This window comes from Arthrobacter sp. 35/47 (genome assembly GCF_000520475.1).
GTDB lineage: Bacteria > Actinomycetota > Actinomycetes > Actinomycetales > Micrococcaceae > Arthrobacter_D > Arthrobacter_D subterraneus.
In genome coordinates, this window is sequence record NZ_KI914592.1 from 1 (window position 1) to 43,535 (window position 43,535).

Consider the following 43,535-nt stretch of genomic DNA (forward strand, 5'->3'; position numbering starts at 1 on the left):
CCGAGAGTACCGGCACTGCGCTGCTGGTTTGGCCTACGGACGGCGGCGTGTAGATCCGCTCGGTCTATTTGCCGCTGTGGATAAGCAGTGTGTCACTTCTCCTCCACATTGACTGTTGAGGGTCGATAATCGAACATGTATTCGATAAATTTGATTCATGGCCATCGCACTCCACGAGCACCGACTGCAGGAACCCTCTCTGCTGCAGTCAGTGCGGGCCGACCTCGAGGGTTTCAGCACGGAATTCGCTGACAGGTATCTCCTGCAATCGCGCAGGGAAACCGCTGCAGCGCTGATGGAAATCGAAGAACTCTCACGACTTGTCGACCATCTGCAGGTACTCGCGGTGTCCGCGGTCGTCAACCAGGACATCGCCGTCCTCGGCGAGGCAGATCCCGAGCACGCCACCTCCGCACAGGACTGGAACGTAACCATCTCATCATCGACCTCGCTGTCGGCTCCGGCATCGTCATCGGCTCCGGCGCCGGCGCCGGCATCAGCATCGGTGTCGGCGTCGGCACGCACCAGGCAGCCGCTGTCGATCCACCGAAACACCGCCGAGTACCTGCGCGCGAAGATCCGGATCAGCCGCAGCGAAGCCAACCGCCGTCTACGTCTGGCTGCAACCATTATCCCGGTGAGCACAGGACCGGGTGCAGCCGCTGAACCTGAACCCAAGCTGCCCGTGCTGGCGGACGCTTCACGTGCAGGGTGCCTGAGTATGCGGGCGTCCACCATGATTTGCGACGCGGTCGAGCATGTGCGCCCGGTCGCTGCCCCACACCAGCTGGAGGCAATGGAACAGCATCTCACCAGGCAGGCCATCGAATCGGACGAGGACACCCTGCGGGTACTGTCCCGCCGCTGGGAAAGCACACTGGACCAGGACGGCCAGGAACCCACGGAGAAGATACTCAGGGCACGGCAGGGCGTATTCCTCCGCGGCCGGCGCAACGGACTGCACTTCCTGGAGATCGGCGCCACCGACGAACAGTTCGAACACCTCTCCACGGTGATGAACACGGCAACCAACCCAAGGGTTACGACACCCACCGGCGACGGACGTGACTCACAGAACCCGCTTGATGAACCCCAGCCGACCCGGGCACAGAACCTGCTGATGGGTCTGGTGTCGGCCTGCCGTATCGCTCTGGCCGGTGACGGCCTTCCTGCATCAGGCGGACACCGACCACAGGTCATGGTCACCATCAACTACCGCGACCTCATCGACGACCTAGAAAAGGCCGGCAACGCCAGAAACGCCGGCCATGACGAAGAGACCGGCCACGCCGGCCACGCTCGACACGCCGGCCACGCTGGACACGCTGGCCACGCCGTCTTCGCCCACCAGCTGAGCGCCCGCAGCATCCGCAAACTCGCGTGCGACGCCGACATCATCCCCATAGTCCTCGGCGGTGAAGGCCAAATCCTCGACCTCGGCCGCACCAGGCGTCTCTTTCCCGCCTACCTGCGCCGGGCACTCGTCGCACGAGACAAAGGCTGCGCCTTCCCCGACTGCACCGTCCCGGCAACCTGGTGCGAAGCCCATCACATCATCCCCTGGGCCATCGGCGGCACAACGTCCCTCAGCGACGGCGTCCTCGTTTGCTCACACCACCACCACGTCCTCCACGAAAACGACTGGACCGTGGAATCCATCCACGGCATCCCCTGGTTCAGGCCACCCAAATACCTGGACCCAAGCCGCACTCCACGAAGAAACACCTACTGGCAAGTCGAACAACTGGTCCAGCAGCAGCTATAGAGCTGTTCCCAGCGCGCTCGATGGAAGTTCCGCGGGACGAGGAGTCACGCGGAACTTCCAGAGCGCGCACCTATTGGCAGTCAGGGAGGCGAACCCGGGCGCTCAGGAATGGGAACATGTGGCAGTCAGGCCCGCGAACCCGCCTCGCTCCCCTCGGAAACCGACGCATCGAGCAAAGCGATTTCCTCGTCCGTCAGCACCAGATCGACGGCGGTCGCCGAGTCGCGGATGCTGGCCGGACGGGAAGAGCCCGGAATTGGAATGACTTGCGGTGACTGCGACAGATGCCATGCCAGGCAGACCACCTGGGGGCTGACGCCGCGGTCTTCAGCGACCTTTCCGAATGCACTGAACCGGTCGCCGAGGGCCCCGGCAGAACGGATCCCTCCCAACGGACTCCAGGGAAGGAACGCGATCCCAAGCTCATCGCACAATCGGAGCTCAGGTTCACTGCTCATGAACGCCGGTGAGAACTGGTTCTGCACCGAAGCAAGACGCCCCCCAAGGATCTCCTGCGACAGCCGGATACGCTCCGGAGTGGCATTCGAAATCCCGGCCAGCCGGATCTTCCCCTCGTCCAGCAGATCCCGGATCGCTCCCACAGAATCCTCATAGGGAACCTGCGGATCGGGACGATGGAACTGGTAGAGACCGATCGCGTCGACACCCAGCCGTTTGAGCGACGCCTCCGCAGCCTTCTTGATGTACTCGGGCCTGCCGTTGAGAGTCCAGGAACCGTCACCGGGCCGGAGGTGTCCTCCCTTCGTGGCAATCAGAACGTCGGACGTGTCACCACCCCAGCTCACAACCGCCCGCGCAATGAGGGACTCGTTGTGCCCCACCTCATCCGCATGGAGGTGATAGGCGTCGGCTGTGTCGAACAGCGTGATGCCCTCATCGAGCGCCGCATGCACGGTGGCTATGGCCTGGGCTTCGTCCGGCCGTCCTTCAATGGAAATCGGCATTCCGCCGAATCCGATCGCACTGACTTCGACATCGGCAATCCTGCGTGTCTTCATATCTTCGGTTCCTTTGTTCAGGTTGCGTTCAATCGACCGCTCAACTGGATCGCGACAACGCCCAACTCGTAACGCTCAACTCAATGGAAAAGACAGGTGAGCTCTAGGCCACCGGCTGTGGAACTTCGGTCAACGGTACCGCCGAGGGCCGCTCCGCGCGGCTCTCCACCGCCACCGAGGTGCCGGTCGAAGCAGAGCGAAGCAGCGACTCCATCACATCCAGCACATGGTAGGCAAGGTCACCGTTGGCCCGGTGCTGCTCCCCCTCGGGGGTCTCGGCCATATCGGCAAGACCATAGCCGCGGCCCGAATCCCGGTACCCGGCATTGATCGGCAGCACCCTGAAACCGGCATCACGCTCGGCCAGCGTGCAGATCTCCACATCGCCGTCGAAATAGTTGGGGTCCGGCACAATGAGGCTTGCGGTCTCGCCATGGATTTCGATGTTCGGAGACCGGGTCTGCACTGCATCGAAGCTCATGATGAGAGTGGACAGCGCACCGGATTCATGCACCAGCACACCGGTCACATGCGTATCCGTGGTGACCGGAACAACCTCACCGGCACGCGCACCGGATCCAATGGTCCGCGAGGTCCGCGTATGGCTCGCTGCACCGATGACAGAGGAGACCGGACCGAGCAGCGTCACCAGTGCCGTCACGTAGTACGGACCCATATCCAGCAGCGGACCACCTCCGGGTACGTAGTAGAAATCGGGATTCGGGTGCCAGCGCTCATGCCCCGGCGTCACCATCGTGGCCGTCGCAGAAATCGGGGCGCCGATCAACCCGTCGTCGATCGCCTTGAGGGCAGTCTGGATACCCGTACCGAGCACAGTGTCGGGAGCACACCCGACCCGGACCCCGGCGGCACGCGCCGCCTCCAGCACCTGCGCACCCTCCACCGTCGTCGCAGCGAGCGGCTTCTCCCCATAGACATGCTTCCCGGCGGCGATGGCCCGCAAGGCGACCTCTGCGTGCGCTGCCGGGATGGTGAGGTTCAGGACCGCATCCACCCCGTCGTCGGACAATAATTCGTCCACACTGAGGGCACGTACGCCCGGCTGGGAATCCGCAACCGCCTGCGCCCGGGACGCATCAAGGTCCGCCACGGCAACCAGGTTGACGGATTCCAGCTGCGGGAAGGTCTCCAGGTACTTGGCGACAATGGCCCCGCAGCCGATGATGCCGACGTTCAGCGGCTTGCCCACAGCATGCCCCTTTCGATGATGGTGCGTACGTTCGGATCGTCCAGGATTTCCACCCGGTGACCCGGGGTGCTGACGAAGATTCGGCCCTTGCCCCACTGCCGGGTCCAGATCGCCGGCGAAGTCACCGGACGGTTCCAGGGGTCCCACTCGCGCACGGCCTGGGTAGTGGTGGCGAGGACGTCAATGTAGTCATCGGACAGCACCCAGTACTGCTCGGTCACCAGGTCGAAGTCGTCAATCCCCTGCGTGATGGGATGGTCCGCAGCAGCAGGCAGCATGTTCACCCGGTAGGGCACATAGTTGTCCGACTGCTCACCGACACACTCATCCGGATGCTTGCCGGGGTGGCAGGCAAACTGGCCGCCGATCAGGTGCAGGTAGTCGGACTCGTTGCGGTAGGAATCGGCGATCCCGCCGTGCCAGCCGGCCATCCCGGTCCCGGCTTCGATCGCTGCACGCAGCCCACGGAACTCATCCTTCTCGATGGTGTTCATCGTGTTGCACTGCACGATCAGATCCACCGTGCCCATATAGTCGGCGTCGGCGTAGACCTTCGGGGACTCCTCGACGCGCACGTCGTAACCGTTGTCGCGAAGAAACGGAATGAAGCGTTCAGTGGCTTCCACAGGCTGGTGCCCGAACCACCCGCCCCGCACTATCAGGGCGTTCTTGTTCGTCATAGCAAGTCTTTCTGTTGGATCCTGGAAGTTGGTAACAATCAGCGGCCGTGAAAACCCGGCGAGAGTCAGCGGCCCGTGGAAAACGCAGCATCGAAGGCTGCGGCGGACGGAGCGATCTCGCCTAGCCCCCGGACCAGGGCAAGCGCCTGCGGTGCACCGATGAGGCGATCCATTCCGGCGTCCTCCCACTCCACGCTGACCGGCCCGTCATAGCCGATGGAGTTGAGCATCCGGAAGATCGGCTCCCATTGCACGTCGCCGTGACCGGCGGTGACAAAGTCCCAGCCGCGCCGCGGATCGCCCCACGGCAGGTGCGAGCCCAATCGTCCGTTGCGCCCATTGAGCTGGCGCACCGATTCCTTCACATGCACGTGGAAGATGTGCTCGGCGTAATCCTGCAGGAACATCACCGGATCGAGGTCCTGCCAGATGAAATGGGACGGGTCGAAGTTCAGCCCGAAATTCTTCCGCCCGGCCATGACGTCCAGCGTCCGGCGGGTGCTCCAGTAGTCGTAGGCAATTTCGGAGGGGTGGACTTCCAGCGCAAACCGCACACCGGCGTCGTCGAACGCGTCGAGAATCGGGTTCCAGCGGTCCGCGAAATCCTGGTAACCGGCGTCGACCATCGAATCCGGCACCGGTGGGAACATGGCCACACACTTCCAGATCGAGGACCCGGTAAAGCCGGTCACGGTGGAAGCTCCCAGCCGGGCGGCTGCGTGGGCGGTCGCCTTCATCACGTCGGCGGCACGACGCCGGACTCCCCCCGCTTCGCCGTCCCCCCAGACCCGCTCGGGCAGGATGGCACGGTGCCGCTCGTCGATAGGGTCATCACAGACCGCCTGGCCGGTGAGGTGGTTGGCGATGGCATGAACCTGCAGATTGTTCCGCTCCAGGATGTCGAGGCGGTCCCGGAGGTACGAGTCGTCCTCGACGACGCGCTCGGGATCGAGATGGTCTCCCCAGCAGGCGATCTCCAGGCCGTCAAAGCCCCACTCGCCGGCGAGCCGCGCTACCTCCTCGAACGGCAGATCGGCCCATTGGCCGGTAAAGAGTGTTACTGGTCGTGTCATTGATGTTCCTTTCAAACCTGCTGCCAGAGTGATTTCGCGGCGGCGCTCTGCTCCACCGCGGCCAGCACCCGCTGGACCTGCAACGCGTCAGCGAACGACGGCGACGGCTGGCTTCCCTCCGCAAGCGCAGTGACGAGGTCCACCACCTGATGCGTAAACCCGTGCTCATACCCGAGGCCGTGGCCCACCGGCCACCAGTTGCCGGTGTACGGGTGGTCCGGCTCGCCGACCTGGATTCGGCGGAAACCGGAGGTCCGGCTGTCGTTGGAGCCGTCGTAGTACTCCAGGACGTTCATGTCCTCGAAGTCGTACGCGATCGAGCCCTTCGAACCGTTGATCTCCAGCCGGATGGCGTTCTTCCGCCCCAGCGCAAAGCGGGTGGCCTCGAAAACACCGATAGCGCCGTCGTCGAACCTGGCGGTAAAGGCTGCGGCGTCGTCCACCGTGACCGGGCCGCGCTTCCCCGACGCGTCGCCCTTGCCGCCGAGTCCCACCAGATCGCCGCCGACTGGCCGCTCGGTCACGAAGGTCTCCATCAGCGCCGAGACACCGGCGATGTTGGACCCGGTGATCCACTGGGCGGCGTCGATGATGTGCGCACCGATGTCGCCGAGCGATCCTGATCCGGCCTTGTCCTTATCCATGCGCCAGGTCAGCGGGGTGTTCTCATCCGAGAGCCAGTCCTGCAGGTATTGGGCGCGGACGTGCCGGATGGTTCCGATCCGCCCTTCCTGCACCAGTTCCCGGGCCAGGGTGAGAGCGGGCGTGCGGCGGTAGCTGTACCCGCACATCGCCAGGACACCACGCTGGGCTGCAGCCTCCGCAGCGGCCACCATGCGCTCGGCTTCCTCCACCGAGTTGGCCAGCGGCTTCTCACACAGGACGTGCTTGCCGGCCTCCAGTGCGGCAATGGCGATCTCGGCGTGGGTGTCCCCCGGCGTGCAGATGTCGATCAGGTCGATATCGTCCCGCTGAAGAACCTCCCGCCAGTCAGTGGCCGTCTCATTCCAGCCCATGCGGGACGCAGCCTCGGCCGCAGCGGAAGCGTTCCGTCCCACCAGGACGGAGAGCTCCGGCTGCAGCGGCAGGTCAAAGAAACGAGGAGCCGTCCGCCAGGCGTGCGAGTGGGCTGCGCCCATGAACGCATAGCCCACCATGCCCACCCGCAGGGGAGTTGTGTTCTGTGCCATGTAATCTCCTATTTGCTGAAGCCGGCGGTGAGCCCGCTGACCAGCTGCTTCCGGGCGATCGCGTAGAGCACCAGCAGCGGCAGGGTTGCCAGCATGACGGCGGCGAGCACCGCCGGAATGTTGATCGTGTACTCACCCTGGAACGCCCAGAGCGAGAGGGGCAGCACGCGCTTGTCCGGGCTCTGCGTCAGGATCAGCGGGAAAAGGAACCCGTTCCAGACGTGCAGGGCGTTGTAGATCCCGACCGTCACCACCGCGGGACGGGTCAGCGGCAGTGCGAGCCGCCACATCATGCTGAACTCCGAGCAGCCGTCCAGCCGCATGGACTCGAACAGTTCCTTGGGCACGTTGCGCAGGAAGTTCGAGAGGATCAGGACCGAGATCGGGATGGCGAACGCGATCGACGGCAGGATCAGCGCCAGCAGGGTGTCATAAAGCCGCACCCTGGTGATCATGTAGTAGATCGGGATGATGGTGGCGTGCAGCGGAATGGCCAGTCCCATCAGGAACAGCGTGTTGGTCCAGGTGATGAACCGGCCCTTTCCCCGCACGATCGCGTAGGAGGCCATGAAGGAAATCACCAGCGCCGGGAGCACCGTGCCCACCGTGACGATCAGCGAGTTCGCAAAGTACTGTGTGAACCCGGCCTCAAGGACAAAGACGTAGTTGTCCAGTGTCGGGTCCGTCGGCGGAGCCAGCGGGTTGCTGCCGAAAAAGCCGGCCTGATTCTTCAGGCTGGTGATCACCACGTAGTAGATCGGCAGGATGATCACGGCGAGCCAGATCCAGCCGCCCAGACCGCCCAGGAGGTTGGGGCGCCAGCCTGAGCGCCGCCGTCGTACCGGTTTGGACGGATGGTGGCGCTTGCCGGTGGTCTGCGGGACTTCAGTTGTGACGGCCATCAGGCTCCTTCCAACTGGCTGGCGGCACGGTTACGGCCTCCGAAGCTCTGGACGAGAATCGCAAGGCCAAGCCCGACGACGACGAGGATCACTCCCAGCGCGCTGGCCGCACCCATGTCATTCGCCTGGAAACCGGTGAGGTACATGTGCAGCGGCAGGAGCCTGGTTGCGTAGCCCGGACCGCCCGCGGTCAGGACGAAGATGAGGTCGAAGTAGGCGAGCGAACCGACCACCATCAGGGTGGTGGAGGTGATCATCGTGTACTTCAGCTGCGGCAGGGTGATGTGGAAGAACTGCAGGACCCGGCCGGCGCCGTCGATCTGCGCCGCCTCGTAGAAGCTGGCCGGGATCTGCCGAACGCCGCCCTGGTAGATCAGGGTGTGGAACGGTACAAACTGCCAGGCGATGACAAAGACGACGACGAACAGCACCAGGTCCGGATTCCCCAGCCAGTCCTGGGCGAGGATCGGAAGCCCGAGGCCCGGCCCCATACCGAAGTTGGGGTCCAGGAGCGCCTTGAAGGCGATGGCGACCGCGGCTGAGGACAGCAGCAGCGGAACAAAGTAGATGACCGCGAGCAGTGCCCGGTACCGCTGGCTGCCGGCGGTGAAGACGCCGAGCAGCAGGCTGATCGGCACCTGCACGATCAGGGAGAAGAACATGATCTTCACCGTCACCCAGATCGCGTTGAGGGTGACCGGGCTGGTGAGGGCGGTGACCCAGCTGTCGAGGCCGCTCAGTCTGATCTCACCGAGGCCGTTCCAGCTGGTGAAACTGAGGAACACCACGCCGATCAGCGGGATGATCGCGAAGATAACAAAGAACACGAGGGCCGGGACGGCGAACCAGCCCAGGGAGGCCGCACTGCGGCCTCCCTGCGCCGGTGACGCGGACCGGGTTTCGGTCTGCAGAGCCATTTACTTGCCCAGCGTCCCGTTCATGGTTTCCGCGAACTGCTCCGGGGTGATCTCACCCAGGAAGATACGGTCCAGGTTGGCGAGCATCGCGCTGCCTTCCTCCGGGCTGAGTGCCTGGTCCCAGGAGAGCTGGAAGCTCGGTGCGCCGGTTGCCATGCCGTAGAGCTGGGTGAGGAAGTCCTTGTCTTCGGACTCCGCCAGCAGGTCCTCGGCGCCGACGGTCGGCGGGATGGCACCGGATGCAACCAGGTTCTGGGTGTACTCCTCGTTGTAGACGCCGTCCTTGAGGTACTCCAGGGCTGCGTCCTTCTGTTCCTCGGTGGCGGTCTCGGAGACAGCGAGGAAGTTGCTCGGGTTGCCGACGATGTTCTCCGGATCGCCCTTGCCGCCTTCAACCTCGGGGAAGTTGAGGTACCCGAGGTTTCCGGAGGAGACAAAGTCCGGGGCGTCATTCTTCATGGTCTGGTAAACCCAACCGCCCTGGAGCAGCATGGCTGCCTTGCCCGTGTACATGAGGGCGGCGTCAGCACCGCCGTCGGCCGCTACCGAGGAGAAGCCGTTGACGAAGCCGCCGGCGTCCACCAGTTCCTGGATCTTGGTGAGGGCCTCGAGAACCGCGGGATCGGACCAGGCTTCCTCTTCGCCGTCGAGGATGGCCTGGAAGACCTCCGGTCCTCCCACCCGGTCCACCAGGTAGGAGAACCACATCAGGTTGGGCCACTTGGACTGGCCGCCGAGGGAGAAGGGTGCAATTCCGGCTTCGTTGAACTTCGGAACCAGGTCCATGAGCTCGTCCCAGGTCTGCGGCGGCTCCGCCCCTACCTGGTCGAAGACTTCCTTGTTGTAGTACAGAACCACCGGCTGCATGCCCGTGTAGGGAAGGGCGTAGCTGGTTCCGTCGATGACGCCGTTTTCCAGGACCGCCGGAATGTAGCGTTCCTTCACCTCGGGGTTCTCCTCGAGGAATTCGGTCAGGTCCATCACGTGGCCCTCATCAACGTAGGACTTCAGGACGCCGCCGCCCCAGCCGTGGATGAGGGTGGGACCCTCACCGGCGCCGATCGCGGTGCGGACCTTGGTCTTGTAGGCGTCATTGGCGAAGAAGTCGAGCTTGATCGGGGCATCGCTGTGCTCCTCGTTCCAGGACTCGATCGACGGTTTGATGATGGATTCGTTGGCACCGGTGAGGGCCCAGAAGGTCGGGGAACCGGTGGAGGCGGTGGTGTCCTGCGGGCCGCTGGTGCCGCAGGCTCCCAGCGTCAGGGTCAGTGTCATTGCGGACGCTGCAGCGACGATGCGGGACAGCTTCGAGTTCTTCATGGAATAAGTTTCCTTCCTCAGACCGGGCCCACGCTGGCTCCGGTCGATAAGAGGCTGTTTTCGGATGAACAGTACCGGACGGGTTTCGAAATGTTTCGAAATGTGTTTCGATAGATGTAAAGTTAGTTCCATCACACCACCACGGTCAATAGCAGACACCAAAAATGTCGGAATCACCTCATAAAAGGAGCAGGCGTGGCTGAGACAGACACCTCCACCCGCAAGGCCACACTGGCCTCGGTAGCGGAAGTCGCCGGCGTCTCCATCCCGACAGTTTCGAAAGTTCTTAACGGAAGAGACGACGTCGCGGCCGCCACCCGCGACCGCGTCCTGGAGGTCATGCGCACCCTCAACTACCGCTCAGCTGCTCCGCGGCGACGGACGGATTCGGTGATGATCGACGTCGTCGTCGAAAGCGTCACCACCGCCTACTACACCGAGGTGATGGACGGGATCCTGGAATGCGCCGGCGGCAACAGTGCCGAGGTGGTGCTGTCCGCCATGTCGCTGAAGTCCGTCAGCGCGGCACAGCGCGTCCAGCGAATGCTCGACGCCGGCAGGCATGGCCTGCTGCTCGTCACCTCGAAGTGGGGGCGCAGTGATCTGCTCACCTTCCAGGAACGCGGCATCCCGGTGGTCCTGGTGGACCCGCTCAACCCGCCGGGTGCCGACGTGGTGAGTGTCGGAGCTACCAACTGGGCCGGCGGCAAGGCCGCCACCGAGCATCTGCTGGATCTGGGCCACCAGCGGATCGCCCACCTCGGCGGTCCGCCGCAGGCAGAGTGCAGCCACGACCGCCAGCACGGCTACATGGCTGCGCTGCTGGGACGGGGCATGGAGACACGTCCCGAATACGTGATTCCCGGCGCCTTCACCCGGGCTTTCGGCATCGAGGGGCTCAGCCGTCTGCTGGAGTTGCCGGAGCCGCCCACCGCGGTCTTTGCCGCGAATGACACGATCGCGATGGGCGTGTGGGAAGAGGCCCGCCGCCGCGGCCTGCAGGTTCCCGCGGACCTCAGCATCGTCGGCTTCGACGGCACCTCCTTCATCGAGGAAGCCATGCCGCAACTGACCACCGTGGAGCAACCGCTGCGCGAGATCGGCCGCACCGCTGCACGTGCGCTGCTTCGCCAGATCGACGGACAGGAACCGGACTCGACGCGCATTGAACTGGCAACCCGGCTGCTGGTTCGGGAGTCCACGGCCCCGCCGCGATAGCTGCCGGCCGGCGCCCGGCACATCAGTCAGCTAGAAAACCCACCGATACGACGGAGTAGATCATGGTTTACACAGCAGAGACCTGGCCCATTACCGCTGCCCCACTGCAGTTCCCGCATCAGGGAACGGACGGCGTCACCATGCAGGAGGCCGACCCCACCGTCTGGGAGAGCGTCTTCCGCGAAATCCAGGACGCGGGGTTCGACAACGTAGACCTGCTGGACACCTGGATCCGCCCCGGCGACCTGTCTCCGGAGCGCCTTGAGGAACTGAAGCGTGCCACGCAGAACGTCGGGGTCGGGGCGCCTGCCCTCTCAGCCATCCGCTGCAGCGTCATCGACGAGCGGAACTGGGAAGACAATCTCGCCTACAGCCACCGCACGCTGGAGGCTGCCGCTCAACTCGGCTGCGAGGTGGTTTCCTTCGGCCTGCAACAGCCCCTCACTCCCCTGCAGAAAAAGCAGCTGTGGTTCTGGACGGTGGATGGCCACAAGGACCCCGACAATGACCCGGACACCTGGAAGAAGGCGGTCGAGAGGCTCTGTGAGCTCGGAAGCCATGCGGCGGACCTGGGACTCCTGATGTCCCTGGAACTGTATGAGGATACGTATCTGGGCTCGGGCGATTCCGCCGTGCGGCTCGTCCAGGACATCGATCTGCCCAATGTCGGCCTCAACCCCGACCTCGGTAACCTGGTGCGCGCCCACCGCCCCATCGAGTCCATCCCGGAACTGATTGCCAAGACCATGCCGTACGCCAACTACTGGCACGTGAAGAACTACAGCCGCGACGAGAACCTGGCGCGCAACCACTTCACCGTCACGCCCGCACCTTTGGAGACGGGCGTCATCAACTACCGCGAAGCGGTCCGGACGGCGCTCGCCTCCGGCTTCCAGGGCATCATCTGCGCCGAGCACTACGGCGGAGACGGCCTCAGCGTCTCTGCCACCAACCAGGAATACCTGCGGAAGAGGATCCTTCCCAAGACCGAGGACTACGCACTGGGTACGCCCCTCGTTGCGCAGGGCCGCCAGACAGCGCGGCAGACCGCCAGCTGAGCTTTCAACTGATTCAACTCTCACGGATTCAACGAGGAAAACCGATGACACGAATTCTTGATGATCCCGCATCCTTTGCCGACGACGCCCTCGACGGGTTCGCCGCCGCCAACCGCCGGTATGTAGCCCGCGTGGACGGCGGCGTGGTGCGGTCCACCGAGATGGTCGAGGGCCAGGTTGCCCTGGTTATCGGCGGCGGCTCCGGGCACTATCCGGCCTTCGCCGGCCTGGTGGGTCAGGGCCTCGCCGCCGGAGCAGCCTGCGGCAACATGTTCGCTTCGCCCGCCGCCGGGCAGGTCTACCGCGTTGCGAAGACCGCCCAGAACGGCGGTGGCGTGCTGCTGAGCTACGGCAACTATGCCGGGGATGTCCTGCACTTTGGGCAGGCCGAGCTCCGCCTCAACGCCGAAGGGATCGAGACCCGAACCGTACTGGTCACCGACGACATCGCCAGCGCACCCGTCGACCAGCTGGAAAACCGCCGCGGCATCGCCGGTGACCTCACCGTGTTCAAGGTGGCTGGCGCAGCGGCAGAAGCGGGCCTGAACCTCGACGACGTCGAACGGCTGGCCCGCAAGGCCAACTACCGCACCCGCTCACTCGGGGTCGCCTTTGACGGCTGCACCCTGCCCGGCGCGGACCAGCCTCTCTTCTCAGTGCAGCCCGATCACATGTCCCTCGGGCTGGGCATCCACGGAGAGCCCGGCATCTCGGACCACCCGATGCCCACAGCGTCCGAGCTTGCCGAGCTCCTGGTCTCAAAACTTCTGGAAGACAAGCCGGACGACGCCGGCAGCCGCGTTGCTGTCCTGGTCAATGGTCTGGGGACAGTGAAATATGAAGAACTGTTCCTTCTCTATGGTCGGATCGAGACACTGCTTGCCTCGGCGGGGCTTGAGATTGTTGAACCCGAGTGCGGTGAGCTGGTCACCAGCCTGGACATGGCCGGCGTCTCGCTGACACTGCTCTGGCTCGATGATGAGCTCGAAACCTACTGGGCTGCACCTGCAGACACCCCGGCTTTCCGGAAGGGCAACGTCGCTGCACGTCCGCACCGGGACGTGCAGCAGCTGGCGGCTGAAACAGAAGCAGCCTTTCCGAAGCCCACCCCGGCCGCCGCCGCACTGGGTGGGAGCGCCGTCGTACTCCTGGACGCCGTGCGCTCGGTGATCATCGAACATGAGACCGAGCTCGGCACCATCGATGCCGTTGCCGGTGATGGCGACCACGGCATCGGCATGCGCCGGGGTATTGAGGCAGCAGCTGATGCTGCCTCGCAGGCTGCGGGCAGCTCCGCGGGCGTGGACCGTGTCCTGACCGCGGCCGGTGAAGCGTGGTCGGAAAAAGCCGGCGGGACCTCCGGAGCGCTGTGGGGTTCCGGGCTCATTGCCCTGGCACATTCCCTTGGCAACCGGGAATCGTACGGACCACAGGATGCATTCTCCGCTGCCTCGGCGTTCGGCGCCGCGATCAGGAACCTGGGCAAGGCCGAACCCGGCGACAAGACCATGGTGGACGCCCTGATTCCCTACCTCGACGCCTTCTCCGAGCACCTGGACAACGGCGCCACGGTCGCCGACACCCTGACGGCTGCTGCCGGTGCCGCAACCGCTGCTGCCGAACAGACCGCCGCCCTCCGCCCACGGAAGGGCCGCGCCCGTCCGCTCGCTGAGAAAAGCGTGGGCCACCCGGACCCCGGAGCCGTGTCCTTCGCCCTGATTGCCGAGTCCGTTGCGCATGCAGTCCGGGACCTGACCACCGAAAAGGAGTACGCCCATGAGTGAGAAGCTGCGCATCGTCATCGGGAATGATGAAGCCGGAGTCGAATACAAGACCGCCCTGAAGGATCTGTTGGAGGCCGACGAGCGGGTGGAGTCCGTGCTCGATGTGGGCGTGGGCAGCAACGATTCCACTGCGTACCCGCACATCGCAGTCGACGCCGCCCGAAAGGTCGCGGCAGGGGAAGCGGACCGCGCGCTCCTCATCTGCGGCACGGGTCTCGGCGTCGCGATCGCCGCCAACAAAGTGCCCGGAATCCGCGCCGTCACTGCGCATGACAGCTACTCGGTTGAACGCTCCGTGCTGAGCAACAACGCGCAGGTTCTCACCTTCGGCCAGCGTGTCATTGGGCTGGAGCTCGCCCGGAAACTCGTCGATGAGTGGCTTACCCACCGCTTCGATGAAACCAGCTCGTCCGCGGCCAAGGTCGAGGCAATCTGCTCCTACGAACCGAAAGAGAACTAAGACATGACCCAGAAAGTAGCAATAGTCGGATCCGGTTACATGGGCGGCGGAATCGCCCAGGTTCTGGCGCTCTCGGGTGCCACTGTGGCGCTCTCCGATGTTTCGGCCGAGATCGCGGAGAAGAATTACGACCGGTTGATTTCCGAATCGCGTGAGTTTGTCGATGCCGGGTTGTTCCCCACGGGCGCCACCGAAACCCTGGAGAAGAACCTCGTGGCAGCGGCGTCGGTCGAGGAGGCCGTAGCGGACGCGGATTTCATTGAGGAAGCCGTCCCCGAAGTTCTCGGCATCAAGAACGACATACTTGCCCGTATCTGTGCAGCCGCCCGCCCGGACGCCATCATCGGCTCCAACACCTCCACCATCTCCATCGGCGAGATGGCAAAGGCAGTGACCAACCCGGAGCGTTTCCTCGGCGTGCACTTCTCCAACCCCTCGCCGTTCATTCCCGGCGTCGAAATCATTCCCCACGCCGGAACGGCCGAAGCAGTGGTGGCCACCGTGCGGGAGATCGTGCACAGCACCGGCAAGCAGACCGCCGTCGTCAAGGACGTCACCGGGTTCGCGCTGAACCGCCTGCAGTACGCGCTCTTCCACGAAGCTACCCAGCTGGTCGAGGAGGGCGTGGCAACCCCGGAGGATATCGACACCCTGGTGCGGACAACGTTCGGTTTCCGGCTCCCCTTCTTTGGGCCCTTCGCCATCGCCGACATGGCCGGTCTCGACGTCTACAACTTCTGCTACAAGTCGCTGCAGACGGACTTCCCGGAGCGGTTCGCCACGCCGAAGATCCTTTCGGACCTGGTCGACGCCGGGAAGCTGGGCACCAAGACGGGAGCAGGTTTCCTCGACGTGCCCGCCGAGCGCACCCCGGAGCTCATTGCGTACCGGAACAGGGCCTATGTGCTGATGCAGAAGCTGATCGAGGACCTCGGCCCGGCGCCGCTCGGATAGGCTGCCAGTCCCCCTAAGCTGGTGCCATGGAATTCCTGCGCAACCTTCTCCTCGTCCTGCACTTCGTCGGTCTCGCTGCCATTCTCGGCGGTGTCATTGCCCAGATCCGCAGCATGCGTACCGGCGGGGCCGTGGTCACCCCGGGCATCATGCACGGCAGCTGGCTGCAGCTGGTTACCGGGCTGGGACTGGTCGGTGTTCTTGAAGCCGGTGACCTGGCGGAAGTCGACAACATCAAGATCGGAGTGAAGCTGCTGGTGATGATCGCCGTCGTCGTGCTGGCTTTCATCAACCGGAAGAAGGACGCGGTGCCGTCGGGCATTCTCGGTGCGATTGGCGGGCTGACGCTACTCAACATCATTGTGGCGGTGTTCTGGGGGTAGGCTCCTGGGCCGTTGCCCGCAAGGAGATAGCGGACGTACAATAATACGTACGTAAGGAGACGCCATGAAGACAATGACCTACTCGGAATCCCGGGCCAACTACGCGGCAACGCTCGACTCAGTGCTGGACGACCGCGAAGAAATTGTCATCACCCGTGCCGGCAAGGATCCCGTGGTGATTGTTTCGTTGGACGATTACCAGTCGCTGAAGGAGGCTGCGTACCTGCTCCGCAGCCCTGAGAACGCCCGGCGGCTTCTGGGTGCTATCGAGAACCTCGAACGCGGTGAGGGCACCGAACATGATCTTGTCGAATGAAGCTGCTCTGGGATGAAGCCGCTTGGGAGGACTACCTCTGGTGGCAGACCGAGGACCGTAAGATCCTCAAACGCATCAACAGCCTGATCCGTGACGTGCAGCGGAATGGAAACGAGGGAATCGGAAAGCCGGAGCCCCTGAAGCACGGCTTCCAGGGTTACTGGTCGCGGCGAATCAACGACGAGCACCGGTTGGTCTACAAAGTTGCGGAAGGTGAAATCCGCATCGCGCAATGCCGCTACCACTACAGCCGGTGACGGCTCCCGGTGGCGCGTAATCCTCCGCCTACGTCTCGAGAATCCGCAGAGCCATCAGGCACGTAGCCTGACCTTCCAGCGTGTTCAGCCGAAGGTTGAGCAGCCGCTCAAGTTTCGCCAGACGCTGGGCCAAAGTGTTGCGGTGAATGAAAAGCCTCGCACAAGCGCGTGAGGGCTGACCGTCATGCGCCAGGTAGGTCCGGAGCGTATGCATCATGTGCCCCGTGTGCTCCTGATCGTAGGCAATGACCGGCGCCAGCAGCTTTTGCGCGCTCGTCCGTGCACCCCGCGTCACGCTGGAGGCCACCAGTGCGCCGATCGCGAGCTCAGGGGCCAGCGTGGGCTGCGACACGGCGGTCACCATCTCACCGGCCTGGTGGACTCCCAATCGAAACTCGTCCACGCTGTTGCACGGCCCCTTCACCACCAGCGGCTGCCTCGGCATTTCCTGCCGGAGGCGGCGAAACAGCGGTTTCAGAACGCCGCCGGAGGAGTCAGCGCTTGGTATTGGAACCTGCGCAAAGGAGTAAAGAGTTCCCGCTCTGACCACCAGCCTCACGTCCTCGAACAGCTCATGGAGGATCAACCGTAGCCGCCACGCGTGAGAGAGGTTCGCGTGTCCCGCCGTCGCCGTGACCACATAGGTGTCCCCCGCTGGATCAAGCCCGGTGGCTGCGAAACCACGGCTGAACTCCTCCAGGGCAACACCGTTCCAGTCCGGAACCATATCCAGAAGCCGCTCCAGTTCCTGCTCCCGCTGCGACGCCGAGTTGAGTGCGGTCTGGAGTTGCACTGCAATGATCGACGCCGCCGGTCCCAGGAGCGTGGCCACCGGATGCTCAGCCGAACTGCCCCTGGCCACCAGATGGAACGAGTCACCTCCACCCATGGGCAGTGGAACCACTCCTTCGCGACGCCCGGCAGCCACCCCCTCCAGATCGGAGTGCGTCCAGACTCCGCTCGCAGGGAAACTGGCAATGACGGCTCCGCTCACGTCGAAGATCGCCAATTCCGCCCCGGTCTCTTCCGCGAGCGCGCCGAGGATCTCGCCGAGGCTTGCTCCGGATGCCGCCAGACCCGCACACATTTCGGCGAGCTCCCACGAACGGGTAGTCGACGCAAAGTATTCGCTCTGCAGCACATTGGTGACGTGCCGGTGCACCTGCAGGAACGGCACCACCCTCGGTATCTCGAGTAACGGCATCTCCTGTTCCGTGGCCGCGCGCACCAGACCACGCGGAACCAGCCGGTGCGCTGTGCCCGTCCCGAACGCAATGGCCGACACACGCGCAGCAACAAGCCGCTCCACATAAGCGGCCCACGTGCGCTCATCCTCCACGTTCAGCCCGATCCCGTTGGTCAGAAGCAGGACGTTCGGGCTGAGGAACGGCGTGGGATCCATGATCTCGGTCGGGGCACACCAACTGATCTCCTGGGCCAGCCGCTCCACGCTCGACGGCGTGTGAAGACGCAGCTGCAGGGAGTCGGCAGCGAGGAGGTCGGCGACGATCATCGAATAGAGAGGGTAGGCATCTGCACATTTTACGGCGAATGAGACGGACTGATGCCCACTATTCTGTGGACCTATGCCCCCTTAGGCTGAACCGCATGACCGAAACCGTGAGCGCCACCACACGCGCTACCACCCTCACTCTCAATTCAGACATGGGCGAGTCTCTGGGCCTGCACTCGTTCGGCAATGACGCCGAGCTGATGGACATCATCGATATCGCCAACGTCGCCTGCGGGTTCCACTCCGGAGACCCGGACACCATGGCGGCTACCGTGGCGGCTGCCCGTGACCACGGCGTCCGGGTCGGGGCGCATCCAGGTCTGCCCGACGTCGTCGGTTTCGGCCGTCGAGAAATGAAACTAACCCCCGAAGAGGTTGAAAACCTGCTGCTGTACCAGGTCGGAGCGTTAGGTGCTTACCTGCGGCAGGCGGACGTGGAATTGAACCACATCAAGCCCCATGGCTCGCTCTACGGCATGCTGGCCCGGGACGCCTCGCTGATGGAAGCGGCGGCACGGGTAGCCACCCTGTATGACGTTCCCTTCTATGGTCTGGCCGGCACCCAGCACCAGAAGGTGTGCGAGCGCACAGGCGTCCCGTTTGTCGCCGAACTCTACGTGGACCTCAACTACGGCCCTGCCGGAGAACTGCTCATCCAACGCCGGCCCGAGCCCACCGACCCTGCAGCTGCCGGAGAACGGGTCCGGCGGGTTCTTGACGACGGGAAAGTCGAAGCATCCGACGGCACGCTCCTTGATATCGAGTTCCAGAGCATCTGCGTCCATTCCGACGCTCCGAATTCGGTCGCCGTCGCCCAGGCAGTCCGCGACGAGCTGTCCGGCACCAACTGATTTCCGTAACTCCAGCACCGTCCAGAAAGGACAAACATGTCTGACATCATTTCTCCCCTGCCGGGAATTTTCTACCGCAAGCCTGGTCCTGACAAGGAGCCCTACGCGGAGGAGGGCGAGCGGATTGAAGCGGGACAGACCATCGGCGTCGTCGAAATCATGAAGCAGTTCTCGGAGATCCGCAGCGACGTTTCCGGAGTCCTTGAGAAGTTCCTCATCGAGGATGCCGGCACCGTGAACCCGGGCGCCGTGATCGCGACTGTGACCGCCGAATGATACAGAAAATACTGGTAGCGAACCGGGGTGAGATCGCCGTCCGCATCATCCGCTCAGCCCGCGGCCTCGGCATCCGCACCGTCCTGGCGGCCAGCGAGGCGGATGCGGAATCGTACGCTGCCCACCTTGCTGACGAGGTGCGCAGCATCGGCCCCGCACCCGCAAGCAAGAGCTACCTTGACGTCGCGGCGGTGCTGCGCGCCGCCACGGAGAGCGGGTGCGACGCCGTCCACCCCGGCTACGGATTCCTGTCCGAGAACGCCTCCTTCGCGAAGGCGGCGACCGACAGCGGACTAACCTGGATTGGACCTCCCGCCTCCGCAATCGAGCTGATGGGCAACAAGGCCCAGGCACGGCAGGCCGCCAAAAAGGCAGGAGTGCCGACTCTGCGCGGCAGTGACGGCCCTGTAACGGAGGGCGCAGATGCGCTCGCCATCGCCGCCGAGGTGGGTTACCCCCTCGTGGTGAAGGCCTCCGCCGGTGGCGGCGGCCGCGGCATCCGGCTGGTGACGGAGGAAGGCGACCTCGAATCGACCATCAGCATCGCCCGCGCAGAGGCGCAGGCAGCATTCGGTGACCCGGCGGTGTACCTTGAGCAGTTCGTCGCGAAGGCACGGCACGTCGAAGTGCAGATCCTTGGCGACGGACAACGCGTGATCCACATCGGCGACCGGGACTGCTCTCTGCAGCGCAGGCAGCAAAAGATCGTTGAGGAGGCACCAGCTCCGGGCCTGCCGGACCACGTCCGGAATACGATCCTCCAGTCCTCGATCGATCTCGGACTGCAGTGCGGCTACGAAGGTCTCGGAACCATCGAATTCCTCTACGACCCGGACGCCGAGGAAGCCGCCTTCATCGAGATGAACACCCGCCTGCAGGTTGAGCACCCCGTCACGGAGATGATCACCGGCCTGGACCTGGTCCGCGAGCAGATTCTGGTGGCCAGGGACAGGTCGCTCCGCCTGCAGCAGGAAGACATCCGGTTCAGCGGCCACGCCTTCGAATTCCGCATCAACGCGGAAGATCCTGACAACGGCTTCATGCCCAGCCCCGGTACGCTCCAGCGTCTGGACTGGCCCGGCGGACCGGGCGTCCGGGTCGATTCCGGGGTTGTCTCCGGCTCCGTCGTCGCCCCCTTCTATGACTCACTGCTTGCCAAGCTCATCGTGTGGGACAGCAGCCGCGAGGAAGTGATCGCACGCTCAGCCCACGCCCTGCGGGAAGTGCACATAGAGGGAGTGAAAACCACGCTGCCGCTGCTGAAATCCCTGCTCGAACGCGAGGAAGTGCTTTCAGCCCAACACCATTCAAAGTTCATCGAATCAACGCCCGAACTGTTAGGAGCGCTCACATGACCAGTGCCCCAGCTGTCCCCCAGACAGCCCGCTACACCTGGGGAGGCGATGAGTTCCTGTTCGTCGAAATCGCCGAAGACATGAGCCTGGCCGCAAACTTCAAGGCCAATGCGATGGCGGCCCTGCTCGGAGAGGAGGACATCGCGGGCGTCACCGACATCTGCCCCGCAAACGCTTCGCTCCTCATCCGGTTCGACCCCGACGTCGTACTACCGTCAGAACTGGAGTCTGCCGTCCGGGCCCTGGAAGACCAGGTGGTTCATGCCTCTTCGCGCGTGCTGGAAACGCGGGTCATTGAGGTTCCGGTCTGGTATGACGATTCCTACACCAATGAAACCGGTGCACGCTTCCGCAAGGGCCACCAGCGGCCCGAGGGCAACGATCTCGATTTCGCCGCCGAGGAGAACAACCTCGAGTCCGCCGCGGAGTTCATCCGCCGCCACCATGAATCGGCGTGGCTCGTGTCCATGGTCGGCTTTGTGGCGGGCCTGCCGTTCATGTTCCAGATCGTTCCGCAGGAGGAGCAGCTGGAAGTCCCCAAGTACCTCAGCCCCCGCACCGATACGCCCGCCCTCACCGTGGGGCATGGAGGATGCTTCGCCTGCATCTACTCGGTCCGCGGAGCAGGCGGCTACCAGATGTTCGGCATCGCGGCGGCCCCGATCTTCGACCCGGCACAGCGTCTTGAGGACTTCAGGGACTTCATGATCTTTTTCCGCCCCGGAGACATTGTGAAGTTCCGCCCCGTCGAGGAAGAGGAATACCGCGATATCCAGGCGCAGGTGGAAGCCGGCACCTACCGTTACCGCCAGACACCGGTCACCTTCGATCTTGAGCGTGCTCTGGATAACCCCGCCCAGTACAACAAGGACATCATGGAGCAGCTCAATGGCGTTTAACATCCTCGAACCGGGCCTCGCGACCACCGTCCAGGACAGAGGCCGTCCCGGCTACTACAACGTCGGCATCCCACAGGGCGGAGCCATGGACCAGCTCTCAGCGGAAATGGCCAACTCCCTGGTCGGCAACACTGGGACGGAAGCGGTGCTGGAATGCACCTACATCGGACCAAAACTGGTCAGCGACGAGGACGCCGTTGTCGCCGTCACCGGGGCGCCCGTGGAGGTGAAGATCAACGACGTGGCGCAGGAGCAGTGGACGCGCCTGCAGCTTCGGGCCGGCGATCAGTTGTCCTTCGGCATGCTGAGCGGCGGTACCCGCTATTACATCGCCGCCCAGGGCGGCATCGACGTCCCCTCGGTCTTGGGCAGCCGTTCGACGTACACGCTCGGCGCCATGGGAGGCTTCAACGGCCGGGCGCTGCAAGCCGGGGACGCAGTCCCCGTCGGCGCGCAGCACACACCGTTCGACGACGTCGCCTCACCCGGTCACTTCGATGAGGCGGAGCGCCCGACCTTTGACAGGGATGTCACCGTCCGTGTGCTGCCAGGCCTTTATGACCACCGTCTGACAGAGGAAGGATTGTCCACGCTGCTCAGCGCGGACTGGACCCTGACCCCGGTTGCAGACCGCATGGGGCTGCGCTACGCCGGACCGGAGCTGTCCTGGAAACCGCGGCAGCAACCGTTCGGCGCGGGATCGGATCCCTCGAACATTGTCGACGCCGGTTACGCCGTCGGGTCCATCCAGGTTCCCGGCGGAAAGGAGCCGATCATCCTGCACCGGGATGCCGTCTCCGGCGGCGGCTACGCCATGGTGGCTACCGTCATCAGCGCGGACATGGATCTACTTGCCAGAAGCGCACCGGGCACGACGACGGCCTTCCGCTCCGTCTCGATGGACGAGGCGCTGCAGGCCCGGCGGGAGATGAACGAGCGCCGGGCGAGGATTTGGGAGTGGGCCCGGTGAGAGCCGGCGGTGCGAGGAAAACCGCAACTGTCGGCGCCCACCGACCCGTCAGCTGCCTTCGACGCCGAAGTCACTGCTTTCACGGACCATCAGCTGCGGCTCCAACAGTTGGGACTCAGCCGGATGATGGTCCAGCACGTTCAGCAACAGGCCGACCGCTCTCCGCCCGATCTCCATCATGGGTGAGCGCACCGAAGAGAGCGGGATGGGCAACTGCGCAGCCAGTGACGTGTCGTTGAAGCCAACAACGGCGATGTCCTTTCCCACGGTGAGGCCGGCAGCACGCAGCGCCCCCATCGCGCCGATGGCGGCAAAGTCGTTCACCGCGAAGATGGCGGTAGGAACCGGGCCCGGCGCGAGCATGATCTGCTCGGCGGCCTCCCGTCCGCCCTCGGTGTCGAAGTGGGACCAGACCACCGACTCGTCGGGAAGGGTTCCACCGAGCGCTTCCCAGCGCTTGCGGAAGCCTCCCGTACGGTCCAGCGCAGTACTGGCGTAGGTTTCACCGGCGATTACGGCGACCCGGCGGTGACCCTGCGCCCACAGGTGATCGGCCACCAACTCACCGCCGACAACGTCGTCGCACGTGGATGATGGGTACTGCGGATGACGGCGATTCATGAGAACAAAAGGGACTCCGCGTGATGAGAGCTCGTGGACGAGGTCACTGTCAGCATGAACATCCCCGAGGATCAGTCCGTCAACACGCCTGGCGAGCATGATTCCGGCCTTGCGACGCTGCTCGTCCTGGTCATCGTGGGAGTTCATGACAAACGTCGAATAGTTGTTCGCCGCCGCGGTCTCTTCGACACCCTCATACATTGTTGCGAGGACGATGTCGGAGAGCCGCGGCACGATCACGCCGATCGCCCTGGTTCTTCTGGTTCTAAGGCTGGTGGCCTGCGGATCAGGCGAATAGCCGCGCAACTGCGCCAGTTCCCGGACTTTTTGGGCGGTTGCAGAGGAGGCCGCCCGGCGCGCCACGTCGTCCCGGGAATGAAGGACACGGGAGACGGTCGAGAGATGAAGCCCCAGCTCGTCGGCGAGGTCCTTCAAGGTAACCGCCGGTTGGTTCCGTTGTCCCTGGTTCACCCCGCGGTCCTTTCCATTCACGTGTAGCACCCTACGGTACGGATTAATTTTCCGGCGGACCTCTTGACGTGGCCCAAGTCACACCATAGGGTCTCATCTTGAACCCACCCAAACGTTTGGTCAAGTCTTTCGCAAAGGCAACCCAAACGATTGGGCAAACAACCTCGAACAGGAGTTTTCGTGGACACGAACGTCACCACTCCCCATGTCGTACTCCTCGCGACAGGCGGCACCATCGTGTCCCGCAACACCCCGGAGTCCGGCGCTACCCTGGCCGCGGACGGCGGCAGCGACCTGCTGGCCAGCGCAGGGCTGGACCCTGAGCTGGCCGTCAGGGTCGTGGATGTGATGCGCACCGGGTCGTATGCGCTCAGCTTTGCGGACATGCTGGAGATCTGTTCCTCCATCAGGGAGGCGCTGGCCGATGAGAACGCGGTAGGCGCGGTGGTGACCCACGGCACGGACACGATGGAAGAATCCGCTTACCTTGCAGACCTCCTCCACAATGACGAGCGACCCGTCGTGTTCACCGGAGCACAGCGTCCGGCCGACCACCCTGATCCGGACGGGCCGGAAAACCTGAAGCAGGCGGTCGCCGTCGCCGCGTCGGCCGGCGCCCGGAACCAGGGCGCACTCATCGTCTTCAACGGCAGGATCTTTCGCGCCGCAGGAGTCCGCAAGATTCACACGTCAGACCTGCAGGCATTCGGTGACCCGGACGCCGGTCCGGCTGGACGGGTGTCCCCTGCCGGCGAGGTTGAACTGGGCACAGCAACCAGGCGCCTGGCTCCCCTTCCCTGGGCGGGTCCTGCCGCATCCCCTGCACCGCGGGTCGACGTCATCGCCTGCCATCCGGGTGCTGACGGCTCGCTCCTGGCCGCGGCGTTGGAGGCCGGATCCCGCGGAGTCGTCCTGCAGGCTACCGGGAACGGTAACGCCAATCGCGGTTTCGTTGCCGTGGTCGGTCAGGCCGTGGCCGCCGGGGTCCCGGTGATCGTCAGCACCCGGGTCCAGGCCGGTCCAGTAATGGCCGTGTACGGCGGCGGAGGCGGAAAGGATCTGGAAGCAGCCGGAGCCATCTCCGCCGGCATGCTCAAGCCTTCCCAGGCGCTTGCCCTGCTCCAGTTGCTCATTCGGCTGGGCACCCCCGTTACCCGCATTGCAGAAGTGTTTGCCGAACGCGGAAACCTACATCAAACCAACTGAAAGATCAGCAGTAACCGTCCATGAGAGGTGGATTATGAGTAAGGAAATTCAGGTAGCCTTCGGGGTCGACGTGGATGCCGTTGCCGGCATGCTCGGTTCTTATGGAGGCGAGGACTCGCCGTGCGATATCTCCAGAGGCCTCTTCAGCGGCGAGGTAGGCGGCCCGCGGCTGCTGCGCCTCTTCGAAAAGTACAGCCTTCCCTCAACCTGGTTTGTACCGGGCCATTCGATCGAGACGTTCCCGGACCTCACCCGGATGATCGTTGATGCCGGCCAGGAGATCGGCGTGCACGGATACTCCCACGAGAACCCGATCGCCATGACCCGCGAGCAGGAAACGGCCATTCTCGACCGCTCCATCGAGCTGATCGACAAGGTCTCCGGCAAGCGGCCCACCGGTTACGTAGCGCCCTGGTGGGAGTTCTCCAACGTCACCAACGAGATCCTCCTGGAGCGGGGCATCAAGTATGACCACTCGCTTATGCACCGCGACTTCGAGCCCTACTACGTCCGCGTCGGCGACAGCTGGACCAAGATCGACTACACCCAGCCCGCTGAGTCCTGGATGAAGCCCCTGGTGCGCGGTGAAGAGACCGACCTCGTGGAGATACCCGCCAACTGGTACCTCGATGATCTCCCTCCCATGATGTTCATCAAGGCCGCGCCCAACTCCCACGGGTTTGTGAGCCCGCGTGACATCGAGCAGATGTGGCGGGACCAGTTCGACTGGGTCTACCGCGAAATGGATCAGGCGACCTTCACCATGACCATCCACCCCGATGTGTCCGGCCGCCCGCAGGTTCTCCTCATGCTGGAGCGCCTCATCGAGCACATCAACAGCCACGACGGCGTGAGCTGGATGAACTTCGACCAGATCGCCGACTCTTTCCTCGCCCGCAATCCCCGAAAGGCAAGCTAGACATGAGCATCTCAACTGATCAGATCAATCTCTCAACGCCGAGGGATGGCGAGCAGCGGAAGCTGCCGGTCTTCAGCAAGAAGAACACCACGATTGCCACCTGGCTCGCTCTGCTGGCGTGGACTATCGCCGTCTTTGACTACGGCCTGTTCGGCACCCTGCTTCCGGCCATGCAGGAGGAATTCGGGTGGACTGAGACCGAGGCCTACGCGGTCAACACCTGGATTGCCGTCGGCACGGCCATCGTCTGCTTCGGTGTGGGACCTGTGATCGACCGGCTTGGACGCCGCAAGGGCATGATGGTGACGGTCGGCGGCACGGCGCTCGTCTCCGCTGTGACCGCAGCCATTCCCGCGACGCTCGGCTTCTTCAGCAACGCACTCCTGGTTTTCGTTCGTTCCTTCGGCGGGCTTGGATTCTCTGAGCAGGCTGTCAACGCCACCTACATGAACGAGGTCTACCAGGTCACCGAGGACACCAAGAAGCGCAAGCGTCCCGGCTTCTACTACTCGTTCATCCAGGGCGGCTGGCCGCTCGGCTTCCTGCTCGCCAGCGCACTCGCCTTCGCCTTCCTGCCCTCACTCGGATGGCGCGCGCTGTACATCATGGCAGCCATCCCGGCCGCCATCACCGTCTACCTGATTTCCAAGAAGCTCAAGGAAACACCCCAGTTCGAGCTTCACGAGAAGCTGACTGCGCTGGAAAAGAGCGGCCGCGTCGATGAAGCGCACGCTCTCGCCGGTTCCTTTGGAGTGCAGCACTCCTCGACGGCGCCCCTGAAGCGCATCTGGGAACCGGGACTTCGCCGGAACACCATCGTTTTCTCACTCGCCTGGATCGTCAATTTCTTCGGCATTATGGTGTTCAGCATCCTGGGCTCGTCGGTGCTGGTGAACTCCCGCGGCGTTGAACTCGCCGACGCGTTCTGGATGCTGATCGTGATCAACGCACTGGCCTACTTCGGCTATGTGTTCCACGGCTGGTTCGGTGACGTCATCGGACGCAAGAAGACCATCATCATCGGCTGGATCATCTCGGGCATCTCCTTCGCCGTCATGCTCAGCCCTATCGCATCGACCCCCACCCTGATCATTCTGAGCTACGGAACCGGGCTGTTCTTCCTCGTCGGCCCCTACGCCGCGATCCAGTACTTCATGGCCGAGTGCTACCCCGTCAGTTGCCGCGCCACGGGCCTGGCCTTCATCGGAGCCATGAGCCAGCCCGGCATCATCCTGGGCGGAGCGCTCTTCACGCTGGTGACGGCCGCGGCCGGGACCACTGCCGCCGCCCTCTGGGTGGGCGCATTGGGAACACTGGTTTCCGGCCTCCTCATGATGGCTGCGAAGCCCATCCCCCGCGAACTCCTCGAGGATCCCAATGCCTGACCCCAGAGCCGCAATCATCACCGGCGCCGCAAGCGGCATAGGCCGGGCACTCAGCGCACACTACGCAGCGCGGGGCGTGCACGTAGTCATCGGAACATTCCCCGGCGACCCGCATGATCCGGAAGAAACCCTCAAGCTCGTCGAGGACGCGGGCGGCAAAGCGGTCATCAAGGAAGTCGATGTCCGCAGCACCGACTCGGTGGAATCCTTCGCCGAGGAATCGCTGTCGTCATTCGGTCGGCTGGACTACGCCATCGCCAACGCCGGCATCCTCCGCAACGCCGCGCTGGATTCTCTCACCGACGAAAAGTGGACCGACATGCTCGACGTCGACCTCACCGGCGTGCTGCGCACCTTGCGGTCCGGCGCCGCCCGGATGAGCGACGGCGGTGCCATGGTGGCGGTGTCCTCGATCGCCGGGGGTGTCTACGGCTGGGAGGAACACGCCCACTACGCGGCCGCGAAGGCCGGCGTACTGGGCCTGGTCCGGAGCGTCGCCGTGGAGCTCGGTCCCCGGAAGATCCGTGCGAATGCGGTCATTCCGGGGCTCATCGAAACGCCGCAGTCGCTCGACCCGGTCAATTCCCTGGGACCGGAGGGCCTCAAGCGGGCGGGGCAGGACATCCCCTGGGGTCGTGTCGGCCGACCGGAAGAGGTTGCCAGCGTCATCGGCTTCCTCACCTCCGAGGACTCCGTGTACATCACGGGCCAGTCCCTGATCGTCGACGGTGGACTCACCGTCAAGATGCGGGCCTGACCATGGCGATCAAAGCGGCTGAGCGAAAGTACAGAATATGAGCGGAGGGCCAGCAGGCTCAGGCGGGCGCGCCGTCGTCGTCACCGGTGGCGGCAGCGGGATCGGCGCGGCTATTGTCGAAGCCTTCGCGGCAAACGGTGATCACGTAGTGGTGCTGGACCGGGCACCGGGACCGGACACAATCGCCGTCGACGTCTCGGATGAATCGAGCGTCCGCGCTGCCTTCGCTGAAGCACGGGAAAAGCTCGGCCCGATCGACGTCCTCGTCAACAGCGCCGGCCTCCTCACGGAGTCGCCGCTGCGGGACATGTCGCTGGCGATGTGGAACGAGACTCTCGCCGTCGATCTCACCGGCATTTTCCTGTGCTGCCGTGAGGTGGTGCCGGACATGCAGCAGGCGGGGTGGGGAAGGATCATCAATATTTCCTCACAGCTGGGCATCAAGGGAGGCACCGGGCTGAGCCATTACAGTGCTGCCAAGGCGGGAGTGATCGGGTTGACCAAGTCGCTTGCGTTGGAGCTTGCTCCGCACAATGTTCTGGTCAATTCGATCGCGCCGGGCCCAATTGAGACTCCCTTGGTCGAGGGGATTTCAACGGATTGGAAGCGGGCGAAAATGCAGGAGCTGCCGTTGGGCCGCTTCGGCACACCGGCGGAGGTGGCGCCGACAGCGCTCCTCCTGGCAAGTGACCCGGGAGGGAACCTCTTCGTCGGCCAGACGCTGGGACCCAATTCCGGCGACGTGATGCCGTAGGAAGCCCGGCATGTGTGGTGCATGCGGCCGGGCTGTGGTCGCCGACGATGTGCTGGGACCGGTGCGTACCCTGCGTTCCCAGCACATCGTCGCCCAGACGATCAGCGCCCTTTGTACAGCTGTTCCCGGGCTGCCAACCATCCAGGTGGCCGGGGACGCCTGGACTCTTCGCTCTGCAACGGGCGCAGTTCAGAGCTGCAGCACCGTACGGGACCTATGGGCTGCACTTATTGCCAAGGTCGGTGCCGCCGCTCTACCGCTGCTGCGGGAAAATATTGAACTCGCACTGACGGATGCCGGCGGACTGGACCGGGACGTTCTTCTGGCCGGGAAAAAAGCGCTGGCGACCGAACGTTAAGCCGGAATCCCGTTCTCGAACGCCGTCGACAGACCCGCCGCAAACATCAGGAAGAATCCGATCACCATCAGGATGCTCAACACGCCGAGGATGATCGCCACCCAGCCCAGCAGACGGCCTCCGGCGGCTGATTCGCCCATCCGTTCGGCCTTGTTTGCGGAGCTGATTGCCATGGGACCGAAGACGAACCAGAACAGGAACATCCCGAGCACACCGTAGGCAATCGAAAGCTGTGCAGCGCGCTTCCCCTCATGGCCCGGCCCGGCAAAACTCATGGCCGGCGACTTCCGGGAAGGGGTCGCGGCGAAGGGCTGTTCGCTGGGATAAGGTGTGCGTGACTGGCTGGAGTAACTCGACATGGGTTTCCTTCTGAGACAAGGTGGATAGTCCGGGATCCTGTTGGTGAGTTACCGCCGATACCCCCGTGATGCAGCACATCCTATTCCACAACGGACTCACCGAGGCGGCACCATGACAGAAAAGTACGACGGCGGGGCGCGCGGCGTCCTTTTCGACGTTGACGGCACACTCGTGGACACCAATTACCTGCACACCCTGGCGTGGTGGCAGGCCTTCCGCCGCTACGGCCACGACGTCCCCATGGCGTCCATCCACCGCACCATCGGCATGGGTGGCAGCACCCTGATCGAGCACCTCCTCGGCGAGGACCGGGACAAGGACCAGGACGAGTCGCTTGAGGACACCCACGGCGCACTCTTCTCCGCCCAATGGCCCGCGCTCCGCCCGTTCGACGGCGCCCGCGACCTGCTCCGGCACTGCGCCGACGCCGGTCTCGCCGTCGTGCTCGCCACCTCCGCGTCCGAAGAAGAGCTCACCGTCCTGCGAAAAGTAATCGACGCCGATGACGCCATCTCCGGCGCCACCAATGCCACCGACACGGGCATCAGCAAACCCGCCCCGGACATCCTCGAAGCGGCCCTGGACGTTGCCGAACTCAAGGCCGAGGAAGCCGTGTTTGTCGGTGACGCCGTCTGGGACGTCGTCACCGCGAACAAGCTCGGCATACCCACCATCGCGGTCACCACGGGCGGCACCAGCGAAGCTGAACTGCGCGACGCCGGCGCCAGGTACGTGTTCGGGAACGTCCGGGAACTGTTGGACGCCGTCATCGCCGGTGAGGTAAAGGAACTGGCGAAAGGAGCCCGATGAAACCCGACTACCCTTACGCGCTCCCCTATGACCGCTACCGCGAGCTAATGGCCCAGGACTTCGCGCGGCTGCTGAAGCTGACCAAGACCGCGGATCCGGGCACCCGCGTTCCGGCCTGCCCGGAGTGGGACATCGAGCAGCTGGCACGGCACACCGCACTGGTCTACCTGCAGAAGGCCGAGACCATCCGTACCGGCGTCAAACCACAGGGACACTGGATTCCGGAGGACATCCAGCAGCTCGGTCCGGCCCGGATGCTGGAAACCTGCTACCAGCGGTTGACCAGTGAGTTCGATTCCCACCAACCCTCAGACCCGGCAGAGTCCTGGGTTGCAGAGGACCAGACGGTCGGGTTCTGGATCCGCCGGCTCACCCATGAGACCGCCATCCACCGCTACGACGTCGAAGCGGCCCTCGCTGATCCGCGGCCCATCGACCCGGAACTCGCGGTCGACGGCATCGACGAGATCCTCACCGTCATGTTCGAGCGCGGACAGGCCGCCCGGGGAACGGATGCTGCGCCGGAAGGCACCACGGGAGACCTGGTCCTCGAAAGCGGCGGACACACCTGGTTCGTCCGTCTGCTGCCGACCGACGTCGAAATTTCCCGTGAGGTCTCCCGCGAGGTGAGCGGCACAGCCAGTACCATCATCTCCGGAGAGCCGCACGACCTGCTGCTGTGGTTGTGGGGGCGCGGGCCTCTGCCCGCACCGAACAACAACGACGACGGTGCTGCCGCAGAGCTGCGCCGGCGCCTCGCTGCCAGCACCTGAAACACCCCCTGAAAAGAACCCCGCCTGGACCGCAACCTCAGCAACACCCGCGTGCGGTCCCCTGAACGAAGGCCTACATGAAGATCACCGGAGCAGTCCTCGAGGAAATCGGCCGGCAACGCCCCTACGCGGATTCCCGTCCCATCAGCATCGGTGAAGTGGAGCTGGACGGGCCCGGACCCGGTGAAATCCTCGTCCGGATCGAGGCCGCAGGACTCTGCCACTCGGACCTCTCCGTAGTGGACGGCAACCGCATCCGGCCCGTCCCCATGCTTTTGGGCCACGAGGCGGCCGGCCGCGTGGAGCAGTTGGGGGACGGCGTCGTCGGGCTCTCCATCGGCGACCGGGTGGTCATGGCGTTCCTGCCGCGCTGCGGCGATTGCAGGAACTGCGGGACCGACGGGCTCCTGCCCTGCACCGTGGGTTCGGCCGCCAACAACGAGGGCGTGCTGCTCGACGGCGGTCAGCGCCTCCACCGCCATGGTGAGGACATCCGGCACCACCTCGGCGTCTCCGGGTTCGCCACCCACGCGGTGGTCAACCGGAAGTCCGTGGTGAGGATCGACGACGACGTCCCACCGGAAATCGCCGCCGTCCTGGGCTGCGCTGTCCTCACCGGCGGCGGCGCCGTTCTCAACACCGGCAAGCCGCAGGATGGTGATGCTGTGGTGGTGGTCGGGCTGGGCGGGGTCGGCATGGCTGCGCTGATCACGGCTCTCTCGCTCGGGAAGGGCGACGTAATAGGAGTGGACGCCGTACCCGCCAAGCTGGAAGCAGCGAAGGATCTGGGCGCCACCGCCGTCTACACGCCGCAGGAAGCACTCGAGCAGGGCGTCAAGGCGCCAGTGGTCATCGAGGCCGCCGGGAACGCCCGGGCCTTCGAAACCGCCGTGCAGCTCACCGGCGTCGGCGGAACCACGGTGACGGTCGGGCTGCCGTCACCGGATGCCCGGGCGTCGATCGCACCGCTCGGTCTCACCGCTGAGGCGCGGACCATCGTGGGCAGCTACCTCGGCTCGGCGGTCCCGGAGCGGGACATCCCGCGATATGCGCAGCTGTGGCGGGAAGGGAAGCTGCCCGTCGAGGCGCTGATCTCCTCCCACATTTCGCTCGATGACATCAACGAGGCGATGGACCAGCTCGCCGACGGGAAAGCCATCCGGCAGGTCATCCTCTTCGACTCATCCACCGCTTCCCTGCCCAGGAGTGTCTAAACTGAACGTGCTTCTGCCCTCCATCGCCAAAGGAGTACGGCCCTGATACGCACAATCAGCTACAACCTTCGCGAGCACAAAGCCAGTGGAGAGCTTGAGTCCCTGGTGCAGGACTACAAGGTGGACCTGCTGTGCCTGCAGGAGTGCGATGCGTCTGACCTGCCCGACGTCGTCGGTAACCTCCAGATGGCCACCGTCACCAAGGAAAACCGGCTGGGACTGGCGATGTACTACAGCCGCGAGCGGTTCGACATGGTCCGGGCGGACGCGTTCTCGCTCAAGAAGTCACTTCATGACCGTGTGCTGTCGCCCGCCCACGAGCGGTTGATCGGCGTGAAGTTCCTCGATCTGGAGACCGACCGCACGCTGGTGGCCGGTTCCTTCCATGCCGCTCCCCTGACGGCGTCGAACTCGCTGCGGCGGCATCAGATCGACGCCGCGCACGCCGAACTGCTGAGCATGGGCGACGGTCTCGCAACCCTCATGGTCGGCGACTTCAACTACCCGTTCTTCACGCAGAAGCTCACGGCGCACATGACCGAATCCGGCTACGACCTCTCGCTCAGCGACCGCCGGACCTACACGCGTGGAATGGTGTTCCGCGGGCACTTCGACTTTGCCACCTCGCGTGGGCTGGAAATCGACCGGGTGGAGACCCTGCCGCGCGGTGCATCGGACCACCTCCCGATCCTCGTGCTGGCGGACTACCGGAACGACAACGGGAACGGGGAGGAAACAGTAACCGACTCCGAGTTTGGGACCTGACCGGGTAGTCGAAGGGACCTCTGTCTGGATCTGAACCGCTTGGGCTATCTACTTTCGAAGTGTTCCGAGGCGTACGCTTCTGCTGGTAACCGGAACTCTCGGATGCGGGGACACGGAATGGCTCAGCTATGAAGGACATTCTCATTAGAGACTCGAGCGGCGGTTGGAGGGAGCCGCTGGCGCGCGGTTATGCCAATGAAGCTGAGCTGCAGCAGACCCTCGCTGCCCATCCGCAACTCATCCCGGGTGTGAGTGAGGGAGCCAGGACGTGTCGTGAGTTCCAAACGGAGGTAGGTCCTGCTGACATCTTGGTTCTGGAACCCGACGGCACCCTGACTCTTGTGGAATGCAAGCTCGCGTCCAACCGTCAGGTTCGGCGCGAGATTATTGGGCAGATGTTCGACTACGCTTCCAGGCTTTGGACTATGCAACTGGAGGATTTCGACCGCAGGTGGCGGGAACGAAGATTGGATTCCCCCTTTGACGGGGCTACCGACTCAGGCATTGATCTTCGTGCAGCCGTTGAAGCGAATCTGCAAAACGCGCGATTTCGTTTGGTGCTGGCGGTAGACACGATCAACCGAGATTTGCGACGAATCGTTGAGTTTCTCAACCGTTCCCTCGGATCCGAAATTTCTGTCGTTGCAGTGGAATATGTGCGCGCCGTAGACGGTGAAATTGAAATACTCGTCCCTCGTTCCTATGGCGCCGAGATAGCAGAGGTCAAGCGCAGAGGGGACGATCGTCAGAAGGAAACCTGGGATCTAGAGAAGCACCGTCAATGGATGCAGGAACACGATCCGGATAGCCTCGAGCGATTCAATCAGCTGATCGAGCAGGGAAAAGCGATTGGACTCGATTATTTCGGAACGGCGAGCGCAGAACCGACGGGCGGGCTCCGAATCATTACGGCAGACGAAACCTGGATCGGAACACTTTATTGCTACTACTACACCGGGCAGCGCACTTCATTGGAGCTGAGTTTCGGGAAGGTTCGATCGCATGTCGGGCGGGGGTCCCTCCAGCCTGAACTCGACAGGTTCCTCAGTCAGATTGAATCTGACCCGGCCTTCGCGGAGGCTGCGCGCTTGATGCGTGAGTCGGGGTTCTCTAAGAGACCGAATATCCCGTTCAGTAGGCTATCCTCAGGGTCGGTTCACCTGCTGATAGATGCCGTTCGCCCGCTGATAAGCGCGAGAGCAAGCTGAAGATAGTCGCATGCGTAACGACCCGGATCGTCGCGCACCTAACTCCCCTGCAGGAATGTCATCCCCGCGTGATTCCATGGGTCTAACGCACAACCCCTGGAGGTGCCATGTTCCTGCTCCCGCCCGTGAGCGGCCAGAACACGCCCGATCTTGTTTTCTCCGCTACCGATCTCGTCAACGCGTCGGTCTGTGAATATCGCACGCTGCGCGTTCTCGACGAGAAGCTGGGTCGTGCAGAGAAGCCAGAGTTCGACGTTGATGAAATGCTCGATCGCACGGCCCAACTCGGTGATGTCCATGAGCGGAAGATCCTGGATCGCTTCCTCGCGGAACATGGCGAATGGGATCCTGTGCGCAAGACCGGAGTGTACGACGTCGTTCCCGCCGCCGGTATGGAACGTTCGCTCCTCCTCGCGAAGCACGCAGAATCTGTGGAGGCGCTGCGAAGCGGGGCGGATGTGGTCTTCCAGGCCGCTTTCTTCGACGGGCAGTTTCACGGGCGTTCGGACTTCCTCGTCAAGGTCGACGGCGCGTATGCAGTCTGGGACACCAAGCTCGCCCGCCATGCCAAGGTTGGCGCCTTGCTGCAGCTCGCGGCGTATGGAGACCAACTGCTGAAAGCGGGCATTGAACCTGCACCGTGGGTCACTCTGGTGCTCGGCAACGAACAGCACAGCGACCATCGACTCGCGGACCTGTTGCCTGTGTATCGCGAGCGCCGCGGTCGTTTCCTCGACCTGATTGAAACGCACCGCAGCCAGACAGCCCCCGTGCTGTGGGGCGATGACTCACATACAGCCTGCGGACGGTGTGAGTACTGCCAGCTGATGGTCGCAGAGACCAGGGATCTCTTGATGGTCGGGCGGATGAGCACTACCCGGCGAGCAAAGCTGCACAAGGACGGCATCCATACGATCGATGACCTCGCCGCTATGAACGTCCCGGAAGACAACGAGAGCCTCCTCGCGTTGCGTGATCAGGCCCGTATGCAACTCGGCATCGCGGACATTGACGGGAGCGTTAACTACACCGACAAGGACGGGGACCAGCAGACGCTGAGTTACCGGGTCCTGAAGGACGGCAGTCTCGGCAACCTTCCAGAGCCCGACGAGGGCGACATCTTTTTCGACTTCGAGGGCGACCCACTGTGGCAGGACCCGCAGAGCGGCCGGTGGGGCATCGAATACCTTTTTGGCGTCGTCGAGAACCCCTTGACCCCCGGCGGAGAGCCGCCCTTCGTACCCTTCTGGGCTCACGACCGCGCGCAGGAACGACAGGCGTTTGCGAGTTTCCTCGACTACGTAGCCGAGCGCCGTCGCCGTTATCCCAGTATGCATATCTACCACTACGCTGCCTACGAGAAGACGGCCCTTCGGAACCTCTCGCTGATACACCTCATCGGCGAGGAAGCCGTCGACACGCTCTTGCGGGACGGCGTCCTGGTGGACCTCTATGAGACCGTGCGCACGAGCCTGAGGATTTCGGACCGCTCGTACAGCATCAAGAAACTCGAGCCACTGTACATGGGCAGCAACCTGCGCTCGGGGGAAGTGACCGATGCCGGTGCATCCGTCGTTGCCTATGCCCAGTACTGCGAGGCACGTGACAGTGGGGACGCCGAGAAGGCAGCGGAGATCCTTGCCGGCATCAGTGACTACAACCGGTATGACTGTCTCTCCACCCTCGAGTTGCGGAATTGGTTGTTGGGTTTGGCCGCCGAGCGCGGCATCGCGTTGGCACAGCGCCCGGAGCCGAAAGCGGATAAATCCGAACCCCCCTCACCCGAGGAGCAGGTGCTTCGTGACTACGTATCCTCCCTGCCGACAACTCGCGCCCTTACGGACGACGAACAGGCGATCGCCATGGTGGGCGCTGCCGTGGGTTACCACCGTCGCGAGGACAAGCAGTTCTGGTGGGAGCACTTTGATCGGCTGGGGTCCCCTGTCGACGACTGGTCCAGTACACGGGATGTGTTCATCGTGCGCCATGCCGCTGTCGTGCAGGACTGGGCGAAGCCGAGTGCCCGCAGTAATCCGGTCCGCGTTGTGGACCTGTGCGGCATTTCATCGGAAGGTTCGGAGTTCAAGCCGGGCGGCAAACCGTGGTTTCGGATGTACTGCGAGCCGCTTCCCGAAGGTGTCGATCCGTTGGACGGGAAGGTCGACGGCAGAGGGGGCTGGTTCGGAACTGAAATCGTCGATACCTATGCTGACAGGGATGGAGAACACCTCGTTATCCAGGAGAGACTCAAGCGCGGTGGAGAGCCCTACTCGCAGACTCCCATGGCGCTGACCCCCGACCAGCCAATCGCCACGAAGTCCATTCGGGCTGCGCTGTCCGAGTTGGCACGGGATGTCGGATCCGGGTTGCCCGATCTGCCGAAGCATCCCGGCCTCGAAATCCTACGTCGCGCAACTCCGGCGCTTTCCAGGGGAGGCGCCCTTCCCGAGGTCGTCGACCATGAGTACGTCACCGCCATCACCGCGGCCGTCGAAGCACTCGACCGCTCCTACCTCGCAGTTCAGGGTCCGCCCGGAACCGGCAAGACGCACGTCGGGTCCCATGTGATCTGTGCCCTCGTGTCGCGCGGCTGGAAAGTCGGCGTAGTGGCTCAGTCGCACGCCGTCGTCGAACATATGCTCGAAGCCGCCCTGATCGCCGGTGTGCCGGCCGACCGGATTGCGAAGAAAACCGACAACCCGGAGGCGCCCTGGGCATACAAGTCCGACGAGGACGTCGCCGTGCTCCTTGATGGATCGGGCGGTGTCCTGGTCGGCGGCACAGCGTGGACGATGACCGGAAGTAAAGTACCGCCAGAGTCCCTTGACCTTCTGGTGATCGATGAGGCCGGCCAATTCTCGTTGGCCAACACACTGGCTGTTTCGCGGGCAACCAAGCGCCTGCTCCTCCTCGGCGACCCGCAGCAGCTGCCGCAGGTGACTCAGGCAAACCATCCGGAGCCGGTGGACGAGTCCGCGCTCGGCTGGCTCTCGCACGGAAGTGCCACTCTGAACCCCAATCTCGGCTACTTCCTCGCTGACAGCTGGCGGATGCATCCCGAGCTGTGCCGGTCGGTGTCGCGGCTCTCCTATGACAACAAGCTCGAAAGCGCGGTGCTTGCGACCAAGCGGGTACTCGACGGCGTTCCAGCTGGCGTCGAATGCGTACTGGTTGAGCACCGCGGCAACGCGAGTGCTTCGTCTGAAGAAGCCGAGGAAGTAGTCCGCCAGGTGCAGAAACACATTGGATTACGCTGGGACGACGCCGCCAACGGGCCGCGCCCCCTCGGGGACGCCGACGTGCTGGTGGTCGCTGCCTATAACGCGCAGGTCCAGATGATTCGGCGGAAGCTCAAGGACGCCGGACTGAAAGGAACACGCGTCGGCACCGTGGACAAGTTCCAGGGTCAGGAAGCTCCTGTGGTGATCGTATCGATGGCATGCTCTGCGGCGTCGGAAGCGCCGCGAGGCATTCAGTTCCTCCTGAACCGCAACAGGATCAACGTGGCCATCTCCCGCGGTCAGTGGCGGGCCGTCCTTGTTCGTTCCCTCGAACTGACCCACCACATGCCGTCCCGACCCGAGCATCTTGAAGAACTTGGGGCGTTCATCGGGCTCTGCGCTAATTCAGGGAGCTCCGGCTTGGAAGGAGCTTAGCCATGCTCGCGGTGCGGTGCATCCCGGAACAGCCGTTCTTCGATGAGGGGCATTCGGCGGAGCGTGCCGTCTGGCAGGTACTGAAGTCGGCGCTGCCCAATGACGTGGTGCTGGCGCACTCGGTTCAGGTACGTCACGGCAGTGCCGAACACGAGATCGACCTCCTCGTGCTGTGGCCGCACGTCGGCCTGGCCGCCATCGAGGTCAAGGGTGGCCAGCTGAGTATCGACCGGGGTCAGTGGTACCAGTCCGACCGCTCCGGAAAGCGTGTGATCAAGAGCCCGCTGGTCCAGTCCCAGGGCGCCCAACATGCCTTCCGGGAGTGGATCGGTGAACAGCTGGGCACCCCGCTGACCAGCCGCTTCGCCTACACGGCATGCCTCCCCTACACGTCCGTGCCGGCGAACTGGACGCTGAGCGGAGCACCGCGCGCGCTGATCCTTGACCGTGAGGACCTGACAGCTGCGGCAGAAAAAATCCGCCGTGCGATCGAAACGGAAGCCGGCGGCGCCACCCAGCTGGCGCCGTCGTACCTGGAACGGATTGTCCGCAAGCTGGAGGGAACGCTTGACGCTCTGCCCAGCGACACGGCCGACAGCGCCCAGAGCGAGGACCTGCAGGATCAGCTGACCGCACGGCAGGACACGCTGCTGTCAGCCACGAGGGACATACCGCGCATACGGTTCACCGGCGGTGCGGGCAGCGGCAAAACCTGGTTGGCGCTGGCGAAGGCGCAGCGGCTGTGCAAGGAAGGCAAGCGCGTCGGCCTCTTCTGCTACAACAAGGGCCTGGGGATGTACCTCGAGAACCAGGTCGGCGGGTGGCGGCAGATGAAGCCGGCTTTCACCGGCGAATTCCACGAGTACGTGCGGTCCGTGGGAGTGCCGGACGGCGAAGGTCAGACCTACTTCGATGAGGAAATGCCGCGCCTGCTCAAGGAAAAAGCCGCGCGTCTTCCGCCGGACCGCAAGTTCGACGCCGTGGTGGTCGATGAAGCACAGGACTTCGCTCCACTCTGGTGGGAGGCCCTCCTCCAGTGTTTGAAGGACCCGGAGTCCAGCGAGATCTACGCCTTCATGGACGACCGCCAGGATGTCTACCACCGCAGCGGCGGCAGCGCGGACTTCACCCACGGTCCGCTCGCGGACCTCGTTCCCATCCATGTGGACGAGAATCTGCGTAATACCCGCCGGATCGCCCAGACCTTCAAGCCCCTGGCCGGTAGACACTTCACCCCGCGCGGGAACACCGGCATGCCGGTACGGCTGGTGGACTGCAGCACGGACCAGGCTCTGGACCGCGCCTCCGACTGCGTCGACGCGCTGATCGAAGAAGGCTGGGCGGCAAACCAGATCGCGCTCCTCACCACCAATCACCGGCACCCCATCCACCAGCAACACCACCTGGACGGCACCACCAGGCAGTACTGGGACGAATTCCATGCCAAGGAAGCCGAGTTCTACGGTCATGTGCTCGGCTTCAAGGGGCTCGAACGCTCGGTGGTGATCCTGTGCGTTGACGGCTTCAAGGAGCTGGAGCGGGCAGCGGAACAGCTCTATGTGGGGATGTCGCGGGCACGCAGTCTGCTGGTCATCGTGGGCAGTCCGGACCTCATCGCCCAGGGCGGCGGGAGGGAACTGGCCCAGGCGCTGCGGGGGTGCGCCGTCTGGGACCCGACCCCCGCAGAATAGCCTCAGACCACCTCGACGGCCTCCGCGATCGGCGTCTCGCCGCTGTTGAACTGGATGAACTTCCCCACCGTCCCCGGGTTGCTCAGCACTGCAGCCGCCACCTGTGCCACGTCCTCACGGGCCACCGAATCCTGCTGCGGCTCCGGCGATACCTCGATTGCACCGATGCCCGGATCCGTGGTGAGTGCGCCCGGGCCGAGGATGGTCCACGCCAGATCAGTGCCGCGCAGATACTCGTCCGCCGCGGCCTTCGCCTCGGCGTAGTGGAAGAACCCGGTCTCCGGTGACACACCGTGGTCCTTCCGGGCACCGATGTAGGAGACCATCACGTAGCGGTCCACGCCCGCCTCCTTCGCGGCGTCCATGGACCGGATTGCCGCATCCCGGTCGATCGCGTACGTGTCCTCCGGACTGCTTCCCGCCGCACCGGCCGACCACACCACCGCGTCATGCCCGCGCACGACGTCGGCCAACTCGCCAACCGACAGCTTCGTTACGTCCGCGACAACCGGCTGCGCACCCGCGCTCTCGACGTCCGCCGCATGGTCGGGATTGCGGATGATCGAACTCACCTGGTGTCCGGCGCCGGACAGCATCCGGGACAGGTGCAGCGCCACTTTTCCGTGGCCTCCGATAATGGCAACTCGCGACATGACCGCTCCTTCTCATGGGGTTCTCGTTCACTGGGTGTGCTGCCCGCAACTTCTTTGGGTGTGCTGCCCGCAACGCTACGAAGACGACGACGGCAGTGGCTACCCATTCAGCGTCCGGCGAATACCGCTCCGGGCGGACTTCCTGAAATTTTTCGGCAGGTTTGGCACAAATCGGCGGCTCCCGGGCACGTATGAGCGATGCTGTTCCGGGAACATCTGCGCGAGAGGACTAGCTGGACACCATGGGGGTACTGGATCGCGAGTGGTTCCATCGGGATGACAATCCGTCCGGAGGTGCTCAGCCGCCGGCGGGCCAGCCGCCCGGTATGAGGCAATCCGGCTCGGGACGCGTCCCGCAGTGGGCACTGGAGGAAGCACTCAACGAACAACTGCGCGCCTACCGGACCGAAACCGGCGGCCGATGGCCTGGAGACAAACGGACAGGCGACAACCGGGCAGGCAGCAACCGGGCGGGCGGTCTCCGGGGAGGCGGCAATCCGGCGGGAGGAGGGCGCCGTCGTCGTCGTGAGCGGTCATCGGTGCGAAAACTGCGTGTCCGCACCGCTGCACTGGTTGCGTTCGTCGTCGCGCTGTATCTCACGCCGACCGTCTTTGAACGGGACATCTTCCCCGACGTTCTCCCGCTCCTCCCCTGGTCCAACGTTCCCCCGCGCGGAGTGGAAGCATCCACGGTCCCGCTGGGCACTCCGCCGCCGTCAACCGGTTCAGCCCAATACGCGCTGTTCGACTACCCCAACCTGCAGCAGGAATTCGTGGCGTATGACCCGTGCCGTCCGGTTCACTACGTTGTGCGGCCGGACAACGCACCCGCGGGGACGGAGGGCATCGTGCAGGAGGCTGTCGCCGAGGTGTCTGCGGCAACCGGGCTCACCTTCGTTTTCGACGGGCCCACCAGCGAACCACCGAGCCCCGGGGAACGGGACTCCTACCAGCCAGACCGCTACGGCAAACGCTGGGCACCGGTCCTGATCACCTGGACCAGCCCGTCCGAAATTCCCGAGCTGGCCGGCGACACCGCAGGCCTCGGCGGCAGCGAGATCGCGCAGCGGCCCGACAAACCCCTTGTCCTGGTGGCCGGGCAGGTCATGCTGGATGCACCGGCCATGGTCCAGATCCTCGAATTCGAGGGCGGGCGAGACCATGTCAGGGCCATCGTGATCCACGAGCTCGCCCACGTGCTGGGGCTGGACCACGTGCAGGACCCAACACAGCTGATGTATGAGGAGAACACCGGACAGACCCACCTCGCCGAGGGAGACCTGGCAGGCCTCGCAAAGCTCGGCGCGGGACCCTGTGTGCCGGAGCTCTAAGAGGGTTCCGCGACCGCCGAAGCGACACCGGCCAGAGTGCTGTCCAGCACAAAACCCCACGGCCGGGTCTGGCCATTCGCACAGCGACTGGACAGACCCGGCGTCCTAGAATTTCAGTAGTTCCACCCCGCCCGAACCGACAACGGAGTCAGATCAGCGATGAAGAAGCACCACCCGCACCATCACGTGCAGGGCACCGGCACGCACAAGACCCGCGAGGCCCGAACCGGCGAACACTGCCCCGTGGACGGCTGGTGGGCACCCGCCGGCAGGGAAGCCGACCAGCGCTACATTGCCCAGGGCAGCGTCCTGCCTGCCCACGACGGCGACACCGTCACCTGGATCTTCGTCGCCAGACGGTCCGACTCACGCCAGCCGAAATATGCCCTGCCCGCAGCCGGCGCTTTCATTGACAACTTCTAGCGTTCAGGGCTGTATGGACTGATGACCGGTCCTGATGCCGAGCGGGGACCTGCAGACCTGCAGCATCCCCGCTTTGCCCGCGCGTATGCGCGTGCCGTGGAGGGAATGAACATCAGGGGCGCCACCGAACACCGCCGTGCACTGCTTCACGGGCTGAACGGCAGGGTGGTCGAGATCGGAGCCGGTGACGGATCGAATTTCAGCCACTACCCGGCTACTGTCACCGAGGTCCTGGCAGTCGAGCCCGATGACCACCTCAGGTCCCTCGCCCGGAGCCGGGCTTCCTCCGCGCCGGTTCCGGTTCGGGTGCTCGCCGGAACGGCCGAGGAGATTCCAGCCGCTGACGAGAGCGCCGATGCTGTGGTCGCAAGCCTGGTGCTGTGCAGCGTTTCAGACCAGTCCGTGGCACTGGCCGAGGCCCGCAGGGTCCTGCGCCCGGGCGGCGTTCTGGCCTTCTACGAGCACGTCCGCTCCGACCGCACGGTGCTTGCCGCCCTCGAGGATCTGCTGACACCCCTGTGGCACCGGGTGGCCGGGGGCTGCCACCCGAACCGGGACACGCTGGAATCAATCGTGGCGGCCGGCTTCGAAGTCCGCGATACCAAGCGTTTCGGTTTCTCGGTCCAGCCGCTGGTGCCGCCGGTTGCGCATATCCTCGGCCACGCAGTGTCGCCCGCCTCCAGCTGAACGGCACCGCTTATTACGCACCAGCCGGTGCCCGAAGAAGCGAATCGGCGCTAACCTGACTTCCGTGACCGTTGTTATTGACCATGCCACCGCGAACGACGCCGGCCCCCTCGCCTCCCTGGCGGCCGTCACCTTCCCGCTCGCCTGCCCGCCGACTTCCCATCCGGACGACATTGCGCACTTCGTCGCCACCGAGTTGTCCGAGGAGCGGTTCACCCAGCACATCGCAGATCTGGACAAGATCCTGCTGTGCCTGCGGGAAAACGGGCACCTCCTCGCCTGGAGCATGCTCGCCAAAGGACTCCCGAAGGACGAACAGGTCCGCTCCACGCTGTCCATCTTCCCCACGATCGAGCTCAGCAAGTTCTACGTCCATCCGTCACAGCATGGGCGGGGCTCGTCCTCGCACCTGATGGAGGCGTCCCTGGAGATCGCCGCCCAGGGCACTGAGGCAGAGGGTATCTGGCTGGGCACCAATGACCGGAACGCCCGCGCCGTCCGCTTCTACGAGAAGCACGGATTCACCCGCGTCGGCGCCAAGACCTTCCAGCTGGGACGCAACGTCGAGACGGACTTCGTCATGGAGCGTCCGCTGGGCTGACCGGCCCATATCAGAAGGCTGACGCCGCAGGCTAAGAAAAACCGCAGTCACGTAACGCTTGAGTGTGACGCACATTACTGTGTACTATTCAAACCACATCATGAAGAACAACCCACAATGTGGTTCTGCGGAATGAGCGTTGTGGCTTCCAGGAGATGAGCAATGACGCATCCTGCACAGACCGAGTACGCCGTTGAACTGAACGGCTGCACCAAGGAGTTCGTCACCCCGGGCGGCGGGTCCTACTTCGCCGTGCGGGATATCGACCTCAAGGTGGAGCCCGGCCGGTTCGTCTCAATCGTCGGCCCTACCGGCTCCGGCAAGTCCACCATCCTGAACATGGCAGCGGGACTGCTCAATCCGTCGTCGGGCACTGTCCATAGTTTTGGCCAGCCCGTTGACGGCGTGAACCGGCGGGCCTCCTACATGTTCCAGCAGGACGCGCTGCTGCCCTGGAAGTCGGTCATCGACAACGTCAGCCTGGGCCTCACCATGGCAGGCGTCTCCAAGGCCGAGGCCTAC

Annotated in this window: 44 protein-coding genes; 32 read left to right on the plus strand and 12 right to left on the minus strand. The window is 64.1% G+C overall.

The genetic code is table 11. The annotated features are described in order from the left end of the window. The first annotated feature begins 157 nt into the window (after positions 1 to 157). Positions 158 to 1,765: an HNH endonuclease signature motif containing protein gene (locus X803_RS18285; RefSeq protein ID WP_051470537.1), complete on the plus strand. Its 1,608-nt coding sequence runs from the start codon at positions 158 to 160 to the stop codon at positions 1,763 to 1,765. Positions 1,766 to 1,890: 125 nt separating this feature from the next. Here the strand turns inward: X803_RS18285 and X803_RS18290 are convergent, their stop codons facing one another. The 8 genes from X803_RS18290 to X803_RS0106655 all read right to left on the minus strand — a co-directional run bounded on the left by X803_RS18290 (position 1,891) and on the right by X803_RS0106655 (position 10,076). Then, positions 1,891 to 2,784 carry an aldo/keto reductase gene (locus X803_RS18290; RefSeq protein WP_051470538.1) on the minus strand — a complete coding sequence of 298 codons (894 nt, stop codon included), beginning with the start codon at positions 2,782 to 2,784 and terminating at the stop codon, positions 1,891 to 1,893. 103 nt (positions 2,785 to 2,887) lie between these two features. Continuing rightward, the gene (locus X803_RS0106625) at positions 2,888 to 3,994 is read right to left on the minus strand and encodes a Gfo/Idh/MocA family protein (protein ID WP_026544531.1); all 1,107 of its coding nucleotides are present in this window, start codon (positions 3,992 to 3,994) and stop codon (positions 2,888 to 2,890) included. Next, positions 3,979 to 4,674 (minus strand): ThuA domain-containing protein, encoded by a 696-nt coding sequence (locus X803_RS0106630; protein ID WP_026544532.1) that lies wholly within the window; start codon positions 4,672 to 4,674, stop codon positions 3,979 to 3,981. Before X803_RS0106630 ends, X803_RS0106625 begins: the two co-directional genes overlap by 16 nt. A 65-nt stretch (positions 4,675 to 4,739) precedes the next feature. After that, positions 4,740 to 5,747 (minus strand): sugar phosphate isomerase/epimerase family protein, encoded by a 1,008-nt coding sequence (locus X803_RS0106635; protein ID WP_026544533.1) that lies wholly within the window; start codon positions 5,745 to 5,747, stop codon positions 4,740 to 4,742. 11 nt (positions 5,748 to 5,758) lie between these two features. Next, positions 5,759 to 6,937, minus strand: coding sequence for a Gfo/Idh/MocA family protein (locus X803_RS0106640; protein WP_035778167.1), 1,179 nt, complete (start codon positions 6,935 to 6,937; stop codon positions 5,759 to 5,761). Between the two features lie 8 nt (positions 6,938 to 6,945). Continuing rightward, positions 6,946 to 7,839, minus strand: a complete 894-nt coding sequence (locus tag X803_RS0106645; RefSeq protein ID WP_026544535.1) for a carbohydrate ABC transporter permease — start codon at positions 7,837 to 7,839, stop codon at positions 6,946 to 6,948. Beyond that, positions 7,839 to 8,756: a carbohydrate ABC transporter permease gene (locus tag X803_RS0106650; RefSeq protein ID WP_026544536.1), complete on the minus strand. Its 918-nt coding sequence runs from the start codon at positions 8,754 to 8,756 to the stop codon at positions 7,839 to 7,841. The genes X803_RS0106645 and X803_RS0106650 overlap by 1 nt, the downstream gene beginning before the upstream one ends. Next, positions 8,757 to 10,076 carry an ABC transporter substrate-binding protein gene (locus X803_RS0106655; RefSeq protein WP_026544537.1) on the minus strand — a complete coding sequence of 440 codons (1,320 nt, stop codon included), beginning with the start codon at positions 10,074 to 10,076 and terminating at the stop codon, positions 8,757 to 8,759. Between the two features lie 195 nt (positions 10,077 to 10,271). On the opposite strand from X803_RS0106655, the gene X803_RS0106660 reads away from it, so the two are divergent. The 8 genes from X803_RS0106660 to X803_RS0106695 all read left to right on the plus strand — a co-directional run bounded on the left by X803_RS0106660 (position 10,272) and on the right by X803_RS0106695 (position 16,506). Beyond that, the gene (locus X803_RS0106660) at positions 10,272 to 11,294 is read left to right on the plus strand and encodes a LacI family DNA-binding transcriptional regulator (RefSeq protein ID WP_026544538.1); all 1,023 of its coding nucleotides are present in this window, start codon (positions 10,272 to 10,274) and stop codon (positions 11,292 to 11,294) included. A gap of 62 nt (positions 11,295 to 11,356) precedes the next feature. Next, positions 11,357 to 12,352, plus strand: coding sequence for a sugar phosphate isomerase/epimerase family protein (locus X803_RS0106665; RefSeq protein WP_026544539.1), 996 nt, complete (start codon positions 11,357 to 11,359; stop codon positions 12,350 to 12,352). Positions 12,353 to 12,396: 44 nt separating this feature from the next. Further along, positions 12,397 to 14,136: a dihydroxyacetone kinase family protein gene (locus X803_RS0106670; protein ID WP_026544540.1), complete on the plus strand. Its 1,740-nt coding sequence runs from the start codon at positions 12,397 to 12,399 to the stop codon at positions 14,134 to 14,136. Continuing rightward, positions 14,129 to 14,596 (plus strand): ribose-5-phosphate isomerase, encoded by a 468-nt coding sequence (locus tag X803_RS0106675; RefSeq protein WP_026544541.1) that lies wholly within the window; start codon positions 14,129 to 14,131, stop codon positions 14,594 to 14,596. Before X803_RS0106670 ends, X803_RS0106675 begins: the two co-directional genes overlap by 8 nt. A gap of 3 nt (positions 14,597 to 14,599) precedes the next feature. Continuing rightward, positions 14,600 to 15,550 carry a 3-hydroxyacyl-CoA dehydrogenase family protein gene (locus tag X803_RS0106680; RefSeq protein WP_026544542.1) on the plus strand — a complete coding sequence of 317 codons (951 nt, stop codon included), beginning with the start codon at positions 14,600 to 14,602 and terminating at the stop codon, positions 15,548 to 15,550. 26 nt (positions 15,551 to 15,576) lie between these two features. Next, positions 15,577 to 15,933 (plus strand): hypothetical protein, encoded by a 357-nt coding sequence (locus X803_RS0106685; RefSeq protein ID WP_026544543.1) that lies wholly within the window; start codon positions 15,577 to 15,579, stop codon positions 15,931 to 15,933. Between the two features lie 64 nt (positions 15,934 to 15,997). Beyond that, positions 15,998 to 16,249, plus strand: coding sequence for a type II toxin-antitoxin system Phd/YefM family antitoxin (locus X803_RS0106690; RefSeq protein ID WP_026544544.1), 252 nt, complete (start codon positions 15,998 to 16,000; stop codon positions 16,247 to 16,249). After that, positions 16,246 to 16,506: a Txe/YoeB family addiction module toxin gene (locus tag X803_RS0106695; RefSeq protein ID WP_026544545.1), complete on the plus strand. Its 261-nt coding sequence runs from the start codon at positions 16,246 to 16,248 to the stop codon at positions 16,504 to 16,506. Before X803_RS0106690 ends, X803_RS0106695 begins: the two co-directional genes overlap by 4 nt. Before the next feature lie 28 nt (positions 16,507 to 16,534). Here the strand turns inward: X803_RS0106695 and X803_RS0106700 are convergent, their stop codons facing one another. Next, the gene (locus X803_RS0106700; RefSeq protein ID WP_026544546.1) at positions 16,535 to 18,019 is read right to left on the minus strand and encodes a PucR family transcriptional regulator; all 1,485 of its coding nucleotides are present in this window, start codon (positions 18,017 to 18,019) and stop codon (positions 16,535 to 16,537) included. 95 nt (positions 18,020 to 18,114) lie between these two features. Between X803_RS0106700 and pxpA the strand changes: the two genes are divergently transcribed. From pxpA to X803_RS0106725, 5 genes are read left to right on the plus strand one after another with little or no spacing between them, the layout of a single operon-like run. Then, positions 18,115 to 18,870, plus strand: coding sequence for a 5-oxoprolinase subunit PxpA (gene pxpA, locus X803_RS0106705; RefSeq protein WP_051470539.1), 756 nt, complete (start codon positions 18,115 to 18,117; stop codon positions 18,868 to 18,870). Positions 18,871 to 18,906: 36 nt separating this feature from the next. Then, positions 18,907 to 19,146, plus strand: a complete 240-nt coding sequence (locus tag X803_RS0106710; RefSeq protein ID WP_026544548.1) for an acetyl-CoA carboxylase — start codon at positions 18,907 to 18,909, stop codon at positions 19,144 to 19,146. Next, positions 19,143 to 20,501, plus strand: a complete 1,359-nt coding sequence (locus tag X803_RS0106715; RefSeq protein ID WP_026544549.1) for an acetyl-CoA carboxylase biotin carboxylase subunit — start codon at positions 19,143 to 19,145, stop codon at positions 20,499 to 20,501. Before X803_RS0106710 ends, X803_RS0106715 begins: the two co-directional genes overlap by 4 nt. Next, on the plus strand, positions 20,498 to 21,400 hold the full coding sequence (locus tag X803_RS0106720; RefSeq protein WP_026544550.1) for a 5-oxoprolinase subunit B family protein: 903 nt from the start codon (positions 20,498 to 20,500) through the stop codon (positions 21,398 to 21,400). Before X803_RS0106715 ends, X803_RS0106720 begins: the two co-directional genes overlap by 4 nt. Continuing rightward, the gene (locus X803_RS0106725) at positions 21,390 to 22,370 is read left to right on the plus strand and encodes a 5-oxoprolinase subunit C family protein (protein WP_026544551.1); all 981 of its coding nucleotides are present in this window, start codon (positions 21,390 to 21,392) and stop codon (positions 22,368 to 22,370) included. Before X803_RS0106720 ends, X803_RS0106725 begins: the two co-directional genes overlap by 11 nt. A 48-nt stretch (positions 22,371 to 22,418) precedes the next feature. Here X803_RS0106725 and X803_RS0106730 read toward each other — a convergent pair whose 3' ends face one another. Beyond that, complete coding sequence (locus X803_RS0106730) at positions 22,419 to 23,462, minus strand: LacI family DNA-binding transcriptional regulator (RefSeq protein ID WP_026544552.1); 1,044 nt, start codon at positions 23,460 to 23,462, stop codon at positions 22,419 to 22,421. A gap of 180 nt (positions 23,463 to 23,642) precedes the next feature. Between X803_RS0106730 and X803_RS0106735 the strand changes: the two genes are divergently transcribed. From X803_RS0106735 to X803_RS0106760, 6 genes are read left to right on the plus strand one after another with little or no spacing between them, the layout of a single operon-like run. Then, positions 23,643 to 24,668, plus strand: coding sequence for an asparaginase (locus tag X803_RS0106735; protein WP_026544553.1), 1,026 nt, complete (start codon positions 23,643 to 23,645; stop codon positions 24,666 to 24,668). 34 nt (positions 24,669 to 24,702) lie between these two features. Continuing rightward, positions 24,703 to 25,587, plus strand: a complete 885-nt coding sequence (locus X803_RS0106740; protein WP_026544554.1) for a polysaccharide deacetylase family protein — start codon at positions 24,703 to 24,705, stop codon at positions 25,585 to 25,587. A 2-nt stretch (positions 25,588 to 25,589) separates the two neighbouring features. After that, a complete protein-coding gene (locus tag X803_RS0106745) occupies positions 25,590 to 26,972 on the plus strand; it encodes an MFS transporter (RefSeq protein ID WP_026544555.1) in 1,383 nt (460 codons plus the stop codon). Then, positions 26,965 to 27,729: an SDR family NAD(P)-dependent oxidoreductase gene (locus X803_RS0106750; protein ID WP_026544556.1), complete on the plus strand. Its 765-nt coding sequence runs from the start codon at positions 26,965 to 26,967 to the stop codon at positions 27,727 to 27,729. Before X803_RS0106745 ends, X803_RS0106750 begins: the two co-directional genes overlap by 8 nt. Before the next feature lie 37 nt (positions 27,730 to 27,766). Next, on the plus strand, positions 27,767 to 28,483 hold the full coding sequence (locus X803_RS0106755; RefSeq protein WP_026544557.1) for an SDR family NAD(P)-dependent oxidoreductase: 717 nt from the start codon (positions 27,767 to 27,769) through the stop codon (positions 28,481 to 28,483). 10 nt (positions 28,484 to 28,493) lie between these two features. After that, entirely contained in the window at positions 28,494 to 28,841 is a 348-nt protein-coding gene (locus X803_RS0106760; protein WP_156929988.1) for a hypothetical protein, read from the plus strand. Here the strand turns inward: X803_RS0106760 and X803_RS0106765 are convergent. Next, the gene (locus X803_RS0106765) at positions 28,838 to 29,200 is read right to left on the minus strand and encodes a hypothetical protein (RefSeq protein WP_156929989.1); all 363 of its coding nucleotides are present in this window, start codon (positions 29,198 to 29,200) and stop codon (positions 28,838 to 28,840) included. The two genes, X803_RS0106760 and X803_RS0106765, sit on opposite strands and share 4 nt — an antisense overlap. Positions 29,201 to 29,312: 112 nt before the next feature. Between X803_RS0106765 and X803_RS18295 the strand changes: the two genes are divergently transcribed. The 7 genes from X803_RS18295 to X803_RS0106800 all read left to right on the plus strand — a co-directional run bounded on the left by X803_RS18295 (position 29,313) and on the right by X803_RS0106800 (position 39,318). After that, complete coding sequence (locus X803_RS18295) at positions 29,313 to 30,011, plus strand: HAD family hydrolase (RefSeq protein ID WP_035778168.1); 699 nt, start codon at positions 29,313 to 29,315, stop codon at positions 30,009 to 30,011. Continuing rightward, the gene (locus X803_RS20985) at positions 30,008 to 30,784 is read left to right on the plus strand and encodes a maleylpyruvate isomerase family mycothiol-dependent enzyme (protein ID WP_051470540.1); all 777 of its coding nucleotides are present in this window, start codon (positions 30,008 to 30,010) and stop codon (positions 30,782 to 30,784) included. Before X803_RS18295 ends, X803_RS20985 begins: the two co-directional genes overlap by 4 nt. Before the next feature lie 77 nt (positions 30,785 to 30,861). Continuing rightward, on the plus strand, positions 30,862 to 31,998 hold the full coding sequence (locus tag X803_RS0106780; RefSeq protein WP_026544560.1) for an alcohol dehydrogenase catalytic domain-containing protein: 1,137 nt from the start codon (positions 30,862 to 30,864) through the stop codon (positions 31,996 to 31,998). A gap of 45 nt (positions 31,999 to 32,043) precedes the next feature. Then, on the plus strand, positions 32,044 to 32,763 hold the full coding sequence (locus X803_RS18305; protein WP_051470541.1) for an endonuclease/exonuclease/phosphatase family protein: 720 nt from the start codon (positions 32,044 to 32,046) through the stop codon (positions 32,761 to 32,763). Positions 32,764 to 32,891: 128 nt separating this feature from the next. Then, entirely contained in the window at positions 32,892 to 33,971 is a 1,080-nt protein-coding gene (locus X803_RS0106790; protein ID WP_026544561.1) for a hypothetical protein, read from the plus strand. A gap of 107 nt (positions 33,972 to 34,078) precedes the next feature. Further along, positions 34,079 to 37,627: a bifunctional RecB family nuclease/DEAD/DEAH box helicase gene (locus tag X803_RS0106795; protein ID WP_026544562.1), complete on the plus strand. Its 3,549-nt coding sequence runs from the start codon at positions 34,079 to 34,081 to the stop codon at positions 37,625 to 37,627. 2 nt (positions 37,628 to 37,629) lie between these two features. Continuing rightward, entirely contained in the window at positions 37,630 to 39,318 is a 1,689-nt protein-coding gene (locus tag X803_RS0106800) for a nuclease-related domain-containing DEAD/DEAH box helicase (RefSeq protein ID WP_035778169.1), read from the plus strand. 2 nt (positions 39,319 to 39,320) lie between these two features. Here X803_RS0106800 and X803_RS0106805 read toward each other — a convergent pair whose 3' ends face one another. Beyond that, positions 39,321 to 39,971, minus strand: a complete 651-nt coding sequence (locus X803_RS0106805) for an SDR family oxidoreductase (protein ID WP_026544564.1) — start codon at positions 39,969 to 39,971, stop codon at positions 39,321 to 39,323. Between the two features lie 326 nt (positions 39,972 to 40,297). On the opposite strand from X803_RS0106805, the gene X803_RS0106810 reads away from it, so the two are divergent. The 5 genes from X803_RS0106810 to X803_RS18315 form a co-directional block, all read left to right on the plus strand. Continuing rightward, positions 40,298 to 41,302 (plus strand): matrixin family metalloprotease, encoded by a 1,005-nt coding sequence (locus tag X803_RS0106810; protein ID WP_253907404.1) that lies wholly within the window; start codon positions 40,298 to 40,300, stop codon positions 41,300 to 41,302. A gap of 159 nt (positions 41,303 to 41,461) precedes the next feature. Beyond that, on the plus strand, positions 41,462 to 41,725 hold the full coding sequence (locus tag X803_RS18310) for a hypothetical protein (protein WP_035778170.1): 264 nt from the start codon (positions 41,462 to 41,464) through the stop codon (positions 41,723 to 41,725). A gap of 21 nt (positions 41,726 to 41,746) precedes the next feature. Continuing rightward, a complete protein-coding gene (locus tag X803_RS0106820) occupies positions 41,747 to 42,412 on the plus strand; it encodes a class I SAM-dependent methyltransferase (protein ID WP_035778171.1) in 666 nt (221 codons plus the stop codon). Positions 42,413 to 42,476: 64 nt separating this feature from the next. Beyond that, positions 42,477 to 43,013, plus strand: coding sequence for a GNAT family N-acetyltransferase (locus X803_RS0106825; protein ID WP_026544567.1), 537 nt, complete (start codon positions 42,477 to 42,479; stop codon positions 43,011 to 43,013). Positions 43,014 to 43,175: 162 nt separating this feature from the next. Next, on the plus strand, positions 43,176 to 43,535 hold a 360-nt coding region (locus X803_RS18315; protein ID WP_035778213.1), incomplete at its 3' end, for an ATP-binding cassette domain-containing protein.

Coding starts and splice junctions, on each gene's coding strand:
- X803_RS0106795 (WP_026544562.1), top strand. CDS start 34,079: ATGTTCCTGCTCCCGCCCGTGAGCGGCCAGAACACGCCCGATCTTGTT.
- X803_RS18310 (WP_035778170.1), top strand. CDS start 41,462: ATGAAGAAGCACCACCCGCACCATCACGTGCAGGGCACCGGCACGCAC.
- X803_RS0106695 (WP_026544545.1), top strand. CDS start 16,246: ATGAAGCTGCTCTGGGATGAAGCCGCTTGGGAGGACTACCTCTGGTGG.
- X803_RS0106760 (WP_156929988.1), top strand. CDS start 28,494: ATGTGTGGTGCATGCGGCCGGGCTGTGGTCGCCGACGATGTGCTGGGA.
- X803_RS20985 (WP_051470540.1), top strand. CDS start 30,008: ATGAAACCCGACTACCCTTACGCGCTCCCCTATGACCGCTACCGCGAG.
- X803_RS0106725 (WP_026544551.1), top strand. CDS start 21,390: ATGGCGTTTAACATCCTCGAACCGGGCCTCGCGACCACCGTCCAGGAC.
- X803_RS0106690 (WP_026544544.1), top strand. CDS start 15,998: ATGAAGACAATGACCTACTCGGAATCCCGGGCCAACTACGCGGCAACG.
- X803_RS0106685 (WP_026544543.1), top strand. CDS start 15,577: ATGGAATTCCTGCGCAACCTTCTCCTCGTCCTGCACTTCGTCGGTCTC.
- X803_RS0106715 (WP_026544549.1), top strand. CDS start 19,143: ATGATACAGAAAATACTGGTAGCGAACCGGGGTGAGATCGCCGTCCGC.
- X803_RS18285 (WP_051470537.1), top strand. CDS start 158: ATGGCCATCGCACTCCACGAGCACCGACTGCAGGAACCCTCTCTGCTG.
- X803_RS0106640 (WP_035778167.1), bottom strand. CDS start 6,937: ATGGCACAGAACACAACTCCCCTGCGGGTGGGCATGGTGGGCTATGCG.
- X803_RS0106820 (WP_035778171.1), top strand. CDS start 41,747: ATGACCGGTCCTGATGCCGAGCGGGGACCTGCAGACCTGCAGCATCCC.
- X803_RS0106655 (WP_026544537.1), bottom strand. CDS start 10,076: ATGAAGAACTCGAAGCTGTCCCGCATCGTCGCTGCAGCGTCCGCAATG.
- X803_RS0106670 (WP_026544540.1), top strand. CDS start 12,397: ATGACACGAATTCTTGATGATCCCGCATCCTTTGCCGACGACGCCCTC.
- X803_RS0106740 (WP_026544554.1), top strand. CDS start 24,703: ATGAGTAAGGAAATTCAGGTAGCCTTCGGGGTCGACGTGGATGCCGTT.
- X803_RS0106750 (WP_026544556.1), top strand. CDS start 26,965: ATGCCTGACCCCAGAGCCGCAATCATCACCGGCGCCGCAAGCGGCATA.
- X803_RS0106800 (WP_035778169.1), top strand. CDS start 37,630: ATGCTCGCGGTGCGGTGCATCCCGGAACAGCCGTTCTTCGATGAGGGG.
- X803_RS0106680 (WP_026544542.1), top strand. CDS start 14,600: ATGACCCAGAAAGTAGCAATAGTCGGATCCGGTTACATGGGCGGCGGA.
- X803_RS0106755 (WP_026544557.1), top strand. CDS start 27,767: ATGAGCGGAGGGCCAGCAGGCTCAGGCGGGCGCGCCGTCGTCGTCACC.
- X803_RS18295 (WP_035778168.1), top strand. CDS start 29,313: ATGACAGAAAAGTACGACGGCGGGGCGCGCGGCGTCCTTTTCGACGTT.
- X803_RS0106790 (WP_026544561.1), top strand. CDS start 32,892: ATGAAGGACATTCTCATTAGAGACTCGAGCGGCGGTTGGAGGGAGCCG.
- X803_RS0106630 (WP_026544532.1), bottom strand. CDS start 4,674: ATGACGAACAAGAACGCCCTGATAGTGCGGGGCGGGTGGTTCGGGCAC.
- X803_RS0106675 (WP_026544541.1), top strand. CDS start 14,129: ATGAGTGAGAAGCTGCGCATCGTCATCGGGAATGATGAAGCCGGAGTC.
- X803_RS18290 (WP_051470538.1), bottom strand. CDS start 2,784: ATGAAGACACGCAGGATTGCCGATGTCGAAGTCAGTGCGATCGGATTC.
- X803_RS0106700 (WP_026544546.1), bottom strand. CDS start 18,019: ATGATCGTCGCCGACCTCCTCGCTGCCGACTCCCTGCAGCTGCGTCTT.
- X803_RS0106765 (WP_156929989.1), bottom strand. CDS start 29,200: ATGTCGAGTTACTCCAGCCAGTCACGCACACCTTATCCCAGCGAACAG.
- X803_RS0106710 (WP_026544548.1), top strand. CDS start 18,907: ATGTCTGACATCATTTCTCCCCTGCCGGGAATTTTCTACCGCAAGCCT.
- X803_RS0106665 (WP_026544539.1), top strand. CDS start 11,357: ATGGTTTACACAGCAGAGACCTGGCCCATTACCGCTGCCCCACTGCAG.
- X803_RS0106810 (WP_253907404.1), top strand. CDS start 40,298: ATGAGGCAATCCGGCTCGGGACGCGTCCCGCAGTGGGCACTGGAGGAA.
- X803_RS0106805 (WP_026544564.1), bottom strand. CDS start 39,971: ATGTCGCGAGTTGCCATTATCGGAGGCCACGGAAAAGTGGCGCTGCAC.
- X803_RS0106645 (WP_026544535.1), bottom strand. CDS start 7,839: ATGGCCGTCACAACTGAAGTCCCGCAGACCACCGGCAAGCGCCACCAT.
- X803_RS0106745 (WP_026544555.1), top strand. CDS start 25,590: ATGAGCATCTCAACTGATCAGATCAATCTCTCAACGCCGAGGGATGGC.
- X803_RS0106650 (WP_026544536.1), bottom strand. CDS start 8,756: ATGGCTCTGCAGACCGAAACCCGGTCCGCGTCACCGGCGCAGGGAGGC.
- X803_RS0106720 (WP_026544550.1), top strand. CDS start 20,498: ATGACCAGTGCCCCAGCTGTCCCCCAGACAGCCCGCTACACCTGGGGA.
- pxpA (WP_051470539.1), top strand. CDS start 18,115: ATGACCGAAACCGTGAGCGCCACCACACGCGCTACCACCCTCACTCTC.
- X803_RS0106635 (WP_026544533.1), bottom strand. CDS start 5,747: ATGACACGACCAGTAACACTCTTTACCGGCCAATGGGCCGATCTGCCG.
- X803_RS0106780 (WP_026544560.1), top strand. CDS start 30,862: ATGAAGATCACCGGAGCAGTCCTCGAGGAAATCGGCCGGCAACGCCCC.